49 protein-coding genes, 1 riboswitch and 1 other annotated feature (1 of these 51 only partly in view) are annotated in these 57,671 nt (G+C 31.7%); of the genes, 34 read left to right on the top strand and 15 right to left on the bottom strand.

The genetic code is table 11. The features are described 5' to 3' along the window. Positions 1 to 8: 8 nt before the first annotated feature. The 13 genes from ABXG81_RS00265 (at position 9) to arsB (ending at position 14,682) form a co-directional block, all read left to right on the top strand. Entirely contained in the window at positions 9 to 1,103 is a 1,095-nt protein-coding gene (locus ABXG81_RS00265) for a hypothetical protein (protein WP_353528851.1), read from the top strand. A 279-nt stretch (positions 1,104 to 1,382) separates the two neighbouring features. After that, on the top strand, positions 1,383 to 1,892 hold the full coding sequence (locus ABXG81_RS00270) for a helix-turn-helix transcriptional regulator (RefSeq protein WP_353528852.1): 510 nt from the start codon (positions 1,383 to 1,385) through the stop codon (positions 1,890 to 1,892). 321 nt (positions 1,893 to 2,213) lie between these two features. Continuing rightward, positions 2,214 to 3,719 (top strand): class I SAM-dependent DNA methyltransferase, encoded by a 1,506-nt coding sequence (locus ABXG81_RS00275; protein WP_353528853.1) that lies wholly within the window; start codon positions 2,214 to 2,216, stop codon positions 3,717 to 3,719. Further along, positions 3,709 to 4,962 (top strand): restriction endonuclease subunit S, encoded by a 1,254-nt coding sequence (locus ABXG81_RS00280; protein ID WP_353528854.1) that lies wholly within the window; start codon positions 3,709 to 3,711, stop codon positions 4,960 to 4,962. Before ABXG81_RS00275 ends, ABXG81_RS00280 begins: the two co-directional genes overlap by 11 nt. After that, positions 4,955 to 8,050 (top strand): type I restriction endonuclease subunit R, encoded by a 3,096-nt coding sequence (locus ABXG81_RS00285; protein ID WP_316110912.1) that lies wholly within the window; start codon positions 4,955 to 4,957, stop codon positions 8,048 to 8,050. The genes ABXG81_RS00280 and ABXG81_RS00285 overlap by 8 nt, the downstream gene beginning before the upstream one ends. 15 nt (positions 8,051 to 8,065) lie before the next feature. Further along, positions 8,066 to 8,455 (top strand): DUF4177 domain-containing protein, encoded by a 390-nt coding sequence (locus tag ABXG81_RS00290; RefSeq protein ID WP_316110913.1) that lies wholly within the window; start codon positions 8,066 to 8,068, stop codon positions 8,453 to 8,455. Between the two features lie 36 nt (positions 8,456 to 8,491). Continuing rightward, positions 8,492 to 9,835, top strand: coding sequence for a hypothetical protein (locus ABXG81_RS00295; protein ID WP_316110914.1), 1,344 nt, complete (start codon positions 8,492 to 8,494; stop codon positions 9,833 to 9,835). A 39-nt stretch (positions 9,836 to 9,874) separates the two neighbouring features. Further along, positions 9,875 to 10,546, top strand: a complete 672-nt coding sequence (locus ABXG81_RS00300; protein WP_316110915.1) for a DUF4357 domain-containing protein — start codon at positions 9,875 to 9,877, stop codon at positions 10,544 to 10,546. A gap of 125 nt (positions 10,547 to 10,671) precedes the next feature. Next, the gene (locus ABXG81_RS00305; RefSeq protein ID WP_209814237.1) at positions 10,672 to 10,974 is read left to right on the top strand and encodes a metalloregulator ArsR/SmtB family transcription factor; all 303 of its coding nucleotides are present in this window, start codon (positions 10,672 to 10,674) and stop codon (positions 10,972 to 10,974) included. 104 nt (positions 10,975 to 11,078) lie between these two features. After that, positions 11,079 to 11,450 carry an arsenite efflux transporter metallochaperone ArsD gene (gene arsD / locus ABXG81_RS00310; RefSeq protein ID WP_209814235.1) on the top strand — a complete coding sequence of 124 codons (372 nt, stop codon included), beginning with the start codon at positions 11,079 to 11,081 and terminating at the stop codon, positions 11,448 to 11,450. 29 nt (positions 11,451 to 11,479) lie between these two features. Continuing rightward, positions 11,480 to 13,222 carry an arsenical pump-driving ATPase gene (gene arsA, locus ABXG81_RS00315; RefSeq protein WP_353528855.1) on the top strand — a complete coding sequence of 581 codons (1,743 nt, stop codon included), beginning with the start codon at positions 11,480 to 11,482 and terminating at the stop codon, positions 13,220 to 13,222. 6 nt (positions 13,223 to 13,228) lie between these two features. Continuing rightward, positions 13,229 to 13,645: an arsenate reductase ArsC gene (locus ABXG81_RS00320; RefSeq protein WP_117521958.1), complete on the top strand. Its 417-nt coding sequence runs from the start codon at positions 13,229 to 13,231 to the stop codon at positions 13,643 to 13,645. Next, entirely contained in the window at positions 13,642 to 14,682 is a 1,041-nt protein-coding gene (gene arsB / locus ABXG81_RS00325; protein ID WP_117521959.1) for an ACR3 family arsenite efflux transporter, read from the top strand. The genes ABXG81_RS00320 and arsB overlap by 4 nt, the downstream gene beginning before the upstream one ends. 336 nt (positions 14,683 to 15,018) lie before the next feature. On the opposite strand, the gene ABXG81_RS00330 is transcribed toward arsB, so the two are convergent. Then, positions 15,019 to 16,176, bottom strand: coding sequence for a cobalamin-independent methionine synthase II family protein (locus tag ABXG81_RS00330; protein ID WP_117521960.1), 1,158 nt, complete (start codon positions 16,174 to 16,176; stop codon positions 15,019 to 15,021). A gap of 72 nt (positions 16,177 to 16,248) precedes the next feature. After that, positions 16,249 to 16,483, bottom strand: a binding site (T-box leader). Between the two features lie 255 nt (positions 16,484 to 16,738). On the opposite strand from ABXG81_RS00330, the gene ABXG81_RS00335 reads away from it, so the two are divergent. Next, positions 16,739 to 17,284, top strand: a complete 546-nt coding sequence (locus ABXG81_RS00335) for a hypothetical protein (RefSeq protein ID WP_117521961.1) — start codon at positions 16,739 to 16,741, stop codon at positions 17,282 to 17,284. Positions 17,285 to 17,402: 118 nt separating this feature from the next. Here ABXG81_RS00335 and ABXG81_RS00340 read toward each other — a convergent pair whose 3' ends face one another. The 3 genes from ABXG81_RS00340 to ABXG81_RS00350 all read right to left on the bottom strand — a co-directional run bounded on the left by ABXG81_RS00340 (position 17,403) and on the right by ABXG81_RS00350 (position 20,128). Continuing rightward, positions 17,403 to 17,603: a hypothetical protein gene (locus ABXG81_RS00340; RefSeq protein ID WP_147318537.1), complete on the bottom strand. Its 201-nt coding sequence runs from the start codon at positions 17,601 to 17,603 to the stop codon at positions 17,403 to 17,405. A gap of 383 nt (positions 17,604 to 17,986) precedes the next feature. After that, positions 17,987 to 19,537: an alkyl hydroperoxide reductase subunit F gene (gene ahpF / locus ABXG81_RS00345; RefSeq protein WP_353528856.1), complete on the bottom strand. Its 1,551-nt coding sequence runs from the start codon at positions 19,535 to 19,537 to the stop codon at positions 17,987 to 17,989. 21 nt (positions 19,538 to 19,558) lie between these two features. Beyond that, positions 19,559 to 20,128 carry a redoxin domain-containing protein gene (locus ABXG81_RS00350; protein WP_353528857.1) on the bottom strand — a complete coding sequence of 190 codons (570 nt, stop codon included), beginning with the start codon at positions 20,126 to 20,128 and terminating at the stop codon, positions 19,559 to 19,561. Positions 20,129 to 20,514: 386 nt separating this feature from the next. Here ABXG81_RS00350 and ABXG81_RS00355 point away from each other — a divergent pair, with 386 nt between their 5' ends. The 11 genes from ABXG81_RS00355 (at position 20,515) to ABXG81_RS00405 (ending at position 37,686) form a co-directional block, all read left to right on the top strand. Next, the gene (locus ABXG81_RS00355; RefSeq protein ID WP_353528858.1) at positions 20,515 to 21,045 is read left to right on the top strand and encodes a hypothetical protein; all 531 of its coding nucleotides are present in this window, start codon (positions 20,515 to 20,517) and stop codon (positions 21,043 to 21,045) included. A gap of 14 nt (positions 21,046 to 21,059) precedes the next feature. Further along, positions 21,060 to 22,745 carry a hypothetical protein gene (locus ABXG81_RS00360; protein WP_117521966.1) on the top strand — a complete coding sequence of 562 codons (1,686 nt, stop codon included), beginning with the start codon at positions 21,060 to 21,062 and terminating at the stop codon, positions 22,743 to 22,745. Then, positions 22,745 to 26,764, top strand: coding sequence for a hypothetical protein (locus ABXG81_RS00365; protein ID WP_353528859.1), 4,020 nt, complete (start codon positions 22,745 to 22,747; stop codon positions 26,762 to 26,764). The genes ABXG81_RS00360 and ABXG81_RS00365 overlap by 1 nt, the downstream gene beginning before the upstream one ends. A gap of 7 nt (positions 26,765 to 26,771) precedes the next feature. Beyond that, on the top strand, positions 26,772 to 30,629 hold the full coding sequence (locus ABXG81_RS00370) for a tetratricopeptide repeat protein (RefSeq protein ID WP_353528860.1): 3,858 nt from the start codon (positions 26,772 to 26,774) through the stop codon (positions 30,627 to 30,629). A gap of 198 nt (positions 30,630 to 30,827) precedes the next feature. After that, the gene (locus ABXG81_RS00375; protein ID WP_353528861.1) at positions 30,828 to 32,474 is read left to right on the top strand and encodes a hypothetical protein; all 1,647 of its coding nucleotides are present in this window, start codon (positions 30,828 to 30,830) and stop codon (positions 32,472 to 32,474) included. A 73-nt stretch (positions 32,475 to 32,547) separates the two neighbouring features. After that, positions 32,548 to 32,694: a hypothetical protein gene (locus ABXG81_RS00380; protein ID WP_181965148.1), complete on the top strand. Its 147-nt coding sequence runs from the start codon at positions 32,548 to 32,550 to the stop codon at positions 32,692 to 32,694. Between the two features lie 134 nt (positions 32,695 to 32,828). After that, entirely contained in the window at positions 32,829 to 34,106 is a 1,278-nt protein-coding gene (locus tag ABXG81_RS00385) for a folylpolyglutamate synthase/dihydrofolate synthase family protein (RefSeq protein ID WP_353528862.1), read from the top strand. A 123-nt stretch (positions 34,107 to 34,229) separates the two neighbouring features. Beyond that, positions 34,230 to 35,459, top strand: a complete 1,230-nt coding sequence (locus tag ABXG81_RS00390) for an ABC transporter ATP-binding protein (protein ID WP_117521969.1) — start codon at positions 34,230 to 34,232, stop codon at positions 35,457 to 35,459. Further along, positions 35,452 to 36,087 carry an ABC transporter permease gene (locus ABXG81_RS00395; protein WP_117521970.1) on the top strand — a complete coding sequence of 212 codons (636 nt, stop codon included), beginning with the start codon at positions 35,452 to 35,454 and terminating at the stop codon, positions 36,085 to 36,087. Before ABXG81_RS00390 ends, ABXG81_RS00395 begins: the two co-directional genes overlap by 8 nt. Next, entirely contained in the window at positions 36,087 to 37,052 is a 966-nt protein-coding gene (locus ABXG81_RS00400) for an osmoprotectant ABC transporter substrate-binding protein (RefSeq protein WP_245325710.1), read from the top strand. Before ABXG81_RS00395 ends, ABXG81_RS00400 begins: the two co-directional genes overlap by 1 nt. After that, positions 37,045 to 37,686 (top strand): ABC transporter permease, encoded by a 642-nt coding sequence (locus ABXG81_RS00405; RefSeq protein WP_209814214.1) that lies wholly within the window; start codon positions 37,045 to 37,047, stop codon positions 37,684 to 37,686. The genes ABXG81_RS00400 and ABXG81_RS00405 overlap by 8 nt, the downstream gene beginning before the upstream one ends. Before the next feature lie 97 nt (positions 37,687 to 37,783). On the opposite strand, the gene ABXG81_RS00410 is transcribed toward ABXG81_RS00405, so the two are convergent. Then, complete coding sequence (locus tag ABXG81_RS00410) at positions 37,784 to 37,957, bottom strand: hypothetical protein (protein ID WP_181965149.1); 174 nt, start codon at positions 37,955 to 37,957, stop codon at positions 37,784 to 37,786. Between the two features lie 187 nt (positions 37,958 to 38,144). Here ABXG81_RS00410 and ABXG81_RS00415 point away from each other — a divergent pair, with 187 nt between their 5' ends. Next, entirely contained in the window at positions 38,145 to 39,095 is a 951-nt protein-coding gene (locus ABXG81_RS00415; RefSeq protein WP_353528863.1) for a dihydropteroate synthase, read from the top strand. On the opposite strand, the gene folK is transcribed toward ABXG81_RS00415, so the two are convergent. The 6 genes from folK to thiW form a co-directional block, all read right to left on the bottom strand. After that, positions 39,092 to 39,922 carry a 2-amino-4-hydroxy-6-hydroxymethyldihydropteridine diphosphokinase gene (gene folK, locus ABXG81_RS00420; protein WP_353528864.1) on the bottom strand — a complete coding sequence of 277 codons (831 nt, stop codon included), beginning with the start codon at positions 39,920 to 39,922 and terminating at the stop codon, positions 39,092 to 39,094. The two genes, ABXG81_RS00415 and folK, sit on opposite strands and share 4 nt — an antisense overlap. Before the next feature lie 8 nt (positions 39,923 to 39,930). After that, a complete protein-coding gene (locus ABXG81_RS00425) occupies positions 39,931 to 40,407 on the bottom strand; it encodes an HD domain-containing protein (RefSeq protein WP_316115699.1) in 477 nt (158 codons plus the stop codon). A gap of 5 nt (positions 40,408 to 40,412) precedes the next feature. Further along, entirely contained in the window at positions 40,413 to 40,967 is a 555-nt protein-coding gene (folE, locus tag ABXG81_RS00430) for a GTP cyclohydrolase I FolE (RefSeq protein WP_316115698.1), read from the bottom strand. Positions 40,968 to 41,425: 458 nt separating this feature from the next. After that, complete coding sequence (thiE, locus tag ABXG81_RS00435; protein WP_316111009.1) at positions 41,426 to 42,064, bottom strand: thiamine phosphate synthase; 639 nt, start codon at positions 42,062 to 42,064, stop codon at positions 41,426 to 41,428. Next, positions 42,051 to 42,842, bottom strand: coding sequence for a hydroxyethylthiazole kinase (thiM, locus tag ABXG81_RS00440; RefSeq protein ID WP_316115697.1), 792 nt, complete (start codon positions 42,840 to 42,842; stop codon positions 42,051 to 42,053). Before thiM ends, thiE begins: the two co-directional genes overlap by 14 nt. Beyond that, positions 42,835 to 43,341: an energy coupling factor transporter S component ThiW gene (gene thiW, locus ABXG81_RS00445; protein WP_117521979.1), complete on the bottom strand. Its 507-nt coding sequence runs from the start codon at positions 43,339 to 43,341 to the stop codon at positions 42,835 to 42,837. The genes thiM and thiW overlap by 8 nt, the downstream gene beginning before the upstream one ends. Before the next feature lie 26 nt (positions 43,342 to 43,367). Next, positions 43,368 to 43,465: riboswitch (TPP riboswitch) on the bottom strand. Positions 43,466 to 43,696: 231 nt separating this feature from the next. Here thiW and ABXG81_RS00450 point away from each other — a divergent pair. From ABXG81_RS00450 to pepF, 4 genes are all read left to right on the top strand, one after another. Continuing rightward, positions 43,697 to 44,788 carry a glycerate kinase gene (locus ABXG81_RS00450; RefSeq protein WP_316111038.1) on the top strand — a complete coding sequence of 364 codons (1,092 nt, stop codon included), beginning with the start codon at positions 43,697 to 43,699 and terminating at the stop codon, positions 44,786 to 44,788. A gap of 147 nt (positions 44,789 to 44,935) precedes the next feature. Further along, complete coding sequence (locus ABXG81_RS00455; RefSeq protein WP_117521981.1) at positions 44,936 to 45,619, top strand: rhomboid family intramembrane serine protease; 684 nt, start codon at positions 44,936 to 44,938, stop codon at positions 45,617 to 45,619. After that, a complete protein-coding gene (locus tag ABXG81_RS00460) occupies positions 45,620 to 46,510 on the top strand; it encodes a hypothetical protein (protein ID WP_117521982.1) in 891 nt (296 codons plus the stop codon). A gap of 10 nt (positions 46,511 to 46,520) precedes the next feature. Then, positions 46,521 to 48,302, top strand: a complete 1,782-nt coding sequence (gene pepF / locus ABXG81_RS00465; RefSeq protein WP_316122290.1) for an oligoendopeptidase F — start codon at positions 46,521 to 46,523, stop codon at positions 48,300 to 48,302. Between the two features lie 123 nt (positions 48,303 to 48,425). On the opposite strand, the gene ABXG81_RS00470 is transcribed toward pepF, so the two are convergent. From ABXG81_RS00470 to pdxS, 3 genes are all read right to left on the bottom strand, one after another. Beyond that, complete coding sequence (locus ABXG81_RS00470) at positions 48,426 to 49,766, bottom strand: sodium-dependent transporter (protein ID WP_117521997.1); 1,341 nt, start codon at positions 49,764 to 49,766, stop codon at positions 48,426 to 48,428. 69 nt (positions 49,767 to 49,835) lie between these two features. Continuing rightward, the gene (locus tag ABXG81_RS00475) at positions 49,836 to 51,476 is read right to left on the bottom strand and encodes a tryptophanase (RefSeq protein WP_117521984.1); all 1,641 of its coding nucleotides are present in this window, start codon (positions 51,474 to 51,476) and stop codon (positions 49,836 to 49,838) included. Between the two features lie 26 nt (positions 51,477 to 51,502). Further along, positions 51,503 to 52,354, bottom strand: coding sequence for a pyridoxal 5'-phosphate synthase lyase subunit PdxS (gene pdxS / locus ABXG81_RS00480; RefSeq protein ID WP_117521985.1), 852 nt, complete (start codon positions 52,352 to 52,354; stop codon positions 51,503 to 51,505). An 81-nt stretch (positions 52,355 to 52,435) separates the two neighbouring features. Here pdxS and ABXG81_RS00485 point away from each other — a divergent pair, with 81 nt between their 5' ends. Beyond that, positions 52,436 to 53,791 (top strand): PLP-dependent aminotransferase family protein, encoded by a 1,356-nt coding sequence (locus tag ABXG81_RS00485; protein WP_209814194.1) that lies wholly within the window; start codon positions 52,436 to 52,438, stop codon positions 53,789 to 53,791. A gap of 71 nt (positions 53,792 to 53,862) precedes the next feature. On the opposite strand, the gene ABXG81_RS00490 is transcribed toward ABXG81_RS00485, so the two are convergent. Next, on the bottom strand, positions 53,863 to 55,218 hold the full coding sequence (locus ABXG81_RS00490; RefSeq protein ID WP_353528865.1) for a sodium-dependent transporter: 1,356 nt from the start codon (positions 55,216 to 55,218) through the stop codon (positions 53,863 to 53,865). A 198-nt stretch (positions 55,219 to 55,416) separates the two neighbouring features. Here ABXG81_RS00490 and ABXG81_RS00495 point away from each other — a divergent pair, with 198 nt between their 5' ends. The 3 genes from ABXG81_RS00495 to ABXG81_RS00505 form a co-directional block, all read left to right on the top strand. Continuing rightward, positions 55,417 to 55,707: a hypothetical protein gene (locus tag ABXG81_RS00495; RefSeq protein ID WP_117521988.1), complete on the top strand. Its 291-nt coding sequence runs from the start codon at positions 55,417 to 55,419 to the stop codon at positions 55,705 to 55,707. Positions 55,708 to 55,837: 130 nt separating this feature from the next. Further along, positions 55,838 to 56,554: a glycerophosphodiester phosphodiesterase gene (locus tag ABXG81_RS00500; protein WP_353528866.1), complete on the top strand. Its 717-nt coding sequence runs from the start codon at positions 55,838 to 55,840 to the stop codon at positions 56,552 to 56,554. A gap of 85 nt (positions 56,555 to 56,639) precedes the next feature. Then, positions 56,640 to 57,671 carry the 5' portion of an ABC transporter substrate-binding protein gene (locus tag ABXG81_RS00505; RefSeq protein WP_316115689.1) on the top strand. The gene runs 357 nt beyond the window's last position, so 1,032 of the gene's 1,389 nt are visible here — the first part of the coding sequence; its start codon is at positions 56,640 to 56,642; its stop codon lies off the right edge, out of view.

The raw sequence follows: 57,671 nt of genomic DNA on the forward strand, positions 1-57,671 counted from the left end.
GAAGAATTATGAATAAAAAAGTTAGAATGTCAAAAGTCTTAATCTATGCTGGAGCGTTTATGGCTCTTTTGATAGGTTCAGGATTTGCAACAGGCCAAGAACTTATGCAATTTTTTGCTTCATATGGTATAAAAGGTCTTTTAGGAATAGTAGTATCGTTTATACTATTTGCATTTGTAGGTGTTGAGTTTGTAACATATGGCCATGAGAGAGAATTGGCAAATCCAAATGATGTATATAAGGAAATAGCAGGTAAGAAGATAGGGACTTTCTATGATTATTTTTCTACCTTTTTCCTATTTCTATCATTTACTGTTATGGTAGCAGGCGCCGATGCTACAGTCGAGTACCAATACCATGCACCCAACTACCTAGGAGGAATCATTCTAGGAATACTAGCCATAATAACAGTAGTATTTGGTCTAAAGACCATGGTGGAGATTATAGGAAAGATAGGACCTATCATAGTAGTCTTAGCCATCCTAGTAGGAGGAATTTCTATAATACAAAATAGAGGAGGACTAGGACAGTCCCTAGAAACCATCAAGGTCCTAAGCGCTAGCAATGACCTTACCAAGTCCACAAAGCTAGGATTTTTCGTATCAGCCCTAACCTATGTAGGCTTTAACATGATGTGGCTGGGGGCATTTTCTGCAACAGTGGGAAGTGAGGCAGAAAACTTCAAGGAAGCTAGGAATGGCCAAATCCTAGGAGCCATAGGCCTATCATTAGCCATTCTTGTGATGTACTTTGCCATTATCCTATCTATAGAAAAGGTATACGATTCACAAATTCCATCCCTAATACTAGCAGGAAATATCAACCCTATCCTAGGCAAAATATTTTCCTTAACAATCATCCTAGGAATCTACACCTCAGCGGTCCCACTCCTATGGAACCCTATAGCAAGGTTCTTTGAAGAAGGCACCAAGGGATTCAAACTAGCAACTGTACTCATAGGAGCAGCTGGAATAGTAGTAGGACTACTATTTGACTTTAATATTTTGGTCAAATATATTTATGTGGTTAATGGATACTTGGGAATTGTACTTTTGGCTATAATGGTGTTTAAGTTTTTTAAGAGAAAATATAAAAGTAGTTAGGAATACCTAACTGCTTTTTTTGTGGTTAAATTGTGAAACAGTGTTGGAAAGATTTAACATATTTGTGAGAATATATTATAAAAAATTATAAATAAAGAACTTTAATAATTTGTTAAAAAATTAACCACTCACATCGATTGCATGAAATAAGTAGAGAAATCTTATAAATTAGCAAAATACAAAGAAAAAACTAAAAAATATAGGGAAAAGTGCCTAAGTTGCCCTATAGTTGCTAGCTTTTTTGAAAAATTTCCTTACAATAGAAAAAAAGGAGATTTTATGATTGGAGAAAAAATTAAAAACAAAAGAAAAGAATTGAACTTTACCCAGGAATATTTAGCAAAAGAATTAAACATTTCAAGACAAGCTGTATCAAAGTGGGAAAAAGGCCTAAGCGAACCTTCCATGGACAATCTAGTTAGACTATCTGAAATATTTGGGGTTGATATAGACTACTTTAAAAAAGACAATGAGATAGAAGAGGATAAGTCCCTTGGTTCAAGAATATTTTGGGATATTTTGTACGCTGCTATAGGAATAGTTTTCTATTTCATATATTACTTTGGAATAATGGAGGGAGCCTTAAACAAAGACCCAAAACAAATGCCTTTTTTAACACTTACAGTTTTTCTAGCAATTTCAGTAATAGCCTTCCCACAAGCAGTGAAAGACATGGGAAACAAATTAGAAGATACCGATTATTTCACATTTTCAAAATTAATACTGCCTGTAGTTTTTATAATATCACCCTTTATAGTTTTTTATTATATTTTTAAAAAAGAAAGATAAAAAAATCGACTAGGAAAGCATACTATTTAAAAGTAGATTTATTTAGTCGATTTTATGTAGTGCATATTTACTATATTCAGTTTTAATTATTATTTTTTAAACTTCTATCACATTGCAAATATTCTCCAAAAATATGTATAAGAATTTCCTGCTATATGCTATATAGGTATAAAATTTCTCAATCTAGTACAGATATTATATAATTAATAGAACTAATGCTTAGCACTAAGTGTTATGAATAAATAGCATTTAAAATATTATAAAAAATAACTACAGTATAATTGTATACAATATAGTATATATAATAGATTAGGAGTGGATATGTCAGAGAAAATCACAGGGGCCAATCTTGGCTTTGAGAAGGAAATATTTGAAGCGGCAAATAAGCTTCGTGGGAATGTAGATGCGGCTGAGTATAAGAATGTTGTGCTTGGACTTATATTTTTAAAATATATATCTGATTCCTTTGAGGAAAAATATAAAGAGCTTGTAGAAGAAGGATATGGTTTTGAAGAAGACCGCGAAGAGTATCTAGCAGAAAATATATTTTTCGTACCCAAAGAAGCTCGTTGGGACTATGTAGCAAGTAAGGCAATGACCCCAGAAATCGGCCAAGTAGTTGACAAGGCCATGGTAGCCATAGAAGAAGAAAACGACAGGCTAAAAGGTATCCTTCCAAAAAACTACGCCAGACCAGAACTAGATAAGAGGCGTTTAGGAGAAGTTGTAGATTTATTTAATAATCTAAAACTAAAAGAATACGGCAATTCAAAAGATATTCTAGGTCGTACTTACGAATATGCCCTAGCAGAATTTGCCTCCCAAGAAGGTAAGAAAGCTGGGGAATTCTATACTCCTCCAAGCATTGTAAGAACTCTAGTAGAGATCCTAGAACCATACGAGGGCAGAGTATATGACCCATGCTGTGGATCAGGAGGTATGTTTGTACAATCTGCAAAATTTGTAGAACGCCACCAAGGTAGGGTCAATCAACTTTCAATCTATGGGCAAGAATTAAATGCGACCACCTGGAAGCTAGCTCAAATGAACCTTGCTATCCACGGTCTTGAAGGTGACTTAGGAAAAGGACCAGCAGATACATTCTTTAATGTTCAGCACGAAACTCTAAGAGCCGATTATGTATTATCTAACCCTATGTTTAATCAAAGCGATTGGGGAGGAGACAAGTTAGTAGAAGATGTTAGATGGAAATACGGACTCCCACCATCAGGCAATGCCAATTATGGTTGGATGCAACATATGATCTACCACCTAGCACCAAAAGGAAAACTAGGCCTAGTCCTTGCCAATGGATCCCTATCAGCATCCACAGGATCAGAAGGAAAAATCAGAGAAAATATAATAAGATATGACCTGGTAGAAGCCATAATAGCCATGCCAGATAAACTTTTCTACTCCACAGGCATATCAGTATCCCTTTGGATAATCAACAAAGACAAAAAACAAAAAGGCAAGACATTATTTTTAGATTGTAGAAATATGGGCCATATGGTAGACAGGGCCCACAGAGATTTGTCAGTAGAAGATATAGCCAAAATATCTCAAACATATAAAGATTTTACTAATGGAAAAGATATAGATCAAGCTGGATTTGCCCATGCAGCTAATATAGAGGAAATAGAAGAAAACGGATTTGTCCTAACTCCTGGTAGGTACGTAGGCCTAGAGGAAATAGAAGATGACGGGGAACCCTTTGAAGAAAAGATGGAAAGACTAACCAATGAATTAGGATTACTATTTGCAGAATCCAATAAGTTAGAAGAAAAGATAAAAGAACAGCTTGGAGAGCTTGGTTATGGAGTTTAGAAATCTAAAACCTTTAAAGGAAATAACTACATTGGTAAAAAGAGGCATCACTCCTAAGTACTCGAATATTGCAGGAATAGAAGTAATAAATCAAAGATGTATACGTGATGGTAAGATTGATTTTAATCTAGTTAGAAATCATGATCCAAATAAAAATTTTAGTGATGAGAAGAAATTAAAAAAATACGATGTTTTAGTGAATTCAACTGGAGTTGGAACATTAGGTAGAGTTGCTCAATTTTATAATGATAACGTAGAAGTAATTTACACAGCTGATTCGCATGTTACAATTATAAGGGCAGAAGATCATATTAATAAAGTATATTTTGGATATGCTATAAAAGAAAAAGAAAATTTCATTGAAAGTATGGGAGAAGGATCTACAGGTCAAACTGAATTGTCAAGAATAAGATTGGAAGAAGAAGTTTTTATTAACGTTCCTCCAATTAAAATTCAGAATAATATAGCAGAAATTTTACTAAATATAGATAAGAAATTAGAAATAAATAACAAAATAATAGAAAACCTAGAATCCCAAGCCCAAGCTATTTTCAAATCCTGGTTTGTAGACTTTGAACCCTTTCAAGATGGGGATTTTGAAGAAAGTGAACTTGGTTTAATTCCTGAGGGTTGGGATGTAAATCAAGTTGGAAAAATTACAAGTTGTAAACTAGGGGGAACACCTAGTAGAAAAAAAGAAGAATTTTGGGGTGGAGAAATTCCATGGATTAACTCTGGAGCTGTAAATAAAGAAAGAATATTACAGGGCGCTGAATATATAACTGAAGAAGGATTAAATTCATCTTCTACTAAATTATTACCTAAGAAAACCACCTTAGTAGCCATCACTGGAGCTACATTAGGTCAAGTTAGCTTATTAGAAATAGATTGCTGCACAAATCAATCAGTAATAGGAATTTTAGAAAATGAAGAAATGCCATATGAGTTTATTTACCTTTTTATAAAGGAAAATATCAAAAAGATTATTTTAAATCAGACTGGAGCAGCTCAGCAACATATAAACTTAAATGATATAAGAACTACTAAAATACTAATACCAGATTCTTCGGCAATGGGGTTATTTAAGGGCTTAATGTCTCCAATTTTTATGCAAATAGAAAATTTATATTTTCAAAACCAAACCCTAGCCCAAACCCGCGACACCCTTCTCCCAAAACTAATGAGTGGAGAGATTGATATTTCTAATATAAAGATTGATGATGAGGATATAGATTATGAGTGAGATATATCTAGAAGATGGATTTGAGAAAGTATTTATAGAACATATCGAAGACTTAGGATACACATATATTCCCCACCAAGAAATACTAAGGGATAGTATGAAGGCAGTACTTGCTAGTGAAATCTTAGCTGATTCCCTAGTACGCATTAATCCGGATATCTCTATGGAGGTTATAGACCAAGCTATCTATAAAATAAAAAATATAGATGCAGGCCTTTTGGTAAATCGTAACGAAGTCTTTTTTGACTACCTACAAAATGGGATAGAAGTCTCTTATTATGAAGATGATGAGCAAAAAACTTCTACTGTTTATCTTATAGACTATGAGAATATAGAAAATAACTCTTTTGTAGTGACCAATCAACTTACTATCATTGGCAAGGATACAAAAAGACCTGATATTATTTTATATATCAATGGTTTGCCTTTGGTTGTTATAGAGCTTAAATCTATGACTTCTACTAACTCTGATATAGATAGTGCCTTTAGGCAAATACAAAATTACCAATATGATATAGAAAATCTATTTGTCTACAATGCCTTTAATATTATCTCTGATTTTACTACTACAAAGCTAGGTACTATTACTGCTGGCAAGGCTTGGTATAAGGAGTGGAAGTCTATCGATGGGTCATATGAATCTACTCAGTATGCTGATTATAAAACTTTGCTTTCTGGAGTCCTTAGAAAGGATAGATTTTTGGATATTATCAAAAACTTTATTTTCTTTGAACATAAGGATGATGGAACAAATAAGATACTAGCCCAGTACCACCAATATTTTGCCGTTCACAAGGCTGTTAACTCTACAATCGATGCTATCAAATCAGGTGATGGCAGGGGTGGGGTTTTTTGGCATACCCAAGGATCTGGTAAATCATTGTCCATGGTTTTTTATACTGGATGTATGATGCGCACTTTAACCAAGCCTACTTTTGTAATCCTTACTGATAGAAATGACCTAGATGACCAACTATATGGTCAATTTGCTAGGGCAGCTAAATTTTTAAGACAAGAGCCTATCCAAGCAAGCTCACGTGAGAACTTGCACAAGCTTTTGAACAACAGGACTAGCAACGGGATATTTTTCTCAACTATGCAAAAATTTGCAGAATCTGAAGAAGCTTTGACCCTGCGTGATGATGTGATTGTCATAGCTGATGAGGCCCACAGGTCCCAATACGGCATGCGAGAAAAAATGACCAAAGACGGGAAAATCGTATCTGGTATGGCAAGATTGGTTAGAAAATCTCTGCCAAATGCTACTTATATTGGTTTTACTGGTACACCTTTAAGCGAGAACGATAAGGACACCCAAGAAATATTTGGCCAATATATTGACGTATATGATATGGCTCAGGCTGTAGAGGATGGAGCTACCAAACCGGTTTACTATGAAAACAGGGTAATCAATCTAGGCCTTAACCAAAATATCCTAAGTCAAATTGATAATAAGTACGATGAGCTTAGCGACCATGCCAACGAGATGGATATAGAGGCTAGCAAAAGAGAACTATCCCGCCTTGAACAAATTATAGGATCAGATGAAGCCATAGATACTTTGGTAAATGATATAATTAACCACTATGAAGAAACTAGGGAAAATTTATTGACTGGCAAGGCTATGGTAGTAGCTTACAATAGGCAAATAGCAGTAAAAATCTATCAAAAAATTCTAGAAATCCGACCAGACTGGGATGAGAAGGTAAAGGTAGTAGTAACTGCAAACAACAATGACCCTATAGAATGGAAAAAAATTATAGGAAATAATTCTGATAAAGAAGAGTTAGCTAAAAGATTTAAAGATGACAATGATCCTTTTAAGATTGCTATAGTTGTAGATATGTGGCTAACTGGCTTTGATGTTCCTTCTCTTTCTACTATGTATGTCTATAAACCTATGAAAGGCCACAACCTAATGCAAGCTATTGCTAGAGTCAACCGTGTTTTTGCTGACAAAGAGGGTGGACTAGTAGTAGATTATATTGGTATAGCAAGTGCCTTAAAAGAAGCTATGAGCAATTATACTAAGGCAGATCAAAAACAAATAGAAAATGCAAATATTAGAGATTCGACATATCCTATGTTTAAGGAAAAACTTGAGGTGTGCAGGGATGTATTTTTCTATAACTTTAATTATTCCATAATATTTTCTGAAAAAATCAAGCCCAGCCAATTAGCAAATCTGATAACAGAGGGGCTAAATCATGTGCTGACTTTTTCTGAAGAAAAACAAAACTCATACAAAAGGGAAGCCTACGCATTAAAACAGGCTCACACCTTATGTTCATCTATAACAAATGAAAAAGAACAGAGAGAAGCAGCATATTTTGAAGCTATACGCACTAGTCTAAACAGGATAACAGGCCAAGGCAAATTAAATAAAAACGAAATAAACGACCAAATAAGTAAACTTTTAGAACAATCTATCCATAGTGAGGGAGTCATCAATCTTTTCCAAGATTTTGACAAAGGATTTAGCCTATTTGATCCACTATTTTTAGAAAAAATCTCTAAAATGGAACAAAAAAACCTAAGCATAGAGCTATTAAACAAACTTATAGAAGATGAAATAAGACTAATATCACGTGGAAATATAGTAAAAGGAGAGGAGTTTTCCGAAAGACTAAAACGCATCATGAAATCCTACAGAGAAAGTATGGTAGACAATGCAGAAAGTCTGGATAAGTTTGTAGGATTAGTAAAAGAAGATAAAAACGACTACAATCTAGGTACAATCAGGGAAGCTTTGATGAAGCTAGCAGAAGAGATTGTAAGACTAGAAGAAGAAAATAAAAGCTTAGGCCTAAGCAAAGAAGAACTAGCCTTCTATCATGCAATATCAAAACCAGAAAACATCCACGAATTTTATACAAACGAAGAACTAATCTCAATTACCCAAAAACTAACAGAAGTAATATCAAAAGAAATGACCTCAGACTGGATGATGAGAGAATCTGGCATAGCAAACATGAGAAGAACCATAAAACACCTACTAGCAAGACACAAATACCCAGCAGATAGCCGCGATAAGATAATAGATTTACTAGTGGAGCAGGCTGAGTATTTTGATGGGATGGTTATATAAAAAGGAGATCTATAGATGGATAAATTTTTTAAGAAAAATAATGATGAATCGAATGATAAAGTAAAAACAGATAGCGGCAGATATGAAAAAGCTATTAAAGGATTAGACAGGGCAGGAGAAAAATTCTCTAATGCAATGGATATGAGTACGATAGTGATGGACCCTTCTGTTTATTCAAGAGGTGGGTACGGAAACTTTCATTATGTGGTATTACAAGTAACTTTGAAAGAAAAGTTATTTGGCACAGGATCTGGAAACTTAACTGAGTTAGAAAAAGTTATTAATAATCAAGCAAAAAAGGGATATAAGCTTCATACAATAACAACAACATCAGCAAATAGTACAGGTGGACTTGGAGGAGATAGAATACAAGCAACTATGGTTTTTGAAAAATTAGAGCAATAACTTAAATTTGATTTTGCAAAAAATATAAGGAACAAAGTGTATATAGATTTTATTTTTTTTAAAAGGCAATTTGAATCTAAAAATAATTTAGAAAATGATGTTAAGAAATTTATGCAGTCCAAACTGAATTACAAATCTGGATTCATAGATTATAAAGGCAATAATATTAAATGTAGTATAGATAATTCTAATATAAATAAAGCGGTTCCTGTAAGAATCGAAATTGATGATGAAACAGAAAATAATATAGAAATATTTAGTATATGTAAAGAGATGATAAAGAATCATTCAAAGGAAGATTTCTTTTTGAATATATCGTATGATGGTCTATCAAATTACTTTTCATATCACTTATATCCTGGTTTAGCCGAATTTGAAACAAAGTTAAGGAGTATTGCGTATTCTACATTAATAAATGATTTGGGGTATGACTGGGTAAATGAATCGTTTCTCCACAACGATAATACTAAAGTAAAATTAGATGAGATTGAGGGGAAAGAAGAGAAGAATAAAGAAAAAGAATATTCAAAGTTGATAACAAGAGCATTAGAAAAATTTTATTTAAAAGATTTGGGAACTTATTTATTTACAGAATATCAATATCCAAATGATTATATGATTACCGATGAATTACTGAACTTAGTAAAAAATGGGAACATAAATCAAGACAAAGTTAAAGATATCGAATCAAAAAGAGTGCCCAGAAGCTTAGTTAATAGATATTTTGAAAATGTTGATTTAGAATATATAAAAGATAAATTTAGTTTGATAAATGATGCTAGAAATGATGTAATGCATCACAAAGAAATTTCAATGAAAAAATACAATAGGTACAATGAAATATTAGAAAAATCATTAAGAATAGTTAATTCTTTGCATGATGAGATTAATATTGGTAAGTACAAAAAAGTAGGAATAGGAGAAATAGCTTCAGCATTTGGTAATGCCTACAGATTAATGGATAAATATAATGAGTCAATAGAAAATTTGAGAAATATGATTAATACAGAATTAAGTATATCCAGCAAATCATCTATAAATTTGATTGGTGAATCTATAAAATCACAAATACCAAAAGCAGCAATAGAATCTCTTATGGTTCCTATGAACGAATATTTCTATAATATTGCGAATATTACGCAATCACCTCTTGGTTACCAGACTGCAATTGGAGACTTTAGTAAAATGCAAAGTCAAGTTGGTAAGTTAGCAGGCATGCCAAAATTCCAAGATTATACTGAGCCTTCTATTTCTAAAATTACAAATAATACATTGATGAATGCAATTGAAAATAAAAATAAAAGTTTTATGAAACTTAATCCAAATTTTGTTGAAAGTTTCTTAAATGATGAAATTATAGATAATGATGATATCGAATAACTAATTATATTCCGATTAATTAATTGAGAGGATGATGTTTTGGCAAGAGGAATAATTTATGTAATGACAACAGTAGTTCCAGGTCTAATAAAGATTGGTAAGACTGATGTTAATAACTTTAACAATAGAATGTATGGACTAGAACGCCATGGTTATGCTAATGTAACAGGTCTTAGCCGTGAGTTTGCTATTGAGCTTGATGATTATGATGAAAAAGAGAAGCTTTTACATGAGATATTTTCTAAGAGCCGTGTTCCTAATACTGAGTTATTTGCACTAGATATAGATTTAGTAACTCAGCTTCTTTCATCTTTTGAAGGAGACCAGATTTATCCTAAAGAAGATAACAAAAAACAAATATTTAAAAATAGCACTAATGAGCTAAAAGATAAATCTGATATCGATTTAATACCAGATGGTAAATACACTTATACTACGAAAGTAAGAACTTTTGGGAAAGTAAGTGGAACTATGGTAGTAGAAGATGGAGTTTTAATATTGAAATCGGGTTCGGTTTGTGCTCCATATACTCATAAAAATCCTCCTAAAATTTTAAAATCAGCCATATTTGATAACAATATCCTCCAAAATGACTTAACATGCACATCTCCATCTAATGCTGCGAAAGTAGTAAGAGGTAAAAATCAAAATGGTTGGACTCACTGGAAGAATAAAGATGGTAAGCCTATAGATATATATAGAAGTAAATAAAGTATGATAAAACAAAGTTATAAGAATTTACCTCTTAACTTTGTTTTTTATTTAAAAATCCATTTGACACTCCCCAAATCCACCGGTATCATAACATATAGAAATATTTCTATATGAGGTGGATTATGAGTGTTGATTATGAACAAATATCTAAAAAGTTAAAGGTAATATCTGATCCTAAGAGGCTTAAGATTATAGATATGTTATCTTGCGATGAGCTTTGTGCTTGTGAGATACTTGAAAAATTTGATATAAGCCAACCCACCTTATCTCATGATATGAGAAAGCTAGAAGAGGTTGGACTTGTTTCTAGCAGAAGAGAGGGTAAGAATACCTACTACTCTTTAGATAAGGCTAGTTTAGATGAGATTGAGGATGGTTTAAAGCTTATATTTCATATCCAAGATGACTGTATTTGCAAAGTGTAAAATCCTAGGCAAATATTTTTTCTAAAACATATAGAAATATTTAAATGTGTCTATATGTATTTTGTTACATATATTATTATGATTTTAAATTAAGGGAGGATTTTATGAAAAAGATGTATATATATGAAGGTGCTATGTGTTGTTCAACAGGTGTATGTGGACCAAGTCCAGATGAGGAACTTATGAGAGTGTCTACTCTAGTAGACAAGCTTAAAAAAAGTGGAGCTAGCATTGAAAGATATAACTTAACTAACAATACTAAGGAGTTTGTGGAAAACAAAACTGTTAATAGTCTCCTAGATGAAAAGGGTGAAGATATCCTACCAGTTGTAATAGTGGATGATGAAGTTGTTATGACAGCTAAGTATCCTAGCAATGAAGAGTTTTATGAAATGTTATTTTTAGATAATGATGCCATAGAAGAAACAAATAATGACGGTGGATCTTGCTGTTCTGGCAGTGGATGCTGCTGCTAATATAATTAAGAAAAAGGAAGTGACTTTAAGTGAAACAATTTGATATTAAAGAAATCGACCTAACTAAATACTTATTCTTCACAGGAAAGGGAGGAGTAGGAAAGACTTCTACTGCTTGTGCTAGCGCTATCAGCCTAGCTGATGAGGGCAATGAAGTCCTATTAATAAGTACTGACCCTGCTTCAAACCTTCAAGATGTTTTTGAAACTGAGCTTGATAATAAGGGTGTAAGGATAGAAGGTGTAGATGGTCTTACTGTTGCAAACTTAGATCCTATAGAAGCTGCCAATGAGTATAAGGAAAGTGTGGTTGCTCCCTACAGAGGACAGTTACCTGATAGTGTAATAGAAAATATGGAAGAGCAATTATCCGGATCTTGTACCGTTGAAATAGCTGCTTTTAATGAATTTTCTAAGTTTATAACTGCTTCAGACCTTAAAGATAAATATGATTATATAATATTTGATACTGCGCCAACTGGCCATACCCTAAGGATGCTTCAGCTTCCTTCTGCTTGGACTAACTTTATCAGCGAAAGTACTCACGGAGCTTCATGCCTAGGTCAATTATCAGGTTTAGAAGATGAGAAAGAAACATACAAATTTGCTGTAGATACCTTAGCTGATGGCAAGCTTACAAGCTTAGTATTAGTTGCAAGACCTGAGGAAACTCCTCTTCTTGAAGCAAATAGAGCCTCTGCTGAACTATCAGAACTAGGTATTAACAATCAAATTCTTATCATAAACGGTCTTTTAAGTGGCCATGATGATGAAGTTTCTAAAGCTTTCTATAAAAAACAAGAAGAATCCCTAGATGCGATGCCAGAAGGTCTTAAGGATCTTAAAACTTTCTTTATCCCACTTAGGGGATACAATTTAAATAGTATCGAAAACCTAAGATCACTTCTGATTGAGGATAAGGAATATACTAGTGATGTAGATATTAATATAAATGAAAGCACAAGGCTAAAAGATATAGTAGATGACTTATATAAAAATGATAAGAAAGTTATCTTTACCATGGGAAAAGGTGGTGTAGGAAAGACTACTATGGCATCTGCTATTGCCAAAGGACTTGCAGATAAGGGACAAAAGGTTCACCTAACTACAACTGACCCAGCCAACCATTTGACTGATATGATTGAAGAAGATGACTTATTAACTATAAGCCATATAGATGAAGATCAAGAGCTTAAAAAATACCAAGAAGAAGTTCTAGAAAATGCTAAAAAAACCATGTCTGATGATGACTTAGAGTATGTAAAAGAAGATTTAAGATCACCATGTACTCAAGAGATTGCTGTATTTAGAGCCTTTGCAGATATAGTTGATAGGGCAGATAGTGAAGTTGTTGTCATAGATACAGCTCCAACAGGACATACACTTCTGCTTCTAGATTCTACAGAATCCTACAACCAAGAGATAGAGAAAAATCAAGGCAATGTCCCAGAGTCAGCAAAAAAACTTCTACCTAGACTAAAAAATAGTGATGAAACAGAGGTTTTAATTGTAACTCTCGCTGAGCCTACTCCCTTCTATGAGTCTGTAAGACTTGAAGAAGACCTAAAAAGAGCGGGAATTTATAGCAATTGGTGGATTATAAACTCATCTATATACAAAACTGGCTCTACTAACAAGACCCTACAAGCTAAAGCTAATAGTGAGCTAGAATGGATAAACAAGGTTGATAAACGTACAGATGGAAACTATACAATAATACCATGGTCAAGTGATGAGATTAAAGGATCTAGTTTAGATAAATTAATTAAGTAGGTATATATGACAGAAAAAACAAAAGCTGCATTTATATGCGTTCACAATTCTTGCAGGTCTCAGATAGCTGAGGCCCTTGGCAAGAAATTTGCTGGAGAAAAAATAGATTTTTACTCTGCAGGAACTGAGCTAGTATCTCAGATAAATCAAGATGCAGTAAGGCTTATGAAAGAAATACACGGGATAGATATGGAAAGAGACCAGTATTCCAAACTTATAGATGACCTACCAGAGGTAGATTATGTCATCTCTATGGGTTGCAATGTGGTATGCCCATTCCTTCCATTTAAACACAAAAAGTATGACTGGGGCATAGAAGACCCTACTGGTAAGTCTGATGAGGAGTTTATCAAAGTAATATATGAAATTGAAGGAAAGTTAAAGGACCTAATCCGAGAGATAGATGGGGAGGTAGATAGATGAAAAAACAACAAGATATAAGCTTTTTTGAGCGAAACCTTACATTCTGGGTTTTGATATGCATGGCTATAGGTGTTTTAATTGGACGCTTCCTACCTGCTATTCCAGAGGCTTTGGGAGAGTTTGAGTTTTATAATGTATCTATTCCAACAACTATACTTTTATGGATTATGATCTATCCAATGATGCTAAAGATAGACTTTAACAGTATAAAAAATATTAAGAATAATCCTAAGGGTTTATTTATAACATGGATTGCCAACTGGATTATCAAACCATTTACTATGTATCTAATAGCTAGATTATTTTTCTTTGGAATTTACAAAAATATTATTAATGAAAGTCTAGCATCAGAGTACCTAGCAGGTGCAGTTTTATTAGGGGCAGCTCCATGTACAGCCATGGTTTTTGTTTGGAGTAAGCTAACAAGAGGGGATAGTGCCTATACCCTAGTTCAAGTGGCTAGTAATGATTTGATTTTATTAATTGCCTATATACCAATAGTAAGCTTTTTACTAAAGAGGGGCAATATTAATATACCTTGGGGGACTCTACTTTTATCAATCATACTATTTATAGTAGTTCCTCTTATCCTAAGTATCATTACTAGAAGGTATATTATAAAAAATAAGGGCGAAGATTACTTAAATAATGTATTTATCCCATCATTTGATAAGTATACTATGGTTGGATTATTACTAACTTTAATAATTATATTTTCATTCCAAGGGATGAAAATTATCGATCAACCTCTAAATATTGCTCTTATAGCAGTACCACTTATTCTTCAAACCTTCCTGATATTTGCCATTACCTTTGGCATGGCATATCTTGCAAAGCTACCTTATTCTATAGCTGCTCCATGCGGTATGATAGGAGCATCTAACTTCTTTGAATTAGCTGTAGCTGTTGCTATTTCACTATTTGGACTATCCTCAGGTGCAACCCTTGCTACAGTGGTAGGAGTTTTGGTAGAGGTACCAGTAATGTTACTCTTAGTAAGAATTGCAAACTCGATGGAAAATAAGTTTAACAGATAAGTGTATAAATATTTTTAAAAATTATCATAAAAATCAGCCTATATATTAAGATGACCCCATAAAGTTTAATCTAATAGCAGAGTTAGTGTTAAAGCTTACTCTGCTATTTTTTTGTTCTTTCCCACCCCTAGGGCTGGGATTTTTTAAGAAGTAATCCTGCTTTTATCTTTGACTTATTAGCATATAGTAGAAAGGTTTTTTATAATTTATGTGGCTAGATGGACTAGCAATTTTTTATATATAATAGCAAGCAAATGCTAAGAGTAATTATTAGTTGGTTGAAGTTTTTCTTAAAGTACATGATTGTTTTATAAATACTTGCCAGATTCTACTATCTTATTCTCCCCAAAATTCTTTAGCTATTTCTTGGCCCTGGTCAATTTTTGCCCATTGCTCATCTACTGTAAGTTCATTTCCTTCATCACATGATGCAAAGCCGCATTGGTGGGATAAGTAGAGTCTATCTTTGTCTATTATCTCGCTTGCTTTTTCTAGGAGGTCTAGGACTCTTTTTTCATCATCTAGGGTGTTTGTCTTACTTGATAAAAGTCCTAGGACTATTTCGTTGTCTCTGTCTTTGAATACTTCTAAAGCCTCGATAGATCCTGCTCTTTCGTCATCCCATTCTAGGTAAAACCTGTCGTAGTGTTGTTTATCTAAGAATAGGTGGGCTATGGATTCGTAGCTTCCATCACTCATTGACCTAGACTCGTAGTTACCACGGCAGTTGTGGGCATAGACTTTTAGTCCTAGTTCGTGGCCATAGTCTATGGCCTCGTTGTTTAGTTCTATGAATTTGTGGGCAAGCTCTTCATGGTGTTCTTGCTTTTGCTTGTCTGAAGTAAATGAAAAGTCGTTGTTATCATCAGAGAATAGCTCCCATAGGCAGTCATCAAACTGGATGATCTCTCCACCTGCTTCCTTATATTCTTTTAGAAAGTCCTTGTATGAAGCTACTAGGTCTTTGCCAAATTCTTCTTCTTTGCCAGCATAGTAACCATCATCTATGCCTATAAATAGTGTTAGTTCTCCGTATATGTGGGAAGGTGATGGGATGGTTAGCTTAGTTTGTGTATCACCAGCTAGGTCTTCTAACCTTTTGAAGTGGTCGATAAAGGGATGGTTTTTCCCATTTAGCTTATCTACTATTTTGATACCGATATCTTTTCTAGTTTCGTATTTCTCTTCCTTGCCATCCTTGTCTCTAAAGAAATATCCATTATTTGCAATATATCTTTCTACGCCGTGTAGGCCCCATACGAAGTCTAAGTGCCATAGTGACTTGGAGAATTCCCCATCTGTGATTTGAACAAGGTCATGTTCTTTTTGTGCCTTTACCACATTTGCTACTGCCTTATCTTCAGCTTCTTTGTAGCCTTTGAGATCTTCATAAAATGGATAGGTGATATCATCACGTTTTTTGATTTCATCTTTGTATGATAATAATTCTTCTTCTCTTAGTAACGATCCTACTGTTAAAAATCTTTTGCTCATTTTTAGCTCCTTTATTTAATATATTTTCAGAAATAAAACGCCTATGGCAAAATTAAAAAAGACCCCGTCCTTAAAAAGGACGAGGTCACTCGTGTTACCACCTTAATTTTATATCAATCTCACAATTAATAACTCATCAGGTACAAATTTATACCCTATCGCTGTAACGTGCGCACACGGATTGTCTTAAATATTCGGACAACCAACTTAGAGGCCATTTTCAGTTTTCCTTTCCACGACTATTCTCACCAACCACAGTCTCTCTGGGCAGGTCTAGAAAACTTACTTTTCTCATCAACGTTTTTATTTCTTGATACAATTATAGGAGGTGATTTGGTTTTTGTCAAATTTGATTTTAAAATTTATAAATTAATATTAATATATTATAGATTTACTTTGATAAATTAGTTTGAAAAATTGAATTACTTAGCTTAGGGACTAGCTTCAGATTAGACTTAGTTTTGACTTAAGTTTGATAAAATATATAATATGATTTGTTTGAATGGAAAAATATTGGGTATTTAATGATTGTAAGTGAAATAAAATTTTTAAAGAGGAATAAATGAAACTTTTAAGAAAAATAGTACTAGCATCTTTAAGTGTTTCAATGCTTATTACTGCAGGCCCTGCAACTAGCTTGGCAAGCTCTAGTAATGTTGAAATTAATATTAATCAAAATGAGTTAGAAGCAGCTTTAACAACTTTATATCAAACTCCCGACAATTTATTAGAAAATGAAGATGAGCTAGAAAAGTATCTTAGTAAAAAAAATATTTACTTTGTTGATAGTGAGGAAGAAGCTAACAAGATTTTAGAATCCAGAACAAATATGGTAACTACATATGGTGCTTGGGAAGATGCTAAATGTATAGGATCTATAGCTTTGTTTATTAGTGGAGCTGGAGCAACTATATCAGGGGTTAAAACCCTTGTAAAAGCTGCTGGAGGTGTAAAAGCATTAGCGTCAGCATTATTGCTATATCTTCAAACTGGAAATAGACCAGAATTTATAAAGAATGAACCTAGTTTATGGGAAGTGTTTGGAACAGTTGGCGGTGCGATAACTACAGTAACAGGTTTAGATAATTGTGTACAAGAGGCTTCATAAAACTTATAAGGATTAAGATTTATCTTAAATAATTAGTATAGGAATAAGGACACAGCATGTTAAAAAAATATGATACAATTTTAATTATATTTTTCTTATTTTTGATAATTGCTTCAGTTTATTTTTCTGATACTAATTCTATTTTTTGGAGTGTAGTGGTTTTTATGTTTTTAGTATCAACTAAATTGTTTGATACAGAAAATGATAAGTTAATTAAGTATGAATCTATATTGTTTTTTGTAGCATCTATAGTTTTATTTTTAAATACATTCACAAATGTAATAACTGAAATTACATTACCAGTGATAATAGTTTTCACTATTCTTTATGGGCGGATAATATTTTTAAAAATAAAAGAAAAGAAGAATAAATATAATAAGAAAAATATATAATAATTTAAGAAGAAAATCTCTTGATAAGCTTAAAGATTGCTGGTCGGGAGGTTTTCTATTTATATTATTTAATATTTTAAAATAATTGATTTTGCAACAATAGTAGATTTGAAACATATATTTAGCTAATATATGAATATTCTAGCTTTTAAAATCACCGAGGTTATAAATAAAGAGTTAATTCTAAGTACATTTTTAAAAGGTATTTAAATTAGAATTCCTATTATATAGAGATTTCTGATAATATTTTAATGATAAATAATGACAAAAAACCGGAATTATGCATAACTCCGGTTTTTTTGCTTGTATTCTAGTTTCTCATTAAGTAATTAAAGGCACCAAGGGATGCTGTTGCACCGCTTCCTGCTGCTATTACTATTTGTTTAAAGAGGCTTGTTGTTGCATCTCCTGCTGCGAACACTCCTTCAAGGCTTGTAGATCCGTCTGGGTTTACTTTTATTTCTCCCCTGTCTGTTAGGTCTACTTTAGTATCCTCTAGCCATTCTGTGTTTGGCACTAGTCCTACTTGGATGAAGCATCCGTCTATATCTATGCTATGCTCTTTGTTTGTCTCACGGTCTGTATATTCTAGTCTTTCTAGCTTATTGTCTCCATAAAGGCCTGTTGTTTGAGCGTTTTTGATAACTGTTACATTATCTAGGCCGTATAGCTTATCTTGTAAGACTTGGTCTGCCTTTAGTTCTGGTAAGAATTCTAGGACTGTTACATGGTCTACCATGGCTGCAAGGTCTATGGCAGCTTCTACTCCTGAGTTGCCTCCACCTATGACTGCTACTGGTTTGCCCTTAAATAGTGGCCCATCACAGTGGGTACAGTAGGCTACACCCTTGTTTTTAAATTCTGTCTCGCCTGGTATGCCTAGTAGTCTCCACCTAGCTCCTGTTGCAATTACAACAGTTCTTGATTCTAGTTTTGCTCCATTATCAAGTTTAACTTCTATAAGTCTTAGGTCATTTGCAGAATGCTCTGCTTCTTTGATATCACTTGCAAGGGCTCCTGTCATGACATCTACTCCAAGTTCTGTTACTTGCTCGTTCATCTTTGCCATGAATTCTGGGCCTTCCGTGTATTTGAATCCTGGAATGTTTTCAATTCCAAGTGTTTCTACAACTTGTCCACCAAATTCACCTGCTACAAGGCCAGTTTTTACACCTTTTCTTGCTGCATATACTGCTGCAGTTGCTGCTGCTGGACCTCCACCGATGATTAGTACATCATAGGCTGGCTTTCCTTCAAAGTCATCTGATGTTTTCTTGCTACCTATTAGCTCGAGCAGGCTGTCCATGGTTTGTTTTCCACCTTCAAGGAATTGGCCATCCTTAAAGATTGCTGGAACTGCAAGGACATCACGGTCTTCTGCTATTTCTTGGAACATGGATCCTTCTATCATGGTGTGGTTGATTTTTGGGTTAAGGACTGCCATTATATTGAATGATTGGACTACTTCTGGACAGTTGTGGCATGATAGGGATACTATAGTTTCAAGATTTTGAGTATCTTTAATTGCTTGTATACGTTTTTTTGTAGATTCATCTACTTTTGGTTCTACTCCACCTACTTGAAGTAGGGCAAGTGCAAATGATGCAAATTCGTGTCCTAGGGGTAGGCCTGCAAAGATGATCCTACCATGGTCAAACTCACCCTTTAGCTCAAAGCTAGGAGTATATTCTAGGTCTTTTTCTTCTACTTTTATCTTTTTAGAAAGCTCAGCTACTTCGTTAATGAAGTCCTTTACTTTCTTAGATTTTTCGTCGTTAGCAACAGAAAGCCCAATAGTGACTTCTGTTTTAAGCATGTCAAGATATTGGGCTAACTGGTTCTTTAAATTTTTATCTAACATTTATTTATAGATCCTCAAGTCTTATAGTTTACCTACAAGGTCAAGACCTGGTGTTAATACGTCATCGCCTTCTTCTTCCCATTTAGCAGGGCAAGCTTCACCTGGATGAGATGCAATATATTTACCAGCTTTGATTTTGTTGATATTAACGTCAGCCTTACGTCCAATACCATCGGCGTTGATTTCTACAGTTTGGATAACATTTTCTGGATCAAGTACAAATGTAGCTCTTAATGCCTTGCCTGATTCATCAAGAATATCTAATTCTCTTGCTAATTCTTTGTTAGAATCAGAAATCATTGTGTATTCTAGTTTGCTAATTCTTTCTGAATTATCATGCCAAGCCTTGTGTACGAAGTGAGTATCTACTGATACAGAGTAAACTTCAGCCCCAGCTTCTTTTAAAGCTTGGTAGTTATCTTGCATATCTTCTAGTTCTGTTGGACAAACAAAGGTGAAGTCTGCTGGATAGAATATTAAAACTGTCCATTTTCCTTTAAGATCTTCACTTGAAACTGTGATGAATTCATCTTTTTTTGGGTCATAAGCGTCTAAATTAAATTCTGGTAAAGTTTTACATATAAAAGCCATAATTATCTCCTTTGTATAATGTTCTTGTTTTCTCTTACACAATAATTATAATCACTCTAAATTAAAAGTCAAATTTATATTTACTGATTATAATAAATTATTGGCATTTAGACTATACCCATATTTGGAAAAATTAATTATAAATATTTTTAATCTTATATAAAGTACATGTTATAATTTTCTTGATTTAAAATATATTCTTATAATATGCATTGAATTATAGTTAATGAGAGGATTCTTTAAATATATTTATTATCTATAAATTAATATACAAATAAGTTTATGAAAAATAGTTTTGAGGTAAAATATATCCGAGCAATGACCTAGGGAATGATTTTAATTGTTTGATAATAGCTAAATATAAAGATTTATTTAATGGGGAAAGTATGAAAAAAGTGAAGAAGACTAATGTAGAGGTGACTGCTTTTGAACTTGGTAGTGGAGCGAGTTTAGAGGAAAAACTTATACTTCTAGGGAAAATTAAAAAACATAGTGATTTTTATGAGATTTACTCGAGAGAATCGAAATCCGATGGAGAAATTGCCTATAAGGGAGACTTTATTAAAATAGATCAGTCCAAAATTCCTTATCCAAATAGACGTGATAGATTTTTAAAATATCATATACATGCATATGGTTATAATTATAAACAATATCCTAGAGAAATTTTGAGTTGGACTTATGAAGATAGGAAGGATGAGGTTATAGATTATCTATTGAATTCTGGTATGCTAAAGGTCAATTTAGGCTCGTATGATTATTTCTATGAGGCAAAGTTATGGGGAACAGTATTATGGGGCAAAAAATCTGATATTGTTCTTATTTATGAAGTGATAAAAGATAGGAATAGAATAATTGATGTAGATTTCAACTTAATTGATAAAGATGAGTTTGACCAAAGCTATGAATATATATAAATAAAGGAGTATATATGGAAGGTAGGATAATTTCTGGCGAAACTGCCATTATTGAGATTAATGAGTTTGAGTGGCAAAAGAATATTAGTTCTGGGGAATATCTTGATATTGAAAGTATAGAGATAGGGACTAATAATACCATATCTTTAAGAAAGAAAATTCCTTTTTATAAATACATAATTAATTATATGTTAACAAGTTATAGCGATAGGCTGGATATAGAAAAAGAAGACATAGGTGAAATAGCAAGTAATATATTTACTTCTATTCAAAAAGGTGAAAAGAATGCTGAATTTGAAAAAATAGTAAACTTAGTTGTTGAGTTATTTCGTGAAAAGAACCTTTATCCCCACGGATCCAAAAGCGAGGTTTATGGGTCATTAGAATATGATAAGGATAAGAGAAAGGTTTGGAAAAAAACTCAAATTAGAAAAGACTTCAAGGCGAGTGTTATTAGCAGAGATAAGATGTTCATCTATGGATTTGGTCTAGGTATAGAAATAGAAGAACTTGAAGTTTTTCTTATGAAAGTTTTAGAAGAGACGGGACTTAATATTTGGGATGAAAAAGAAGCTATGATTTATATAGCTTTGGCGCATTTTCCTAAGAATTCTGTAAACTTTTTTGTAAGAGCAATGGATCTTTATAATAATGAAAAAAAAGCTAATATTAAAGAAAGAAAAAAAGAGACTAACCTTAACACAACTATCCTACAAAATTCTCTAGATGATTACATAAATGAATATAGAAATATGGAACAAGTTGATGATTCTATAATATTAAATATTATTGCTTATCACAAGGATTTAGTTTTAGAAAATACCAATCGTACAATTCTTAAAGAATTTATATCTACATTTAGAGAAGTAGAAAAAAAATTATCTGATGAAATTTCTGCCTTTTCTAATGTAAAATATGGTAATTCAGATGATAACACTACAAACGCTGATTATTTTTCAAGAGGAAATGTAAAAATATTCTATCAATCTACTGATGATATAATAATTCCTGTTGATACAGGTTTTGAATTTAAATCAGAAAAGACAGGAGAAATTAAGGTATACTATCCAGAAGAAGAAATAATCCTTAAGGCAAGTACACAAAAGATAGAAAAAGAAGTAAGTGTTCAAAGCGCTTCTTATAAGTATAAAGACGAGGTTCCTGTATTAGGTTCTAGTGAGGAGTACAGTGATTTTATTTATCAAAATAATATAGAAGGAATCATAGATATAAATCAAGATTCTATTTATATATCAGAAAAAAGATTATCTTCGCTTTTAACCTATCTTTATAATAAAGATGCCATAATATCAACAGAGGATGTAACTTTATCAGATGAAGAAGTAGAAGCTTTAGATGACTTGTTAAAGGAGACTAGGATTAAGCATGAAAATTTGAATGCCATTATAGAAAAAGGCAAAATTTCTCAAATTACCAGACCAAGGCTTATAACTCTATATTTTTTATCCTATGTATTAGATAATGAAGATATATGGTTTGATAAGCTATCTACACCAGCTCGTAGGAAAAGAGACTATTTGATCTTTATGGACTCTAAGTTACGTAACTCAAGACTTTATGAGTACAATATCTCAAATCCTTATGAGGAAACTTTATTAAAGCTAGTAGTCTATGATGAACCAATAGACGCCTTTAGGGATTTGTGGGCTAAGTACCTGATAAATATAGGAGAAGATTAATGAAAAACTTTAAGACCCAAGAAGAATTTATTAGCAAAATAAAAGATTCCCTGGATAAGTCAAGACCATCACTTTCAGGTCATAGATTTAAGATCTATGGAGATAAGGGAGACCTCATTTATGAAGTGGAAGTAGGCAGACTTGTAGGAACAGGGTCTTCTTGTTTGGTCTATGAAGTTATAGTTGATGATAATTATCCTCCAAAGAAAAATATGATTATGAAAGAATTTTTTCCGACTTTTCCAAATGACTCTATAAAAGGAGTTAGAGATAAGGAAAATCCTCACATAATCCACTATGAAAGTAAAAATGAAGAAGATCTTATAAACTTAGTTCGTGATCAAAAAAAATTTATAGAATCATATGATAAACACATTAAAGTGATTGATATAGATCCAGTCCTTGAAGATATGATAGTAAGACCATATAAGTTGGAGAAATCTTCTGACTACATTTTTGCTTTATATGATATAGATAATGCACAAAGTGTAGACAAATACTACAATTTAGATTTAGCTAGGATCATAAGTATACTTAAGCAAAGCTCGGAAATCTTATCTCTGCTTCACCAAAAAGATATTATTTATATGGATTTAAAGCCAGCAAATATCCTTTATGATTATAAAAGAGATACTGTAAAGCTATTTGATTTTGATGCTGCTGTATTTTTAGATGATTTGGATAATACAAATGAATTTTATATGCCAAAACAAAGAGCTTTCATTCCACCTGAACTTAGGTATGTTTCAAATATAAATAAGCGAAAGGATATATTTATAAGTGAAGAGATAGACTTATATATGCTGGGTGTAACATTTTTTTATCTATTGATGGATAGGTATCCTGAAGATTTAGAAAATGAAAATATGGTTTATTTAGCTCGTAATATAAAAGAAGTATTACTTAAAAAATCTAATAGAATATTCTTAAATAATCAAACTACAGATAGGATAATAGATTTACTAAAGGAAAGTTTATCAATTCATAGATATCTTACGGTAAATGAGTTTAGCGAAAGACTAGATGAAATTCAAAGAGGTTTGGATACTAGTAAGAATAAGAGTATATCAAACTTATTGTCTGCAGCCTATATAATGGATTCTTTTCCCCTGTATAATTACATAAGTAAAGATGAAAATGGTTCCTATATTGATATAGCTTTAGTAGGAAGTTTATCTAGAGGTAGAGAATTGTTTAACCTATTATTTGCATCGGTTGATCTTATAGATGTAGAAATTAGGTTTAATATATATAATGAAAATCCTAAGAAGGCTTATCAACAAATGACTAAAGCTATGCCTTTATTAAAAGAAACTTGTCATATTACTATAAATGGCAAAGTCAAGGATGATAATATTAACCATAAGATTACAGATAAAGCTTATGCTAAGCTTAACTTTTCCTCCGATTTAGATATGATAGAAAGTACTTATATCATAATCCTGCATGATGATAGTAAAAATTATTATGATTTAGGATTTAAACTTTTTGATAAATTTAAGGATAGGAAAGAAAATCATATCATACTAAACTATACAAGATATACAAATAATTTAGATAGTAAAGAAATAAATAATTTGACACTGTTTAATATAGATATAGCAAGTGCAGCAAGCTTTAGAAGTAAAGAATATAGTGAGAGCATATTAGAAGAAGCCTATAATGTTCATAGGTTTTATACTAGAGCTTATAAAGGTGAGAGAGTTGATGATAATGAAATATGGCAAGACTTTATAAGAGATGACCTACATAGCGTAAAGTCATCTATAAGGTCGGCTCTTTCTATGAGATACAGAGTTTATATGGCAGGATCTTATCAAGCTAGTGATATAGCTCGTGACTTTTATGAGAAAGTAGTTAAGCCTGGACAAAATACCAAGAGTATAAGTTTAAGGAATATATTTGCTGATAGAGAACATCATACTTGGAATAGGTTTATGATAACACAAGGTTATAGGAGGCCTAGTAAAGAAGAGTTTAAGTCTTATGCTTATATAGGTTCTAATAAACACATAGATAGAATTCATAAGCTCCATCCACTTATTGCTAATACAGATATAAAGAAGTTTAAAAATGGTCAGGATGATGAATTTGAGAAAGTTTGCAATGAAATTTATGAGTATTTATATTACAAAACTCAAGATCTTGATAAAAAGGTAATGGATAGGATAAGCCATAGTCTAAATAATACCAACTGGTATACTAATGATACTTTAATGGAGATATTCCCTTTATGGGAAGAACTTTACAATGTTACAGATAGAATGATAGATCAGGAAGCTTTTGCTATAAATACCTTAAAACAACTAATGAGTATTATAGATGAGATATTTGAAAAAGACTTTTATGGAAAAGATGATCTTTTTAGTGATTATAAGCTTATTAAACAGGATATTGATCTTTTGATTGAGCGCAATCAAAAGAAATCTTTTAGGTACTCAGATTATATGATTATAGATGCAAAACCTCTTATTAAAAGTGGATCTATCAAAACAATTTTTACTCCCTTTATAAAAGAAAATGAACTCTTATGGGCAAATGTCATTGCAGCTATAAAATTTAGTCCACAGAATTTGATTTTACTTACAGATGATAAAGACAAGTACAGGGAGAAATTTGATAGAATTGTCTCCTTTATGAAAGATAGGAGAATGCAAAGGTCATTAAATATAGAAATAATTAGCTATGATGAAATGTCTCTTTATAGTAAGGAAAGTGCTATAGTAGACTTGACCTTAAATACCCATACAGATGCTAATAGAGAAGAATTTGATGGTTTAGAATATGTAGAGTATCTTGGGTCAAACAAGTGGGGTGGCAACTATAAGGCTGTTGATTATTATACAAATGAGAGAAGCTTAACTGTGGAAGAAACTTTCTTTCTTAACAACGCTAAATTTTATAATGCCACAAGTGAGAGTAATCTAGCAAGGCTTAGCAATTATTATGAGAAGCTATGGCTTACATATTTGTCCTTACCATCCTATAAGTGGCAGGAGTTTACACAAATATTTAGACACAGTATGGATCAGTATATTATAGATCTATCTTATCCCAAAGATGAAAAAACTAATATGATGGAAATAGGAGATTTTATCTTCAGAAGAGATGATAAAGTCAAATATTCTAAACTTACTTCGTTTTTGGATAATCTTAAAAAAGAAGGGATAGTTATAGATTATAAGTATCCAACAAATCCAGGAAAGTTAAAACTGCAAACTATAAATGATAATCTGACGATTCGTTTAGGAGAGTTTATAAGTAATAATTTAAAAAAATATTTCCAAAATTTTGACTTAAGGAAATTATACTTTCCGCTTATTTATAATGAAGAACCTAAAAACTTTTATTGCTATGGAATGAGTGATAATCTTGATTTCTCATATAAAGTTGTTTATAAAGATGGCGAAAAGCTAGCTGATGACTTAAACAATATGATGATAGATCTAGACAAAAGTATAAATGATGATAAGGAACTAAGAGTTTTCAATCAAAAAGATAAGAAAGAATATGTTAGTTATAAGGATGGATATTTAGATCTTAACTATGAAATGGGTGATATAGCTTTTAGAGAATTTTTTGAAAAAGGAATAGCTCTACAAGTTTATACTTATTTTGAGCTTATAAGAAAAAGCTCTGTATTCGATGAGATAAAAGTAGATGTAAGGTTAAAATGGAAGGCCTACGGAGACTTGACGCCTATTAGCCAGGCTGTGGGAAATCATATAGATGTTGTATGTACTAAAGAATTTTCAACCTTTATAATAAGTTGTATCCAAGAAGAACTTAAAAAAGAGGATGTATACGAGATAAAGGCTGAGTCAGAACAATTTGGTATAGATACTAAGCCAATACTTATAAATAGCTATAGTGATGGTATAGAAGTCTCAGTTAAAAAAATTGCCAAGGCCTGCGGAGTATATATTATAGATCGTCAAATGTTAAAAGAAAATGGAGTGGTAGGCTACTTAGAAAATATAGCAAGAGCAGATCAAAACTGGAAGAATATAGAAAATTAGGTGAGTAATGAAACAAGTATTTGTATCAAGCACATTTAGGGATATGCATATAGAAAGAGATTTGATTCAAACAAAGCTAATTCCTGATTTAAATGAAAAAGCTTATCAAAATAGAATAGAAGGAATTAAATTTCAAGATTTGAGATGGGGCATTGATACAGATACAGAGGATGAAGAAGATAAAGACAAAAAAATCTTAGAAGTTTGCCTTGATGAGATAGAAAATAAGAGACCATATTTTTGTGTACTTTTAGGAGATAGATATGGTTGGATTCCTGATAATGACTTAGTAAAAGAAACAGGTATAAGATATGGAATTTATGATGAAAATGAGCTTATAGAAAAATCTATAACTAATCTTGAAGTAGATTATGCATTTTTAAGAAATCCTCAATATGCTAAAAATTCCTATGCCTATATTAGAAATATAAGTGGTGATGTTAAAGGAACGATCTATGAATCAGATGAAAATGAGAAGGCTAGAATTGAAAAGCTAAAAGCAGAGATAAAAGAGATTCTACCAGCAGAAAATATCCATGAATATGATGTTGTATATAAGGATGGTAATTTAATCGGTACTGAAAAATTTATAGAATTTGCCAAAAATGATATGACTAGAGTGCTCTTAGAAGATGATCTTATCAAAGAGGACCTAACAGAAAACCAAAAAGAGATTCTCTATCATAAGACTCAAGCTAGGGAAAAATCTGTCATATCTAATGCTAGAAGATCTATAGAAGAAAAGATTATGCAAGATATTAAAAGGCAAAATATTATTACTATCAAAGGAGAAAGTGGTAATGGGAAATCAACTCTGATGTCTAAGATATCAAGTAATCTTAGTAAATATACTCATTCCCTTATATTTTTTTCCTCCCTTACACCAAAAACAACAAGTTCAATTGGACTTATGAGAATAATAACAAAGTATATAAATGAAATTATTCAAAAAGAAGATCAAACTTTTGAAACCTTACCGATAAACGAAATAATAGGCGAATTTGAAAATGATATAGAAGAAAGCAATAAAAACCCTGTAAATAAGAGCAAGGAAGAGAAGCTTTATGAGTTGGCTATTAGGGAGTATTCTAACAAGGGTAAAAAAGATATCATAATATTGATAGATGCTATAGATCAGCTTGATAATCCAAGTAGTATTTCAAATTTGATAAAACCTCTAAGCTTAACTGATGACAGTAAGGTTAAATTCATCATATCATATCTGGATGATAAGCGAAACGCTGATGATTTTATATTTTTAAATAATTACACCAATTATACTTTGGGAGAATTAAGCAAGGATGACAGACTTGCTGTTATCAATTCAAGTTTAGCTGATAATAACAAGCAATTACCTTATGAAATAAAAGAGGAGATAATAAACAAAGAAGCAAGTAAATCACCTTTATATATCTCATTATTAGTACAAAGGCTATTGATGATGAATGAGCTAGACTATTTAAATATAATAAGGTCAGGAGATGGTTATGAAAAGATAACTTCATATCAAAAAGAACTCATTCAAAAAATGCCAAATGATCTTAAAAAATTAATCTTAGAACTTATAACTCAAGCTAGCAAAAATCTGGATACTAATACGGATGAGGTAGAAAATACTATAAGCTATCTTGCAGTTTCTCGCAGAGGGCTTAGGGAAAGCGACCTTAAAAAGATTTATGAACTAAAAGGAGAATCTTATAATTCTCTAGATTTTGCAACTTTAAAGAGATATTTAAGAGCATTTTTCTTAGAAGATAAATATTTAAGGATTGACTTTACTCATAAGATTATAAGGCAAGCTGTATTAGAAGTCTTAAATACTGAAATAAAGTCTGCTCTTCATAATGATATAGCTAATGCCTTTATGTGTTTACCAGTAGAAGATCCTATAAAATTGCAAGAGCAATATTATTCTGCCTATAAATCATCAAATAAAAAATCTGCTTTAGAGCTTTTAGAAGGTATAGCTAAAAATATCTCTAAATTAAGTCCTGAAGAAATAGAATCATCAATAGAATCTATAACTAAGTTGCATAATATTAGTATTAATTATGAAGATGATGCTTGGATAAAAGATTTATTTGAGGATTTTATAAAATTTGATTTAAATATTCAAAAAATTTTACTAGCTTATTTTGCGTACAGATCATATGAGGAAAAAACTAGTGAATCATTAAAAGCAGCTAAGCATAATGGTATAAAACTTTTAGAATATTTAGAAAAGCTACTAGAAATATATCCTAATGACAAAGAAATAATTAGATTCTATGCTGATCAATTGAGATTTATAGGTATGAAATATAATTTAGGATCAAAAAAGGATCTTAGAAGATCAGAAGAATATTTACTAAAATCTATAAAATTAAATGAATATTTATTTGATGTAGATAAATCTTTATATAATAAAGAAAGTTTAGCTAATTCCTATAGCAATATTGCTAGGTTTTATTTAGACTTAGGTCCAAGAAGTAAAGAAAAAGCTAGGTATTATTATAAAAAATCCGTAAATATGTTTGAAGAAATAGTTAGCTTGGATAACACAATGATAAATAATGAAAACTTGGCTATAGCCTATAACAATATAGCAAATCTATACGCAAGTGGTTACGGTAAAAATGCGATGAATAAAGCTAAGGATTACTACAAAAAAACCATAGCAATAATTCAAAGACTTTTAAATAAGTATGAAGATATAGGACTTAAAAAGACACTTGCTATGGGATATATAAATATAGCTAGTTTATATTTTAGCCAAGGCGATTATAACAGATCGGAAACTTGGTACTATAGAGCCATTGATATTATTAGTCAAATAGAAAACATAGAACCAAGCTTTGAGAATAAGGAGACTTTAGCTAAATCTTATAATAATATAGGAGATTTATTTTCAAGTGAACTAATAGATGATAAGATTAAGGCAGAAGATTTTTATCTTAAGGCAAAGATAATATTTGAATCTATATTAAAAAGTAAAGAGATAGTTTCTGCTAAGAAAAATCTATCTATAACTTATGACAATTTGGCAAGCCTTTATGCTGATTGGAAATTAGAAGAATCTTATAATTACTATGAAAAAGCTATAGAGCTTAAAGAAGATCTTTTAAATATTAGTAAAAGTAACGAGGAGGTTATTGATCTAGCCACAAGTTACAATAACCTAGGGTTTTTATATGTTGATAATAAGAGAAACTATGAACATGCTAAATCTTGTTATAATAAAGCTATAGACTTATTATATACTGTTAATGACAGCACAAGTGATAAAAAATATGGAGAAAATCTAGCGGTATCTTATACAAATCTTGGATCTGTTTATTTTATGATAAATGATAATAAGAAGAGTGAAACTTATTACAGGAAAGCTATAAAAATTCATAAAGATCTTATAAGAAAATATGAAGATGATGATAATATAGAAAAGCTTTTAATAATATATAACAATTTAGCATGTCATATGCTAGATATAGGATATAGCTTAGAAGATATTGAAAATGTATATATACAAGCAATTGAACTTATTAAGATGTTAAAAGATCCTTACAAAAAAAGAAAAAAAACTGCTATTACCTACAATAATTTAGCTAATCTTTATTTAATAAAGAGTGGAGATTATAAAATTTGTGAGGATTGTTACAAGAAATCTATAGATCTTACTAAATGGGTTATTAACTATCACTGGTCAGTAGAAAATGTTGAAAGATTAATGGTAAATTATAATAATCTTGCCAAGCTATATAATGTTTGGTCTAAGGAGGATTTAAAAGAAAAGTATTTGAATTTATCTATAGAAATTGCAGATCAAATAGATTATAAAAATAATAAAGAAAACATAAATAAATTTATATATAAGCATACAACTATATAAGTATCTTATAAGGATGTCTCATGTATTGAGACATCCTTTTTTGTCTAAAAAGCAGTAATTTATAACATTTTATTTGAAATTATTGATAATGAATTTCAAAAAAAACTAAGCTTTTTATACTCCCCTATAATTAAATTAGATTAAAGATGAGAAATAAGAAAAGAACAAAAAACAAAAACAAGTTAAAGGGGGACACAAATGAAAAATCAAGTTAAAACATTAGTATTAGCACTAGCGCTACTAACAGCAACAGGATGTGGCTCAGAAAAAGCTGTTGAAAGCAAAGGTGTAGAAATAGGCAAAGCTCAAATAGAAACAGAAGTTAATGAAGCTAATGAAGTTAAAGAATCTAAAGTATCAAATGTTGAAAAACCAAAAGCTGAAGATATAGAAATAAAAGAAGAAGATAATAGAAATTATCTAATCCCTCAAACACGTGAACTTAAAAAAGAAAAAGAGAAGGAACAATCTAAAGAAAAAAATATAGAAGGTAAAGAAGAAGAAAAAGAATCGCAAGATAAAGAGTTTGAAGAAGTTGTAGTAAATAATAAAGAGCTAAAAGAACAAACACCAGAAATTGATGAAGTTTTAGAAGGTGATAAAGAAGGAATTGCAGAAGAAGTAAAAGAAGAAGATAAAGAGCTTGCAGAAGAAATTTCTGATGATGTTAAAGAAGTAGCTGAAGAAAATGAAGAAGGCTTAGAATATATAGAAGATGATTTTGAAGCTGAAGAATTATTAGCATCTAACGATGAATATGAACAAGAACATGAAGATGAATATGAACAAGAACATGAAATAGAAGATCAAGAATACGAAGTTGGTATGGTATCAGGAACATCACCATCAACGTCACTTCCAAAAACAGTTGAAGAAGCGGTGTCTTCTGTAGATGTCAAAGAAAAAAAAGCAAGAAAATCTGATAATGTTACTAGTGGCCTTACAGTAGCTAGCCCATCTGAAGCAGAAGTCAAATCATATTGGAAGAATTATCAATCCCAAGCTTCTAATAAAGCTGATTTTTACGGATTAAGTCTTATAAATCCAGAAAGTGAAGATATTTATTCGGCTAATCCAAGTCTTGATTTGAATAATTTAAATATAGGCACACTTTCAAATGCTGCTCAACTTGATGCCTTACACATTGCAAATACTGCAAGATATGCTTCAGGTATAAAGGAACTTACAATTGGAAAAGATCAAGTTAAATATGCACAAGCTGCAACAATGATAAATAGACTTAACCTACAAATCGATCACTTCCCTGCTTTACCAAATGGTATGGAATCTAACTCAACAATTTATGCAGATGGCGTTAATGGAGCTAAGAATTCAAATCTATCAAGCCAATTAAACTTACTTGATTCAGTAGTAGAATACTTAAAAGATGACCTTGGCAAAGATAATCAATTAGAAGTTGGACATAGAAGATGGATTCTTAATCCACAATCAAGTTCAGTTGGTTTTGGGCAAACAGATGAGTTCAATGCAATGTTTGTAAATAACAATAATTATGATGGAGAAAACGCAAATACAGTTTACGCCTATCCAGGACAGACAGCTATAAGCGAATTTCATTCACCAGAATCATCACTTTCATTAATGTTTGGTGAAAATTTCGACTTAACAAATGCTACAGTAGAAGTAAAAGATCTTGCAACAGGTCAAGTAAGTACTGACTTAAATGTTGATCATAGCTTTAGAGGAAATTCAAGAGCTGTAACATTTGGATACGGAATGAACTATGAACCTGGAACAAAACTTCAAGTAAAAGTTAATGGAGTTACAAAAAATGGAGTTAACTATCCAGTAGAATACACAATTAACTATATCTCAATTAGATAGTTATAATTAATAGATCGGCCCCTAAAAATTTTAAATATATGTTTTTGTTTTGCCCCCTCGAGGGGCTTTTTGTTTGACTATTTATGCTATAATTAGAGAAAAGATGAAGCTTAAATACTTTTATAATACTAAGGATGTACGATTTAATGAGAAACTTCCAAATATAATGGCTAATAAAGTTGATCAAATCATAATAGGCGGAAAGAATGGATATGATTAAGGTGCCTTTCCTGTCAAACTTTTATATAAAATTAGCACTAGCAATTGGCAAGAAGAATTGAATGTATTAAAGGTAAAGATAGATATTTTATGATCTAATGAAATAAAATTGTGAAAAATTAATAGGAGGTTATTTTGAACGATATTACTATGACTGAAGCTACCAATTATATTCTTAATAGGGGAACTTCTAAGGGAGTACATACTCTAGATAAGATAAGATTGCTTTTAGAAGAATTTGATAATCCTCAAGATAAGATACAAACCATTCATATAGCTGGCACTAATGGCAAGGGATCAACAACAAAAATGCTAGCTAAAGCTCTAGCTAGTAAGAACAAAACTGCCACTTTTACTTCTCCTTATATTAGGAGGATAAATGAAGCCATAGCTATAAACGAGTGTGATATAAGTGATGATGAATTTGTTGACTTGGTTAAAAGGCTTAAGAAACCTATTGAAATGCTAGACAATAAGGGATATTACCTAAGCTATTTTGAAGTTCTTACAGCCATGGCTTATATATATTTTTATGAACAAAAAGTTGATGTGGCAATTATAGAAACAGGACTTGGTGGTCTGCTCGATAGTACAAATATTATAAAAAAACCACTAGCTTCTGTAATAACTACAATTTCTATGGACCATATGAATATTTTAGGTGATAGTATTGAGGAAATTGCCTACCAAAAGGCTGGAATTATAAAAGAAAATTGTCCTGTTTTCATATACCCAAATGATTCTGTCGCAATGGGAGTATTTTCAAAAAAGGTAGAGGATACTAATAGTAGTTCGTTTACTTTTAGTAAGGATGAGATTGAGATAAAGCAAGCTGATGATAAGGCTAATATATTCGATTTTAGAAATTATAAGGATGTAAAATTAAAGCTTTTGGGAAAACATCAAATATATAATGCGTGTTTGGCTTTACTCATCCTCGATTATTTTAAGAAAGATTTTAATATTGACGAAAAAATTATAAAAGATGCACTAGAAAATACAGAAAATATAGGCAGACTTACAACAATTAGTAGTAATCCTAGAGTTATAGTAGATGGGAGTCATAACAAAGAAGCTATAGATGCTCTGATAGATACACTTAAAAGTTTTTCTTATGAAAAATTAATCATAGGATTTTCAGTTCTAAATGATAAGGACTATGAATACATAATAAGAAGATTAAGCAAAATAGCAGATGAATTAATAGTTACAAGTATTGATAATCCTAGAGCCTTTGACTTTGATGAACTCAGTGATATTACTAAAGAAAAGTTTAAGGCTGCTATTACTATAGAGGACAATAAAAAAGCTTATGAATATTCAAAAAATATATGTGGTAGGAACGACTTGGTATTATGGTGTGGATCACTTTATCTGATATCTGATATTATAAACTATCAATCTGAGGATTAATAGTTAATATAGGCTTCATATTAGGTTTTATTATAAAATACACTCTTTTCGGGTATAAATAAACTGATAATTTAGTTTTTGTTTTAATATAACTAAATAATTATTACGAAAGGAGTAAGTGACTTGATAGAATTTAAAGATGTTAGCAAAATCTATCCTGGCAATCAAGTCGCAGTAAAGGATATAAATTTAAAATTTAACGATGGTGAGTTTATATGCTTTATTGGGACTAGTGGTTCGGGAAAGACTACATGTATGAGAATGATAAATCGCATGAATGAAGTAACCGAGGGAGAAATATTAATTGATGGATCCAATATAAAGGATTATAATCCTGTGGATTTAAGAAGAAAAATTGGTTATGTTATTCAACAGATTGGTCTATTTCCTCATATGACGGTTTTTGATAATATAGTTTTGGTTCCAAGACTTTTAGAATGGGATGAGGATAAGCTTAGACCTATAGCAGAAAATTTAATAGAGAAGGTTGACTTACCTATATCCTATCTTGATAAGTATCCTCAAGAACTATCTGGAGGACAACAACAAAGGATAGGAGTTATTAGGGCTCTAGCAGCAGACCAAGATATTATTCTAATGGATGAACCCTTTGGTGCTCTCGATCCTATAACTCGTGATTCCCTACAAAAGATCGTAAAAAGACTTCAAAAAGAAATGGGCAAAACTATAGTATTTGTTTCTCATGATATGGATGAAGCTTTAACTCTAGCAGATAGAATTGTAATTATGAATAAGGGTGAAGTTATACAATTTGATACACCAGAAAATATTCTAAAAAACCCTGCTAGTGATTATGTTAGAGATCTTTTGGGTGAACAGAAATTAAATGAAGCTAAGACTTCTTATGAGACTGTAGATAAGGTAATGTTAAAAAATCCTATATCTCTAAGCTTAGAAAAAAATACTTATGATGCTTTGCTTTTAATGAGACAAAAGAGAGTAGATACGGTGTTTGTAGTAGATAAAGATAATAAACTCTTAGGACAAGTTGGTATGTTTGATATTTTAAAATACGGTAAAAATGTCAAAGATCTAGATGAAGTTACTAAGCCAGTCTACTCTATCACTAGCAATACTCGCATAATGAATGCTATAAGTGATGTATACAATCTAGATACTAAAAACTTACCAGTTGTAGATGATGAGAATAGATTAATAGGGCTTATAACTAGAGCTACTATAGTAGATACGATTTATACAAACTTGCGGGATGATTCATCAGATAAGCAAGAGGAAACTAGAGATAAAGATGATAATTTGGAAGAATTAATGAAAGAAGCATCCCATGATTCTAAACAAAATTTAGGAAATAAAGGTGATAGCAATGGCTGATTTTCTTAGCAAAAACTATGCTGATTTATTAGCTAAATGTGGAGAGCACTTATATATTTCTGCCATATCCTTAATTTTGGGAATAATTGTAGCAGTACCAATAGGAATTCTTCTTATAAGAAGCAAAAAGGCGGCAAAAATTGTCATGGCCATAGCTTCTATTCTTCAAACAGTACCATCATTTGCGCTCTTAGCTTTAATGATTCCTCTTTTTGGTGTAGGTGTTAAGCCTGCAATTGCAGCTTTATTTATATATTCTCTTCTTCCTATAATGAGAAATACATATTTAGGCATAGATGGTGTGAATAAAGACTTACTTGATGCTGCTAAGGGTATGGGAATGTCTAGGTCACAAGTTTTATTTAAAGTTCAAATACCGATGGCTATGCCTGTTATAATGAGTGGAATAAGATTATCAGCTGTATATGTCTTAGCTTGGGCTACTCTCGCCTCTTATGTTGGAGCAGGTGGACTTGGAGATTATATATTTAATGGCTTAGATAATGCGATTTTACCTATGGTTATATGGGGAACTATACCTGTAACCCTTATGGCAATATTAATTGACTTTTTACTTGGAAGAATCGAAGATAGATTGTCCCCTGAGAAAGTAAGCGAGGTTGGATGATGAAATTTAAAAAGAGCTTTATTATGTTTATCCTATCACTTAGCTTGATATTTACCTCTTGTACCCTTCCAGGAATTGGGGCAGATGCTAATGAAGATATTGTAATAGCTTCTGGTTCAAATACTGAAAGATTAATACTTGGAGAGATTGATAGACAAATGATAGAACACTATACAGACTTAAAAGTTTCAATGATACCAAATCTTTCATCCTCTATTCTAAATCATATAGCTATGCTTAAGGGAGATGTAAATATATCAGCAGGTATGTATACAGGAACATCCTTGACAGGAGAGCTTGGCATGGATCCTATTAAAGACCCAGATAAAGCTTTGGGAGTAGTTCAAGATGAATATTATAAGAGATGGAATAGATTATGGTATCCGTCTTATGGATTTGAAAATACCTATGCTTTTATGGTAACAAAAGATTTTGCCGAGAAAAATGATGTGAAGAAAGTATCAGATCTAGAAAAAGTGAAAGATAAGATAAAGGTAGGAGTAGATACAGCTTGGATTAGTAGAAAAGGTGATGGATATGAGGCCTTTAAAGATATTTATGGATTCAAATTTAAAGAGATATATCCTATGCAAATCGGTCTAGTATATACTGCGCTTGCATCTGGTGAAATGGATGTTGTTTTGGGATATTCTACTGATGGTAAAATAGCTTCATATGATTTAGTATTATTAGAAGACGATAAAAAGCTCTTCCCACCTTATGATTGTTCTTTAGTAGCAACAGAGGATATAATAAACAAATATCCCGAAGTAAATAGCATCTTATCAAAGCTTAGTGGAAAAATAGATACAAAAACTATGCAAGAGTTAAATAGAAGAGCGGATGAAGATTTAGTGGAACCACCAGTTGTAGCAAAAGAGTTTTTAGAAAAAAATAACTATTTTGAAGATGATAATAGTTCTAAGGACTTTGATATAAAGGAAAGGATAGGAAAATATGAATAAAGTTTTATTGTATTATTCACAAAATGGATCCTATGTGTTTGAACAGTTTATTAGACACTTCCTAATATCAATCTATGGAGTATTATTTGCATCTATATTAGCAATTCCGCTAGGGTTTTTGATAGCAAGAAGGGGGAAGCTTTCTAATTTTTTCATTAGCATAGCCAATGTTATGCAGACGATACCTTCTCTTGCTATGCTTGCCATACTTATGTTTGCTATAGGTACAGGTCCTAATACTGTAGTTTTATCAGTATTTTTATACTCTATACTACCTATATTAAAAAATACGGTAGCAGGGATAAACTCAGTTTCTCCAGCCATAGTAGATGCTGCTAAGGGTATGGGAATGACAAAAAGTCAGATTAGAAGAAAAATAGAGTTTCCCTTATCCGTTTCTATAATAATGGGTGGTATCAGAAATGCCCTAGTAGTAGCAATAGGTGTAACAGCTGTAGGAACTTTTATAGGAGCTGGAGGACTTGGAGATATAATAACAAGAGGTATCACGGTAGCCAATGGTAGTCCTATAATAATTGCAGGTGCTATACCTACAGCACTTATGGCAGTTATAGCAGACTTACTCTTAGGTGCTTTAGAAAATAAATTAAAACCTAAGGAAGTTTCTATATAAATTTATTTATAGTAGACCTTAAAAAGGGTTGTTTTATATAAACAAATCCTAGCTAGAGAGGATAATGTTCATGTAAAATAGCCCTATTTGCATATTTTTATTTATCTAGATTTTTTTTAGATAAGTAAAAAACAATAATCATAACAATTAGTTGTATAAGTATTGTTTTTATATAATCATAATTTATTTGTTTATCTCTGATATAGAAATAAATTACGATTAGCAAAGTTACTATTATATAAGTCAAAAAAAACTTCTTTACTCTATCCATAATATCTCCTTATAGTTTTTTTTCTAAATTCTTGTCTATAATTATACATATATATAAGAATGAATAAAATACACACTTTCTTTGATGGTTATATATTATATTTAATTTTAACTATTCTTTTTAGTTTTACATTATGCCCATATTATGATAAGTTTAGTAAGAAATATAAACAATTAAAGGATAAGCTATGAAAAAATTTAAATTTAATAACAGCGAACTAAGTGATGAAAAAATTAAAATATGTGCTATTATCAACGTCACACCAGATTCTTTTTCTGATGGGGGCGACTATAACTCGGTAGATGAAGCCTTAAATAGGGCCAAAGAATTTTATAAGCATGGAATAAATTTCTTTGATATAGGTGGGGAATCTACCAGACCTCATAGCGATTTTGTAGAAACTGGAGATGAGATAAATAGAATAGTACCTGTAATTAAAAAGATCAAGGAAGAGATACCAGATTCTATTATATCAGTAGATACTTGGAAATCAGACGTTGCGAAAGCTGCTATAGAAGCTGGTGCAGATATTATAAATGATATCACTGGATTTTTAGGAGACCCTAATATGGCTTCTGTTATATCAAATTCAGATGTAGGCTATATTTTGATGTTTAACCCAACTATCATTAGACCAGAGCATAAGGATAGTAAAAAATTTCCTAAATTTAGCCCGGATACTTTAGGATATGAAGACTCTATGCCTTTTTCAGAAAGTGAGATAAAAGAGTATAGGGACAAGGATATTTTAGACTTATTAAATATATATTTAGATAAATCTCTAGAGATTGCAAAAAGTTATAATATTGGGAAAGATAGGATTATGCTAGATCCAGGTATTGGCTTTGGCTTAACTTATGATGAGAATTTAAAGTTATTAAAAAATATTGATCTTATAAAAAGTAGAGATTGTTTTACATTTTTGGGAGTATCTAGAAAGAGATTTTTAATGGATATTGTAGATAAGCTAGGCTTTGAAAGTGACATAAAAAAAGCAGAGGGTTTAAATAATAGTGATTTAGCCTCTGCAATATTAACAAGCTATGCTACTATAAATGATATAGACGTTATAAGAGTTCATTCACTCAAGGAACATTTAGTATCTAGTCAGATTATTACAAAAATAAAAAACGCTTAATTTTTATTTTTGCTATCTAAGTCTGATTTTAAATCTCTTATTTGATTATTATAAACTGGGTGATTTAAATATGGTTCTATTTCGTTAAGCGGGTCTAGGACAAAGCTTCTCTCTTTTATATAGGGATGGGGTATGATTAGGTCATTTTCAAAGATAACTAGGTCATCAAAAAATAATATATCTAGATCTATATTTCTTTCACCCCGGTGTCTTAGCCTAGTTCTTCCTAACTTCTCTTCTATATTATTTAGTTCATATAAAAGTTCATGAGGGCTTAGTACTGTTTCTATTTTAATTGCCATATTTAAAAAATCTGGTTGATCTACTACACCCCATGCAGTAGTTTCGTATAGGCTAGATTTTTTTAATATCTTCATATATTTATTTTCATTTATTAGATTTAAAGCATTGTTTAAGTTTTCTTCTCTATTTCCTATATTGGCTCCTAAGCCTATATATGAAATAGATTTTTTCCTAAATATTTCTACAGCTACTTCATCTATAGATTCTCTAACTGGGGTATAAGGCTTGATTATCCTTGCATATACTTCTTCTATATTTTTATAATTATCTAAAATGAAAATAGCTGTATCCTCAGCCGCTGCTTCTATTAAATTAAAACTTTTTCTAGAAAAATTCTCAGACACTTCTTTAGCTAAAGCTCCATAATCGATAGTTTTTTCCAGATCATCAGTAAGTCCAGCCCTTTGAGTTTTTGTACCGATCTTTAAATCTATCTTATATCTTTGTCCTAGATTTTTTTCGGATTCAAATACACCATGATAGGCAAAAACTTCTAGTCCCTTAATACTTATATAGTCAGTCATTGTATCTCCTAATAAACTAATTTTAGATTCATCTTTTCCCTACTCCACCTACAAGAATTTTGTGACCTACAATTAAAACAATCTCTGGATAGCTTATCTGCCTTATAAAAGATTTGGTTAAATAGGTCATCTTGATTTTTATTTCTGTGGTTTTTAATAGCATCTATTATTTTTTCTTTATCATCTTGTTTAAAGTCTGTGGACTCTAAAATTTTTCTAGCTATATCTACGGAAGCTATATGGTGGTCTTTTATATTTTCATATTCATAAACTCTTCCTAGATCGTGCAAGATAGCAGTAGAATATATTAAATCTTTATTTATACCTAAATTATTCTCTAAATTTAGGATATAGCAGATTCTTGCTACATCTAGGCTGTGACTTAGATCGTGAATACAGTATATTCTCTTATCTTCAAACTTATCTAACTTCTTATATAGATTTTGTGTTAGAGGATGGTTTAAAATAATATTAACATTTTTCATTTATCTTATTTAAGACCCATTAATAAATAAGCTTCATTTTTTAGTTCTTCATCTTCTAGATTGCCTCTAGCTACTGAAGTAATAGTAGCACTACCAGGCTTTTTAATACCTCTCATGTTCATACATAAGTGCTCAGCTTCAATAACTACCAAAGCACCCTTAGCATCCAAGTACTTCATTATATCTTCGCACACTTCTAAAGTAAGTCTTTCCTGAAGTTGTGGTTTTTTAGCATAGTGGTCAACTGTTCTAGCTATCTTAGATAGACCAGCTACTTTTCCGTTTGGAATATATGCAACATGTGCTTTTCCAAAAAAAGGAACTAGATGATGCTCACACATTGAATAAAAGGGAATATCTTTGACTACAACAGTATCTTCTCCATTATGGCTGAAAGTTTTTGATAAGATATCTTCTGCACTAGATCCAATACCAGAGAAGATTTCTTTATACATCCTAGCAACCCTCTCAGGAGTTTCTACTAGTCCTTCTCTACTAGGATCTTCTCCTATTGCTTCTAAAATCATTTTTACTGCTTCTTCTATTTTTTTCTCATTCATTTGCTTACCTCATTATTATAAAAAATACCCTGGCTTAGGGTATGACTTATTTAAACTTAATTTAAATTTTGCTAATTAGATTTATATAATATGGACCTAGTTGCTAAACCATAGGATGGACAGCTTGGCTTCCATAATATATTTAGATAACTGATTTTAAGACTTGCTATCTTACTATAAAAAATAGTCTAATATAGGCAAGGTTTTCTTCCTTCTATTTAGTATATTAAAAGGATATTTTTAGTCAAGTTATTGGATAAAATATAGCTTGTTTATACATTATATCTTTCTTATTTTAACAGTTAAAAGGGGCTGTTGCAACATAGATAAATCGTTCCAAAATCATTCGAACTCCCTCTCAGAAAATGTCTCTGTCAGCCGACGAGCTAAATCTCAAATTTTCTGATAGGGCACCCCCAATGATGGAACGATAGATATCTATTGATTTACAACAACCCCTATTTTAGTTCTAGTACATCTACAATTTTTTCTTTTAAGTTCTCAGTATCTTCATATGGATCTTTGCTATCCATAATAGCCCTAACTACAGAAACTCCCTTAGCCTTTGAGCCTTTTAGTATGTCTATATTGTCATAATTAAGGCCTCCTATAGCTACAGTTGGAATTTTTATATTGTCATTTATCTCTTTTAGGGTTTCTACACTTGTCCTAGTTGTTTTGACATGGGTTTTGGTTTCAAATATTGCTCCTACTCCTAGGTAATCAGCTCCTTTTTTTTCTTCAGCGATTGCCCAGTTTAGATTTTTGGCAGTTGAGCCTATTATTTTATCAGTGCCTAGTATCCTCCTAGCATCAGCTACATCCATATCTTCATTTCCTAAGTGTACTCCATCAAGATTTGCTGCAAGAGCTATATCAACTCTATCATCGACCAATAAGGGAACATTATAGGAGTGACAAAGATCTTTTAATTTGCGAGCAATTTTTATTACCTCACGGGCTGGGGCATCTTTTTCTCGCAATTGAACTAGGCTTACTCCTCCTTTAAGAGATTCTTCTATGACATGGAAAAATTCTTCGTTACTTAGCTTATCTCTATTTGTTACTAGATATAAGCTTAAATCAAAGTCTTTCATACATTATCCTTTCCTTCAACTTTTCTTTATTTATAAGGGATATTTCATCTAAAAGTGATATTTTAAAGCTAGCCATTCCCTTAGTTTTATCGGCTCTTTCTGCTGCTATATTCATTATGGAAATAGCAAGAGCAATTGCCTCCATGCTCATTTCAAATGATGTGCAAGCTGCTATTATAGCACCTAGCATGCAACCTGTACCTGTAATTTTTTGCAAACATTGGTTACCATTTTTAAGAACCAAGCTTTGATCTTTGTAAGATATTATGTCTTCTTTGCCAGTTGCTACAACCATTGTGTTATACATAGTAGACAAATCTTGGCTTATTTTTAGAAGATCTTCTTTATTAATATAATGAGAATCCACACCCTTAGTTGTAAGCTTTTTGCTATAAATTGAATATATCTCACTATAATTACCCTTGATGACATTTATAGGATAGTGCTTTAGATAATATAAGCTAGAATCAAGTCTTATCTTTGTAGCCGATGCTCCTACAGGATCTAGAATTATTGGGACATTATTTTTCTTAGCTGATATTAAGGCCTCTTTTATTCCTAAAATCTTACTTTCATTTAGAGTTCCTAGATTTACTAAAAGTGCATCGGAATTTTCTGTTACTTCATAAACCTCTCTTATATATTCTGCCAAAAAAGGTGCTTGATTTAAGCTTAGAAGTACATTTGCTAAATCATTTGCTATAAGTGGACTTACTATAGAATGAATAGTATGAGTTTCACTTACTAATTTATCAAAAATATTGTCAAAATTAATCATTAAGACTCTCTTTCATTTGAGCTAAGCTACCGTTTTTTTCTAAAGCTTTTAGTAATATATAGGCTATACCAGACCCTATAATTGTAGCTATTATAAAACTTGGAGTAAATGTAAATAGGGCTACTTTGCTATCTCCCGCTATAAACTTCATTACAGGGAAACTTATTATGGATCCGATGATCCCAGTTCCTATTACCTCGCCAATACAAGCTGAGATAAAGGTATTATATTTTTTATATAAAAGTCCTGATAAAAAAGCACCGAATATAGCTCCTGTAAGGGCTAAAGGTGAAATACCCATGAGGCTCATTCTTATTATGCCAATCATAAAGGCACAGGCTAAGGAATAATAAGGACCTAATAAAACTGAGCAGATGACATTTATAAAATGCTGCATAGGTGCGAAACCATGAACTCTTAAAATAGGTGAAATAACAACTCCAATTGCAACAAGCATGGCAAGTAAGACAAATCTTTTTAGTCTTTTGGAATCTTGCATATAACTCTCCTTTTGTAGGAATAGCTAAAATTAGAATAAGAAATCCCTACGCTAGCATTATCTAGATCAGGTTTAAGACTAAAGGGTATAATCTCAGCCAATTTTAGCACCCCTCATGTAATTTCAGTTACAATGATAACATATAAGTATTATCATGTTAAATATAAAAAAACCATTACGCATAGGTAATGGTCTTTGGTGGGTGAAATCTCTTTAAGATTTCTGAGTTAAACAGCGAAAGTCCATGACTTTCTTGTTTATTATAACCATTAACCTTTATTTTGTAAAGCTTAAGCTTGTGCGTCTTTACCTTATTTTGGGTAAAGTTAAAGAGAGAGTTTGAATTGAGGTAAGAATGAAAGTTTTAATAGCAATAGATTCGATAAAAAATTTTGAAAATTCAATAGAAATTGGCAACATATTTAAAGAAGAACTGGACTGTGACTCCTATGTAATTCCATTTTTAGATGGAGGAGAAGGGACAGTTGAGGCTATGAAAGGCCTTTTAGATGGTGACTATCATTACGTAAATGTACATAATCCTAAAAATGAAGTAATAACAGCACGATATGTAATGAAAGATAATGAAGCTATACTGGAAATGGCTGAGTCCTCAGGTTTGCGTTTAATCTATAAGGATGACTTAGATGTTATGCGCTCCTCATCCCTAGGTTTTGGAGAAATGTTAGTTGATGGACTTGATGCAGGAGCTAAGTCATTTTTTATAGGCATTGGGGATACTGCTACTAATGACCTTGGCATGGGTATGCTCTATGCTTTGGGGGCTCGCTTTTATGATGAAAGTGGAAGTGAGCTTAATCCTATAGCAGAGAATATGGCTAAGGTTTCTACAGTTGATATTGATAATATAGATTATAGACTTTTTAGGACTCCTATAACGATTGCAACAAGCTCTGATACAACACTTTTTGGAGATAATTCTTTTTTGGAAAGTAGAGTTTATCGTAAAGGGGCAAGTATTGAAGATATAGCATTTTTGTATAAAGGATCCAAGAATTTTAAGCAAATCATAGAAAAGACTCTAGGCATAGATTCAATAGACTTACCATCTTTAGGATCTGGTGGAGGAGTGGCATGGGCCTTGTATACATTTTTTAGAGTAAGGATTACTAGATCAATGGATGTGGTTTTAGAAAAACAAGACTTTAATAAGCTTGTAAAGGATTATGATTATTTGATACTAGGAGAAAATGTAGATCAATTTGACGGAGCAAGTTCTATAAATGTATCAAAATATGCCAAGGCTTATAATAAAGACATAAGTATAATCTTTTTAGAAGATAAGTATGGCAAAAAAATAGAAGCTAGGGATAACTTCAACTACATATATAGCTATGATATCTCAGATAAATTTGATAGAGAGGAACTAAAAGAAGCTATACGAGCTTTGGCTACAGAAATAAATAGCAATTTGAAAGATTATTAATATATGTAAAAATATCATAAAGATATTAAGTTTATTAAATAAAACATCATCTTTAAATTTTACTATTTATGATCTCACTTTTTTATTAGGTTATTTTAGCTACAAGAGTGCACTTTAGCAAAAAAAAGAAAGAAGTATAATTAAAGTATGAATAATTTTAAGAATTTAGGAGAAAGCAAGGTGACTAGAGCTTTACTGATAATAAATATAGCCGTATTTGCTATTATGACCTTCACAGGAGGAAGCGAGAGTACAGCCAATCTTATAAGATTTGGAGCTGTTCATAAGGGACTTATAGCAAATGGCCAATGGTGGAGACTATTTACTGCAAGCTTTATCCACATAGGTATTGCTCATATTTTATTTAATATGTATTTTTTGTATCAGCTAGGGCCAGTATTTGAAAGACTCTATGGAAGTATTAATTTTTTAATTATATATCTTCTAGCGGGTATCATGGGTAATCTTCTAACTTTTGCCTTTGGGACTCCTAATACCATAAGTGCTGGTGCATCTACATCCCTTTATGGAATGTTTGGTCTGGCTTTAGGTATAATGCTTAATTATAGAGGTGATGAGATTTTAAGGAGTTTTGGTGCTAGCTTTCTTACAGTTATAGCTATTAATATAGTCTATTCATTGCTAAGCCCAAGTGTAGGTATATTAGGTCATTTAGGTGGTCTTTTGGCAGGTGTAATTCTTTCTGGCATATTCCCAGTAGTAAATAGAAGTCTTTCTACAAGTACTCAAGCTATATCCATAGCAGCCTTTGTAGTTATTATGATTTTATTTGTAAGAATAGGTATGAAGTCAATGACTATGGGTGGATAGATGAAAAAAGTTTTATTAATTCTAGGACTAATAGTTAGCCTATCAGCCTGTGATTTTCAATCTAGAGAAGATTTTGAAAAGGAACTTTCTGCGAATAAACCTATAGAAAGTTCTGATATTAAAATGCCTACTGTTAAGTATATTTCAGCTGATAGTAATCAAAGTTTAGAAGTTAAATCGAATAGTTCTGATGATAAAGACAATTCTAAAGAAAGATTAGACTTTGTATCTATATATGGAAAAGGAAGAACAGGAAAAAATATGAACCTCAATGACTGCCTTGGAAATATAATAGATACGAACATTGGAGAAAGTCAAATAGGAATTTCCATAAAACCGTCTATTCAAGAATCTGGTGGGATTTCCTCTATACTATCCTATGATAAAGGTGATGGTATTACCGAAAGAGAGTATGGGCCAGTAGCTGGCTTTAATAATCTAACAACCATGGTTTCTTATGATAAGATTGAGTCTGAGTCAGGTTCTATGCTATTAGTCAGTCAGGTAACTGTAGATAATACGGAAACATATAGCGCTTATTATCTTTTTAATAGGTATATGAGCCTTATGGATTATCTAGTATTTAGAAATTCCACTGATAATATAATTACAAGTGTAGAAAGACTTGGGGATATGATCGAAGTACCTAATTACAGTGAAAGTGGAAATATAAATGAAGCTATAAAACATAGAATTGAAACAGAAAGAGATTACTTACCGAGCCTTTTAGACGTTTATAAGGTTAAATCAAGGCCTGTAACATCTTTAGTAGAAGGTAAAGAAGCTGATATAGGATATTTGCCTGACATTACAGATGAGAGCAGATTATTGCTTGTGAAGACTACTTCTAATCCTGATAATATGGGAATGAATATAGATATAGAAAAATAAAGGAGATACTATGGAAAGAAATGATTTAGAAGAGAGATTAACCTGGGATACTAGCCTAATCTATAAAGAAGATGAAGATTTTTATAAAGATATAGATGAAAGTAAAGATCTTGCAGAGCAATTGAGAAAATACAAGGGGAAAATTACAGAAAATGCTGACAGTCTCCTAGACTTCTTAAAAGATTATGAGAACTTAATGAGAAAACTTTATAAGGCTGGAGTTTACGCAAGTTTAAAAAGCGATGAGGATACAAGGGTTAGCAAATATCAAGAAATGACTCAAACTATATCTATAGTAGATTCAGAAATATCTCAAAAGTTATCTTTTATAACACCAGAAATTCTTGGGGAAGATTATGAGAAAATTAAATCACTATTAGAAGAAAAAGAAGAACTTAAAGTATATGATCACTATTTTGAAGATTTATTTAGAAGTAAAGACCATGTATTAAGTGAAGATCAAGAAAAGATAATAGCAAGCTTTTCTAAATTAAGGGAAAATCCTGTGACAACTTATATGATTTTCTCTAATGCAGATATGAAATTTCCATCTGTAGAGAAAGATGGGGAAGAGGTTTCTTTATCTGATGCAAACTTTACACTACTTGAAGAAGATAAGGATAGAGATTTTAGACGCAGAGTTTATGAAACTTATTATGGAGTATATAAGCAATTTGAAAATACAGCAGCTTCATTACTTGATGGAGAGATTACAAGCCACAATATAGTTTCTAAGCTTAGAGGATATGACTCAGCACGTCAGATGAGCCTATCTGTTAATAATCTTGATGAAGAAATATATGATAACTTATTAGAAGTAGTACACGATAATATGGATATTCATAGAAATTACACAACATTGAGAAAAAATTTCTTAGGTGTTGATGATTTAGGATTCCATGATATCTATGTTCCACTTGTAAAAGATTATGATAGAAAGATAGAATTTGATGAAGCTCGCGATATAGTTCTAGAAGCAATAAAACCATTAGGTGAAGAATACGTAAAAGTTGCTCGAAAGGGATTTGAGCAAAGATGGTTTGATGTTATGCCAAATGAAGGAAAGAGAAGTGGTGCTTATTCATCAGGATCGTATGATACCCAACCATACATCTTACTTAACCATACAGATAGTATAGGTGATGTATTTACTATAGCTCATGAACTTGGACATTCTATGCATTCATATTATACAAGGAAGACTCAGCCATTTATTTACGGGTCATACTCTATATTTTTAGCAGAAATTGCATCTACAACAAATGAGTTATTATTGCTAGATTATATGTTGGAGAATAGTCAAAGTGAAGAAGAAACAGCATATCTATTAGATTACTTTGTAAATCAATTCAAATCTACAGTATTTAGACAAACATTATTTGCTGAATTTGAACACGAGGTAAATAAACTAGTAGCAAAAGGAGAACCAATCCCAGCTGCAAGATTAGATCAAATCTACGGAGACCTAAACCGTGATTACTTTGGAAAAGATATAGATGTTGATGAATTTATCTCAACAGAATGGTCCAGAATACCACATTTTTATATGTTCTATTACGTATTCCAATATGCAACAGGCTTTATGTCAGCGGTAGCACTAAGCCAAAAAATCCTAAAAGGAACAGATGAAGATAGAAAAGCTTATTTAGATTATCTAAAAGCTGGAGAAAGTGAGTATCCAATAGATGTCCTTAAAAAAGCAGGTGTTGATATGACAAATAAGGACTCTATGCAAAAAGCAATGGATGTAGCAAGAAAAGCATTAGAAGATTTAAGAAATGCAATAATATAAACTTTATGTAAAAAAAATCATTATATTTTTTTATATCAATGTTATAATATACTAGAATGGATGGATAAATAGAAAAGACTGTTTTAGAATCATTATTTCTAAAGCAGTCTTATATACTTTGTTTTAGCCGATACCACCACAGATTATTCCGGCTACTAAAGCGATTAAAGTTAACAAGCAATATATATATTTACCTAATGGATAGAACCATTTACCAATAGGTTTATTTGCTCCAGTGTTAACTTCGCTTTCCACCCATTCTCTACTATTAAGCCAAAAGAACATTACCGCAGCAAGTAATGCACCTAGCGGAGCTGCGTAAATTGACACTGCATCCATCCATACACCTACTATTCCTTGTATAAATAGAGCTATAATTAAACCACCAATATTTATTATAGCTGTAGCTAATTTTCTATTTACCTTAAATTTTTCTTCTATATAAGCTACTGGAGCTTCAAATAAATTTATAATTGAACTAACTCCAGCAAAAAGTATACATATATAAAGAACTATTCCTATAATCCTCCCAGCATTCATTTTATTTACAACACTAACTAAGTAAATAAACATTAAACCAGGGCCACCTTCATTTAGCTCAGCTCCACCTATTGCCATAGCTGGAATTATTACTAATGATGATAGTAAAGCGATAAGTATATCTGATAGAACTACATAAAATGCAGAATTAGGTATATCTTCACTTCTATTTAAGTAGGAGCCATATATTATAGATCCATTACCAGATATTGATAGGGAAAAGAATGCTTGTCCGAAAGCAAATATCCACACTCTTATGTCTTTTAATCCACGTGGATCAAGTCTAAATATATAATGATATCCTTCTGTAGCACCATCTTGAAATCCTATGTATACAGCTAACAATATGAACATTATAAATAATGATGGAATTAGAAATCTATTGGCTTTTTCAATTCCGTTAGCAATCCCCAGAGACATTATACATAAAGATACTATAGCTGCTATAATTATCCATCCATTATTGCCCCATGGGCTTGCAGAGTTTTCAAAAGTTTTTGTAATGATATTCATATTTGATCCCATGGAATACATACTTCCATTTACAGCCATAAATGTATATTTGAATATCCACCCCATGACACATAAGTATCCTACAGCTAATGAAAACGATGCCAAGATAGGTATAATTCCTAAGATTTCTCCTATTTTTCTATTACCATGTTTTTCTGTAGATAAGCCAAAAGCACCAACAGGACCTGATTTAGCAGCTCTACCAAATGTAAATTCCTCAATCACACCTGTTGAACCTATTAAAATAACAAAGAGAAGGAAAGGTAATAAAAAGGTCATGCCTCCCCATTGTGATACCATTACAGGAAGTCTCCATAAATTTCCCATTCCAACTGCTGAACCAATACATGCTAGGATAAAACCCCACTTACTAGTAAAACTATCTCTTGTATGTGCTGTATTTTCAGTCATAATATCTACCCTCACAATCATAATTCTAATAATATCTCCTAGATAATACTAGGAGATATTATTAGATTATTATTTTTCTTCATTTGGATATGGTTCAAGAAAAGCGTGGAAATGTCTCATAGGAAGATTGTGACCTTTTGTAATACGCATATTTGGTATGCTTTCTCTATCTTCATATAAAGCTTTTACAGCAGCTATTACATAATCTAAATGCTCTTTAGAGTACATGCTTCTATTTACTGCAAATCTAACTACGTTTGCAACCTCTTCTTGTTGCTCAGGTGTTTTTAAATCATATTCCATAGAATAGTCACCAAGTTCTGAAACTCTGATGCCGTACCTTCTAATTAATTCTAAACTAAAACCTTCGCCAGCGAAAGTATCATGGCCTCTCTTGTTATCAAAGAATTCATCCATATTAATATAGACTCCATGTCCGCCAGCTGGAAGAACTACACCTTTAATGCCTGCGTTATAGAATCCCTGAGCAAGATATTGGCATTGACCAACTCTCTCTGATAAATAATTTACATCACAGCATTGATATAGACCTACTGCTAAAGACATTATATCGTGACCAGACATTGCGCCATACGAATCATTACCATATGAAGAAATTTGTTTAACTTTTAATCTAATGCCGACATCATTTGTAACGTTTCCATCTTTATCGAAGTCTGAGAAATTTTTCCAGAAAGTTCCTTTATCTCTAAATGCTAAAACTCCACCCATATTAGCATGACCATCTTTTTTAAGAGATGCTGTAAAACCATCACAGTAAGAGAACATTTCCTTTGCGATTTCTGGTATAGACTTATCTTTGTAACCATCTTCGTTTTCTTTGATGAAATAGCAGTTTTCAGCCCATCTAGCTGCATCAAACATAAATGGAATATTATATCTTTTTGCAACTTCAGCTGTTTTTCTTATGCTGTTCATTGAAACTGCTTGACCGCATACTGTATTATTTGTAATTGTAGTATAGATTAGAGGTACATTTTCTGGACCAACTGTTTCAATTAATTGTTCAAGTTTTTCTATATCCATATCACCTTTGAAAGGATTTTTTTCATATTCTCCACCTTCTGGAGTTTCGAATAATAATTCTTTATTGTATAAATTTCTTGGGATTGATCCCATTTGTTTTATATTACCTTCAGTTGTATCGAAGTGTCCGTTTGATGGTATTATAAATTGTTTTTCTGGATATCTCTCATTTAAAATATTTCTAACTATTTCAAAGAGCATAGATTCTGCTGCTCTTCCTTGAGGCATAAGGAAAGTATTTGGTCTTTCTAATTGACTAGCTCCTCCATTGAAAAATCCGCCTTCATATTCACATAAGTATAGCTCTTCCATTAATTTGTCTATGTCTTTTTCACCAGTTAATATTAGTTCAACAGGTTTCTTTTGATTATCGCCTCTTTCAAAGCAATCTCTAAAAGCTTCTAATAGTACGTAGTAGCCGTTATTTCTACCATAGGATTCATCTCCTAAGAACATCGCAGACCATTGTCTGTCATTAAGGGCCGTTGTACCTGAGTCTGAAAGCATATCTACTGTTAGCATCCCAGCTGGAAAAGCAAATTCATTATAGTGAGTTTTTTTTAGAGCTTCTTCTCTTTGTTCAATTGTAACTTCTGGGATATCTCTTTTTACAAAAGAAAAAGATTTTGGTGTTTCAACGTTTAATTTATATTCTTTAGTCATTTTAATCTCCTCTAATTATTTCTTTGCTATCTTAGCTCCATTATTTGTTTAATTTCATCTGAATTGATACCTACCATTGCTTCCCCTAGGTTTTTACTTACTTCAAGTAATACTTTAGGATCTTTATAATTTTCAACGGCTCTAACGATTGCTTTAGCTCTTTTTTCAGGATCTCCTGATTTAAAAATTCCGCTACCTACAAAAACTCCTTCTGCTCCTAGTTGTCTCATAAGTGCAGCATCTGCTGGAGTAGCTACTCCACCTGCTGAAAAATTTAGAACTGGAAGCTTTTTATTTTCTTTTACGTATTTTAATAAATCATAATCTACTTCTAATTCTTTAGCTTTTGTATAAAGTTGATCATCTCTTAAAGCAGAAACTTCCGCTATTTCAGTATTTATAGATCTTAAATGTCTTACAGCTTGAACAACATCTCCTGTACCAGCTTCTCCTTTTGTTCTAATCATTGCTGCACCCTCTTTGATCCTTCTGAGTGCTTCAGATAAATTTCTTGCTCCACAGACAAACGGAGTCTTGAAAACCTTTTTATCAATATGATTAAAATCATCTGCTGGTGTTAATACTTCTGATTCATCTATGTAATCAATGCCAAGAGCTTCTAAAATTTGTGCTTCTACAAAATGTCCGATTCTAACTTTAGCCATTACCGGAATTGATACAGAATCTTTAATTTTTAATATCATCTCTGGATCACTCATTCTGGACACGCCTCCTGCTGCTCTAATGTCAGCTGGTACTCTTTCTAGAGCCATAACTGCTACAGCGCCAGCATCTTCTGCTATTTTAGCTTGTTCGACGTTTATTACATCCATTATAACGCCTGATTTTAAGTTATTATTGATTGATTCAAATGCCATTTCTACCTCCTAGCTTAATTCTAAATCAAGTATAATATAATTAAAAGTGACAAAATAAAAATAAAAAAAGGATACAGCTAAATGAGTAGTAGTTTTATTTACGAAAAAGTTTACATAGATATTAAAGAAAAAATATTAAATGGAACATACAAGGAAAATCATAAACTTCCATCTATAAGAAATCTTTCTACTAGTGCTGGAATCTCAAAAAATTCAGTAATTCATGCTTATGAACTTTTAGAAATAGAAGGACTCATTTATTCTGATTATAGGAATGGTTATTTTGTTAGTAGAATAGATCCTCTAAATAAGAGTATCAAAAATATGGATTCTCATGAGAAAGATATACATGAAGCTTTACCATTAAAATATGATTTTTCATTTAGTGGTGTAGGTAATAAATATTTTGACTATAAGAATTTGGGTCTGTCTTTTAAAAATACCATAAATTCTAAAGATATGGATATTATAAGTCAGGATGATCCTAAAGGCAGTTATAATTTAAGATATTCGATAAAAAAACATCTTAGTGCTGCTAGAAATATACATATAGATGAAGATCAAATAATAATTGCTCCTGGATCTTATGAGCTACTAATGATAGTTAGATTAATTTTCCCAAATAAAGTATTTGGATTTGAGAATCCTAGCTATCAATACACTTCCAATTCTATTTTTATTAATATAGATAATCTCCCAATGGATATAAGTACTAATGGAGTTATTGTTAGAAATATAGATAGAAGAATAGATTTACCAGTTGTTACTCCAGCAAGACAATTTCCTCTTACATACTTTATGGATTATCATACAAGGGTATCATTGCTTAATTGGGCCAATGAAAAAGATAGTAGATACATAATAGAAAATGATTATGATGCAGAATTTAAATACAAACTAGATAAAATTTATCCGTTAATGGCTATGGATATAAATGATAAGGTTATATACTTTGGTAATTTTTCTAGAACTATAAGTCCTGCTGTAAGGATTAGTTATATGGTTTTACCTAAACATATAGTTAGAGAGCATGATGATAAGCTCCAGATTTTAAGATGCTCTGTATCTAATTTTGTTCAAGAAGCTGTTTCTTACTTTATTGATAGAGGATATTTTGAAAAACAGGTTAATAGAATGAGAGTTCTTTATTCTAGAAAGTATGATTTTATTATGGAAAAGCTTAAAGACTCAAATTATATAAAAATATTATCAACTAATCCTGGTATATCCTTTGTTATAGAAACTATACCAGTTGATAATACAATATTAATAAAAAATTTAAGAGAAAAGGGAGTTAAAATCAAGCCTATAAATGGTTATACTTATGATAAAAAAGGATATGAAAATAAGTTTTTGATTGGATTTGCTAAGCTTGATTTTAAACAGATAGATAAGGGATTAGATATTATCATTCAAGAGGTTAAAAAACTATCATGATTAAATTTATTTTGTAATAATTAGATTAGTTGTTATTTGCTGGGTTGATTGGTTGAGTTATTTTTATATAATCAACCAATACCTCCAAAAGCAATACCTAAGATTAAGGCTAAGATACTAAGTAAACAGTAAACGTATTTACCTAGTTTATAAAATAAGAAATTTATAGGCTTGGTGCGTCCTTTATTTATTTCATATAGAGCCGAATCTTTATCTAGCATCCAGAAAAACATTATTCCAGCTAGTAGGGCACCTAATGGGGCTATTACAATTGAAACACAGTCCATCCAAGCTCCTACTATGCCTTGCACTAGGATAGCCACTATTATTCCCGTTATATTTATCAAAGCTGCAGCATTAAATCTTTTAAATCTAAATTTTTCTTCTAAATAAGCAACAGGTGCTTCGTAAAGATTTATAATCGAACTTATACCAGCAAATAAAACTGCTATATAGAATAAAATCATAATTATCCTACCACCGTGCATTTGATTAAATACATTGACTAAATAAATAAACATTAGTCCAGGGCCGCCTTCGCTTAAGTTAGCATTCCCCACAGCCATGGCTGGAATTATAACTAAACTTGCTAACATAGCTGCTAAAGTATCAAAGAATGCTACATTACGGGCAGCTGAGGGTATATCTTCTTCGCTTGGCAAATATGATCCATAGATTACAGATCCGTTTCCTGCTATAGAAAGCGAGAAGAATGCTTGACCAAAAGCAAAAACCCAAAGTTTTAAGTCTGAGATTTTATTAGGATCAATAGTAAAAATATACTGATAGCCGTTTATGGCATTTGGTTGATGATAAATATAAATTCCAAGTCCCAAGAGTAAGAAAAATAATATGGGCATTAAAATTTTATTAATCCTTTCTATACCATTGGCTATACCTAAGGACATAATCATTAAGGAAATGACTCCTGCAACTATAATCCATTTATTATTGCTAAATCTTGACGCAGTTTGATTAAAAGTATTTACTATAAGATCCATATTAGTACCCATAGAGTTAAGCTTACCGTCAATAGCCATAAAAGCATATTTAAATATCCAACCCATAACACAGGTATATCCTATAGCTAAGGCTAAAGATCCTAAAACGGGTATGATACCTAATCTTTCTCCAAGCTTTGCCTTACCCTTTCTTCCGCTTGCATATCTAAAAGCACCAACTGGCCCCGATCTGGTTAGCCTTCCTAAAGTATATTCCTCAATAACTCCAGTTGATGCTATTAAAATAACAAATAAAATGTAGGGGATAAAGAAACTCATACCTCCCCAAAGAGAAATCATAACAGGAAATCTCCAAATATTTCCCATACCTACGGCTGATCCAATAGAGGATAGAGTAAATCCCCATTTACTTTTAAACTCATCTCTTGTATTTATTTGATTATCTTTTACGTTACTTTCACCCATAATTATTCCTATATTCTTGTTAAAGGTATTATATCAGATTAGAGAATAAGAATAAAATATTAAAATTATAGAAGAATATGTTTAGAGACAAAATCATCGGGTAAATAATGGAACGTAAAGATGTTACTTTGTAATGTACGTACATATAATGAATGAGAATGTAAAATGGAAAATAAGTAGTATTTGAAAGGAAACATCGTGAAAAATTTAAAAAAAACAGTTGGTAAGGCAAATTTAGTTATTGCATCTCTAGCCTTAGGCATTGGCATGGTATTACCTACTCATCAAGCATATGCTGATGGAGAACACAGCACTAAAGAATGTGTAGCAGGAGTTGCTGGTGAAGGTACAGCTGGTGGACTTGGCGGAGCTTATACTGGATTTAAAATTGGTGGAGCAACAGGACATCCTGGTGTGGGTTCAGTTATAGGTGGAGTTATTGGAACAATTGGCGGAGCAAGCAAGGGTGCTGCAGATCACTGTTTTTAATAATTAGTTAAGATAAGATTTACATAGGATGACAATTAATTATGAAAGGAGCTGTCTAATGTTAAGACAGTTCTTTTTTATATGACTATTTATTTAAGGAATAGATGAAATAAGAGTTTAGGAGATTTATATGATTAATTTTGCTCATAGAGGTTTTAAGGGAAGATACCCTGAAAACACGTTACTTGCTTTCAAAAAAGCGATTGAAGTTGGTGCTGATGGAATAGAATTTGATGTTCATTTTTCAAAAGATGGTGAACTTGTAATAATACATGATGAAACTCTTGAAAGGACTACAGATGGACAAGGGCTTGTAAAAGAGAAGACTTTAAAAGAATTAAAGAATTTAAATGCATCTAGATTATACCCAGAAATTAAACAACAAGAAATTTTAACTTTAAGAGAGTACTTTGATTTTGCTAAAGACCTTGACATTATGACAAATATAGAACTAAAAACGTCTATTATAACTTATGAAGGAATAGAAAATGAAGTTTATAAACTAATAAAAGAATATAATTTAGGAGAAAAAATTATAGTTTCTTCTTTTAACCATAATTCTTTAGTGCGATTTAAAGAGCTAGATTCTAATATAAAATGTGGTGTTCTTGAATCATCTAGACTCTATAAGCCTCGGGAGTACGTGAAAAATCTAGGGATGGAGTATTATCATCCTCTCAATTTTACTATAAACAAAGAATTAGCTGAAAAATTTGCTGAGAATAATATAGGTATAAATATTTGGTTTGGTAAATCTGATTACGATTACAGTGAGTATTTACCTTGTAATCCTACTGGACTTATAACAGATTATCCTGATAGAGTTAAAAAATTATTAAGCAAATAATTTTACAATAACCTTACAATTTATATAAGAAATTTTTACATAATTTGTCTATACTTGTAAAGAAATATAGAAAACTGGAGGAATTATGTTTAAAAAAATTGCTAGTAGACTAATGTTAGTCTTAATGTTTATTACGCTCACATCATGTGCAGGACGTGATAGTGATACATCGAGTACACCAAAGGAGAGTACTTCTACAAGTAATAATGAGGATGCGTCTAAGGATGAGAAATCTACTGCGGATAAAGGTGATAGAACCACTATTGTATTTTGGCATTCTATGGGTGGAAATTTAAATGATGCTATAGATTATCTTGTAGATGAGTACAATAAATCTCAAGATAAATATTTTGTAAAGGCAGAATTTCAAGGTGAATATGATGATGCTCTAACAAAATTAAGATCATCTGCTTCAGGCAAGGATGTTGGAGCTGATTTAGTCCAAGTTTTTGATCTAGGTACAAGATATATGATCGATTCTGGTCTTATAAAGCCAATTCAAGATTTCGTAGATGAGGATGATTATGATCTATCCCAATTGGAAGATAATCTACTTGCTTATTACACAGTAGATGGGAAATTAAATTCAATGCCATTTAACTCTTCTACACCACTTCTATATTACAATAAAGATATGTTCGATAAAGCAGGAGTTAAGCCACCAAAATCATTAGAAGAAATGAAAGAAGTTGGACAAAAATTAAAAGATTCTGGTGTAACAGATATGCCAATATCCATGAGTATTTATGGTTGGTGGGTTGAACAGTTTATGAGCAAACAAGGTCTTGACTTATTTGATAATGAAAATGGTAGAAAAGCTAACCCAACAAAAACAGTATTTAACGATAATGGCGGAGTCACAAATGTACTTAAAGCTTGGAAAGAGTTAGAAGATGATGGTATTGCACCAAATGTTGGTAAGCAAGGAGGTGTACCAGAGTTTAATTCTGGAACAAGTGCTATGACTTTTGCATCAACTGCATCACTAGCACAAATTCTATCAGAAGTTGGAGATAGATTTGAAGTAGGAACTGCTTATTTCCCAGGCGTTGATGCTAGCGATAATCACGGTGTATCAATTGGTGGTGCATCTTTATACGCTCTTGATTCGGGAGAT

Origin of the sequence: Anaerococcus nagyae (assembly GCF_040364225.1) — a bacterium.
Classification (GTDB): Bacteria; Bacillota; Clostridia; order Tissierellales; family Peptoniphilaceae; genus Anaerococcus; species Anaerococcus nagyae.

Coding starts and splice junctions, on each gene's coding strand:
- ABXG81_RS00265 (WP_353528851.1), top strand. CDS start 9: ATGAATAAAAAAGTTAGAATGTCAAAAGTCTTAATCTATGCTGGAGCG.
- ABXG81_RS00270 (WP_353528852.1), top strand. CDS start 1,383: ATGATTGGAGAAAAAATTAAAAACAAAAGAAAAGAATTGAACTTTACC.
- ABXG81_RS00275 (WP_353528853.1), top strand. CDS start 2,214: ATGTCAGAGAAAATCACAGGGGCCAATCTTGGCTTTGAGAAGGAAATA.
- ABXG81_RS00280 (WP_353528854.1), top strand. CDS start 3,709: ATGGAGTTTAGAAATCTAAAACCTTTAAAGGAAATAACTACATTGGTA.
- ABXG81_RS00285 (WP_316110912.1), top strand. CDS start 4,955: ATGAGTGAGATATATCTAGAAGATGGATTTGAGAAAGTATTTATAGAA.
- ABXG81_RS00290 (WP_316110913.1), top strand. CDS start 8,066: ATGGATAAATTTTTTAAGAAAAATAATGATGAATCGAATGATAAAGTA.
- ABXG81_RS00305 (WP_209814237.1), top strand. CDS start 10,672: ATGAGTGTTGATTATGAACAAATATCTAAAAAGTTAAAGGTAATATCT.
- arsD (WP_209814235.1), top strand. CDS start 11,079: ATGAAAAAGATGTATATATATGAAGGTGCTATGTGTTGTTCAACAGGT.
- ABXG81_RS00320 (WP_117521958.1), top strand. CDS start 13,229: ATGACAGAAAAAACAAAAGCTGCATTTATATGCGTTCACAATTCTTGC.
- arsB (WP_117521959.1), top strand. CDS start 13,642: ATGAAAAAACAACAAGATATAAGCTTTTTTGAGCGAAACCTTACATTC.
- ABXG81_RS00330 (WP_117521960.1), bottom strand. CDS start 16,176: ATGAGCAAAAGATTTTTAACAGTAGGATCGTTACTAAGAGAAGAAGAA.
- ABXG81_RS00335 (WP_117521961.1), top strand. CDS start 16,739: ATGAAACTTTTAAGAAAAATAGTACTAGCATCTTTAAGTGTTTCAATG.
- ahpF (WP_353528856.1), bottom strand. CDS start 19,537: ATGTTAGATAAAAATTTAAAGAACCAGTTAGCCCAATATCTTGACATG.
- ABXG81_RS00350 (WP_353528857.1), bottom strand. CDS start 20,128: ATGGCTTTTATATGTAAAACTTTACCAGAATTTAATTTAGACGCTTAT.
- ABXG81_RS00355 (WP_353528858.1), top strand. CDS start 20,515: ATGAAAAAAGTGAAGAAGACTAATGTAGAGGTGACTGCTTTTGAACTT.
- ABXG81_RS00360 (WP_117521966.1), top strand. CDS start 21,060: ATGGAAGGTAGGATAATTTCTGGCGAAACTGCCATTATTGAGATTAAT.
- ABXG81_RS00365 (WP_353528859.1), top strand. CDS start 22,745: ATGAAAAACTTTAAGACCCAAGAAGAATTTATTAGCAAAATAAAAGAT.
- ABXG81_RS00370 (WP_353528860.1), top strand. CDS start 26,772: ATGAAACAAGTATTTGTATCAAGCACATTTAGGGATATGCATATAGAA.
- ABXG81_RS00375 (WP_353528861.1), top strand. CDS start 30,828: ATGAAAAATCAAGTTAAAACATTAGTATTAGCACTAGCGCTACTAACA.
- ABXG81_RS00395 (WP_117521970.1), top strand. CDS start 35,452: ATGGCTGATTTTCTTAGCAAAAACTATGCTGATTTATTAGCTAAATGT.
- ABXG81_RS00400 (WP_245325710.1), top strand. CDS start 36,087: ATGAAATTTAAAAAGAGCTTTATTATGTTTATCCTATCACTTAGCTTG.
- ABXG81_RS00405 (WP_209814214.1), top strand. CDS start 37,045: ATGAATAAAGTTTTATTGTATTATTCACAAAATGGATCCTATGTGTTT.
- ABXG81_RS00410 (WP_181965149.1), bottom strand. CDS start 37,957: ATGGATAGAGTAAAGAAGTTTTTTTTGACTTATATAATAGTAACTTTG.
- ABXG81_RS00415 (WP_353528863.1), top strand. CDS start 38,145: ATGAAAAAATTTAAATTTAATAACAGCGAACTAAGTGATGAAAAAATT.
- folK (WP_353528864.1), bottom strand. CDS start 39,922: ATGACTGACTATATAAGTATTAAGGGACTAGAAGTTTTTGCCTATCAT.
- ABXG81_RS00425 (WP_316115699.1), bottom strand. CDS start 40,407: ATGAAAAATGTTAATATTATTTTAAACCATCCTCTAACACAAAATCTA.
- folE (WP_316115698.1), bottom strand. CDS start 40,967: ATGAATGAGAAAAAAATAGAAGAAGCAGTAAAAATGATTTTAGAAGCA.
- thiE (WP_316111009.1), bottom strand. CDS start 42,064: ATGAAAGACTTTGATTTAAGCTTATATCTAGTAACAAATAGAGATAAG.
- thiM (WP_316115697.1), bottom strand. CDS start 42,842: ATGATTAATTTTGACAATATTTTTGATAAATTAGTAAGTGAAACTCAT.
- thiW (WP_117521979.1), bottom strand. CDS start 43,341: ATGCAAGATTCCAAAAGACTAAAAAGATTTGTCTTACTTGCCATGCTT.
- ABXG81_RS00450 (WP_316111038.1), top strand. CDS start 43,697: ATGAAAGTTTTAATAGCAATAGATTCGATAAAAAATTTTGAAAATTCA.
- ABXG81_RS00455 (WP_117521981.1), top strand. CDS start 44,936: ATGAATAATTTTAAGAATTTAGGAGAAAGCAAGGTGACTAGAGCTTTA.
- ABXG81_RS00460 (WP_117521982.1), top strand. CDS start 45,620: ATGAAAAAAGTTTTATTAATTCTAGGACTAATAGTTAGCCTATCAGCC.
- pepF (WP_316122290.1), top strand. CDS start 46,521: ATGGAAAGAAATGATTTAGAAGAGAGATTAACCTGGGATACTAGCCTA.
- ABXG81_RS00470 (WP_117521997.1), bottom strand. CDS start 49,766: ATGACTGAAAATACAGCACATACAAGAGATAGTTTTACTAGTAAGTGG.
- ABXG81_RS00475 (WP_117521984.1), bottom strand. CDS start 51,476: ATGACTAAAGAATATAAATTAAACGTTGAAACACCAAAATCTTTTTCT.
- pdxS (WP_117521985.1), bottom strand. CDS start 52,354: ATGGCATTTGAATCAATCAATAATAACTTAAAATCAGGCGTTATAATG.
- ABXG81_RS00485 (WP_209814194.1), top strand. CDS start 52,436: ATGAGTAGTAGTTTTATTTACGAAAAAGTTTACATAGATATTAAAGAA.
- ABXG81_RS00490 (WP_353528865.1), bottom strand. CDS start 55,218: ATGGGTGAAAGTAACGTAAAAGATAATCAAATAAATACAAGAGATGAG.
- ABXG81_RS00500 (WP_353528866.1), top strand. CDS start 55,838: ATGATTAATTTTGCTCATAGAGGTTTTAAGGGAAGATACCCTGAAAAC.